Below are 54,452 nucleotides of genomic sequence, written 5' to 3' on the forward strand. Positions count from 1 at the left end.
TGAAGCCGGCCGTGCGCTGGATGCTCCGGGGAACGAACTCGGCGAGCGGGCCGCCGATAGTCACGGCGCTGATGTTGACGACGCCGGTGACAAACGACAGCACCGCCACCAGCACCGGCAACAGGATGGTTGCGCGTGCCCCGAGCCAGTCCCGCGGTCTGTCCATACCCATCCAGATTACAGCGGTCGGTGTAAATGTACTGTCCGCGGGCCGGAAGCGATTTACTACCGGCCACGCTGGATGTGGACATGGCATCGCTCCCGATTGAGGTGTTGATGGGCATCTATCTGGGGCTGTTGGTGGGAGTGATACCGGCGCTCGTGTCGTGGGCGCTGGGGTTCAGTTTCAAGTACTTTACCGGCATTACCGTGCCGGGGTTCGGTGTCGTCGTGCTGGCGATCGCACTCGCCGGCGTCAGCGGCGGGCTCATGGCGCTGGCCGATAAGTCGATCACGCAGGCCCCTAACGCCGAGCGAATCATTACTGCGATCATCCTCGTCGGGATGGTGTCGCTGTACGCTCACAGCAAGGGCGACAAGCTCGGGGCGGAGTTCCCGAAGCGCCTCTCGCTGAAGGGGTTGCGCGAGAAGAAACTCTCCGCGGACGTGGTCGAGTTCGTCGGCGGCCGCGGCGAGGTCCGCATCCGCGTTCTCGGCGACGTGGCCGACATGGAGGGGTATCCCCCGCTGTCGGAGCCGCTCCGGGCCGAAATCCGCACCGAGGAGTGGCGGTTCCCGGCCGACCTCCGCATCGGCGAGCTCGAACGCCGGATGGAGGAGCGGCTGAAATCGGAGTTCGACCTCGGCGACGCCGCCGTCTCGATCGACGAGCAGGGGCGAGCGACAGTCGTCGCCGCGCCCCCGTTTTCCGGCCTGTCGAAGCGCGTGGGCGACAACCGCCACGCCGTCTCGGTGGACGCCCTGTTACCGACCGGCCTGGCCCGCAACGACGAGGTGACGGTGCTGACCGAGGACGCACAGGTCCGGGGGACCGTCGTCAGCGCTCGGTCGACTCCGTCGGCCGACGAGACGGCCGCCGAGACGCCGACAGAACCGGACGTCGCCGACGCCGAGCCGTCCCCGGTTCCGGTCCAGGCACCGACGACCGATGGCGGCGAGGGACGGCTCACGGTCGCTGTGACCCGGACGGACGTGCAACCGCTGCTCCGGTCAGCCAAGCCAAAAGTCGTGGTCGAACCCCGCGGCACACACCGTGAGTACGAACTCGTCTCCCTGCTCCGGCGGGCCGGGAGCCGGTTCCGCCGGCTCACCGTCCGGGCCGACGGCCCGCTTGACGGGACGACGCTCAGGGACGCCCACGTCCGAGAGGCCCACGACGTTGCCATCGTCGCCATCCGGACGCCGGACGGCTGGCAGGTCGCACCGCGGGGCGGCGCGGCCGTCGGGGCCGGCGACGAACTGTACGCGATTGGCCGCCGCACCGACCTCGACGCCTTCGCGGAGGCGGTCGCATGACGCCGCTCGGACCGACACTGCTCACACAGGTCGGTGCGAACCTGCAGTTGGGGCCGCTGTCGCAGGCGCTGGTCGAGGGCGTGGTGTGGCTGCTCGCGATTGCGCTTCTCGCTGCGACGCCGGCGGGCGCTATCGCTGTCCTCTATCGCTGGTACGTCCGTGAGCGGATTCAGACCGGGCTGGCGCTCCTGTTCGGACTGACTGCGGTCGTCCTCGTCATCGGCGCGACGACCGCGCTCAGCGAGGTCATCCTCGGCGATGAGGACGTGCTGGCGGCCGGTGCGGTCCTGTTGAACCTCGCCGCGTTCCTCGCCGGCGGCGTCGGGGCCTACGGCGGACTGCGAATCGGGGACCGGCTGGGCGTCGATCTCTTCGCCGCGACCGGCGGCCGGAACATCGACGCCGACGTGAGCGAGATCGTCCAGACCGTCGGCCGGGTCACGTCCGTCCGCCTCCCCGAGGAGATCGACGACATCATCGGCTACGACCCGATGCCCGAGGAGACCAAAGAGACGCTCGCCGACCGGCGGTTCCTCTTCCCGCGCCGGCTGACGAAAGACGAACTCCGCGACCGGCTGGTCGCCCGGCTCAAGACCGACTACGGCGTCGGCCACGTGGACGTCGAACTGGCCGACGACGGCAGCGTCGACTACCTCGCGGTCGGCTCGCGGGCGGCCGGTATCGGCCCGACGCTGCCGCCCTCCACGAACGCCGTCGCCATCCGGGCCGACCCCGCCCACGCCGCCAGCGCCGGCGACCTCGTCCAGGTCTGGGAGCGAGCGCCGGCGAGACGCGTGCTCACCGGCGAACTCCGGGGCGTTGCCGACGACGTGGTAACGGTCGCCATTGACGCCTCCGATACGCCGAAACTCGACCCGCAGACGCAGTACAAGCTCGTCACGCTCCCGGTCCAGGACCGCTCGGACCGGGAGTTCGCCTCGCTGCTCCGGGCGGCCGACGAGACGATGGGCACGGCCACCGTCGAACCGGGGAGCCCGCTCGACGGCGCGCCGGTCGGCAGTCTGGCGGTCTCGGTGGTCGCGATCACCCGCGACGACAGAGCGCCGGAGACAATCCCGTCCCGAAGGCACGTGCTCGCGGCCGGCGACACTATCTACGCGATCGCCACGCCGGACGCGCTCCGGCGGATGGAGCAAGCGGCGGAGGGACCCGGTGAAGCGGCTACGACAGCGGCTCCGGCGGGCGAGTCCGAAGGCGACCCGAGCGAGGAAGATGATGCGGACGAAAAAAACGATGCAGACGCCGAAGACGCACCGTCCGGTGTGTCTGCTCCCGCTGCCGGAGACGAGCGGGACGGGACACGGGCGGAACCAGCGGTCGAGACGGCCGACGACACCGACGACGATGTCGACGCGGCCGAGACCGCTGCTGATGGCACGACCGACACCGTCGACGAACCGACTGACAGCGCCGCTGATGACGGGACAGCTGTCAGCGATGCCGACGACAGGCCGACCGTGCCCGGCGTATCACCGGACGACGACCCGCTGGAGGCACTTCGGAACGATGAGGTAGAGGACGCGGTCGACGACCTGACTGCGGACGACGACCTGACTGCGGACGACGACACCGTCGAGGTGTGGGACCCGGAGGAGCGAATCGACGAGGTGGACAGCGAGCCCGCTGCCGACGGAGTCGAAGACCGCGACTCGGCGGACTCCGAAGCGCCGGCAGCGGGCGAAGATGACACAGACGACGCGTCGACCGCCGGCGAGGACTCGGAGAGACCGGACCGAGACGGCGGGTAGCACCGTCGGCGGAACCACGCCGTCGCAGGCTCCCCTCGTCGGCTGTTGTAGCGGACCGGGCACACCGCGGTCCGGAACCCTCTTTTGCCGGACGCCCGGAGTAGGGACATGGAGTGGAAACTGTTCGCACACCTCCGGGACGCGGCCGACGGCCAGTCGGTCAGCGTCGATGTCGAGGGAGACGCCACGGTCGAGACGGCGCTCGATGCGCTGCTCGCGGCGCGACCGGCACTCGCCGAGGAGGTACTCGACGAGAACGGGGAGTTGGCCGACCACATCCGGCTCCTCGTCGACGGCGAAGACCCGTTCGCCGCCGGCGAGGGGCTGACGACGGCAGTCGACGAGGGGACGGAACTCGCGTTGTTCCCACCGGTCAGCGGCGGCTGACACGGGCTGTCGGACGAGTCAGTTTTCCAGCGGTCCCGCCAGGGTCACGTTCGAGATGACGATTCGGACGCCGTCCTGGTACTCGGTATCGAGTGTCACGCCCCAGCCGTGGGTCCGTGCGAGCATCCGCAGGTTCGGGAGCGTCATCCCGGCCGCGGCGCCCGGCATCGCGCCGCCGTACTCGAAGAAGGCCTCCGGCGCTGTCTCGCCCGCCGGGTCCCCGTCGTCGGTGATGACGATCTCGTCGGCCTCCCGCTCGACGGTGACCGTCGACGCGCCGTTGTGTGCCGCGAACCTGAACCCGCTCTCGAAGAGGTCCCGCAAGCGGGTCGGGTCGGCGATGACCCGCCCCTCCACGTCGGCCGCCATGGTGAGCCCGTCGGTGTCGGCACGGTCCCAGGCCCCTTCGACGGCCGTCCGGAGGTCGACGGCCATCGTCTCGTCGACTGTCTGCCCGTGTCGGGCCAGCGTCGCGAGTCCGTCGACGATCTCGGACATCCGGGCGGCCGTCTCGGACGTCGACTGGAGGGAGTCTTTGGCCAGGTCGACCTCGCCGCGGTCCAGGGCGTCACCGGCGACAGAGACGCGGCCGGTGATTATCTGGAGCGTGTTCAGAAGCTCGTGCCTGATTGCGGTGGCAAAGCCCTCCAGTTGCTCGTTCTGGCGGTCCAGTTCCCGGCGACGTCGCTCGCTCTCGGTGACATCGGTGAACACGAGCATCCGGCCGATGTCGACCTGTCCCAGCGAGAACGAGGTGTCGCTGATGAGATAGTACTCCGCCCCGCCGTTCCGGTTCCGTTCGAGGATCTGCTCGTCCGTTTCCAGTATCTCAGTCACTGCCGGCAGTACTGTATCGAGTGTCTCCCCTCGGCTGCCGTCGAGTGTCGGGAAGAGCCGCTGTGCCTTGCCGTTGGACTCCTTGATGTGGCCGTCGTCGTCGAGATACACCACGGCGTCGTCGACGCCGTCGGTCAGCTGCACGGCGAGAAACGCCTCGTCGAAGACGTAGAGGACCCCGACCGCAAACAGCGCGACGCCCAGCGGCTCGTGGTTGATGTCGAGCAGGACGTCACTGGCGTACCCGACGATATCGAGCACCGCCGGCAGCGCCGTGACGCCGACGAGGACGCCGAGTGGCCGGGTGTCGTAGTCGGCTTCCAGGAACAGCTCGAGCAGCATGAAGAAGCCGACGCTGACGAGCGCATAGGAGAGGCCCGTCACCACCCAGTGAAACACGCTGTGTGAGATTGCCAGGTGGGGGAACGGGTCGGTGACGAACTGCGTGGCGAAGTAGAGGCCGTGGAACGGATTGGTCAGTTTCACCCCGACGATACCCAGATAGAGGCCCACGGCAACTACGCGATACCGCCGGTCCCGGTGGAAGGACCGCCCCGTGTACGCCGAACAGAAGTACAGCCACGCGCCCACCGTGGCGAGGCCGACGACGAGGCTGCCGAGGTAGAACGCGTATCCCAGCGTCCCCAGCGTCAACAGGTAGCCCAGTTCCAGCGCCGCCCAGCCACCGCTACACAGGAGCAATCCGACCATCCCGCGGCGCGTATCGGCGTCCTCGATGCGGGTCGCCTTATAGAGCCCGACACCGCACCCGATTGCCGCGAGGGCATACACTGCGACGTACGCGAGGAATGCCGGTGAACTCCCGACCAGATTCATCTACAAGGGGTATGGCGGATATTTCAATGAGTGTTATGTCCGCGTTATCGCCTATGATAACGCTTCGAGGCCGTCGATCTCGAACACGAAGTCCGGGCACTCGTCGACGCTCCCGCCGGCGTACGCGGCCTGGGCCACGTGACGTGGCGTCTCCGGGATGAGGACCCGCGTCGCGGCAACGCCCAGGGTGGCTGCGTCGGCGGCTATCGCAGCGAACAACGCCCGTGCGGCGTCGACGTCGCTCCACACCCCGACCGCGTACTCCGCGAGCCGCTCGCCGTCGGCTTCGGTCGTCCGGACACGAGGGGCCATCCCCCGTGGGTCGTCGTCGCCGACGGTCAGGACCGCCTCGGCAGTCGCCAGGCTGTCGAGCGTCTCCCGCGTCAGCGTCGAGAGCGCCCAGCGCTCACCGCTGTCGAGCGCGAGGCCGGACAGCACGTCCCGACCGTCGCTTTCCCGCCAGTAGTCCCACGCGGCCCCGGGGTCGTTCCCGACGCTCATCTCGGGCGTCTCGCCCCGTGGCTCGGGGTATGCAAAGCGGAACGACGTGACCGGTTCGAAGCCGGCAGCCAGCGACTGTCCGAGCCCGGCCTCGTTCCAGGAAAACACCATGTTCCGGCCGACCTCCGCGCCGGCGTCGGCCGCCCATTCGACGAGGCGCTCGGTCAGCAGCGACCCGAACCCCTTCCCCCGGTAGGCCGGGTCGACGCGCATGCCCTGGAACCACGCCTCGGTCTCAGTGAGCATGACGGCCTGACAGAGGCCGACGGCCTGGCCGTCGACGTCGACGACGAGGGTCTTCCGGTCCGGGCCGTCGGCGTCGACCCAGTCGCGGAACACGTCCGGGATGTAGTCGGACATCGCTCTGTCGGGCCAGACGTCGCTTGTCAGTTCGACCACGTCGTCGTAGTCGTCGTGACGGGCCGTCCGAACAGTCGGCGACATGCGGAGAGACACTCCCGCGACGGTGAAAAAGGGTCGCGTCGGTGCCCCAGTCCGGACTCGCCTCCACTCGGGCTACTCTACCGGGCTCGGCGCTACAGCCACGGCGTCGAGCGCTGCTGAATCTCGCCGGCCAGGGGTTCCCCCATCGTGTCGGCCACGTCGTCGCTGTTTGCCAGGGCCCACATGAGTTTGACCTTCGCCGTCCCGGGGAGCATGTCCTCGCCCTCGATGACGCCGGCGTCGAGCAGGTCCCGGCCGGTGTCGTAGACACGGTCACAGACCCGCCCTTCGAGACACTGGCTGGTCATGACGACCGGGAGGTCCAGTTCCTCGATGCTCCCGATCCAGTCGGTGTTGACGTGGCCCAGCCCCGTTCCCTCGATGACGATGCCCGCGCTGTTCTCGGCGGCGGCCGCAAGCAGCGAGGGGTCCATCCCCGGCGAGAACTTGAGCAGTTCCACGTCCGTCTCGATATCGTCGTGCAGCGCCAGGTCGGCGCCGTCCCGTTCGGCGTACTCGCGGCGGAACGTGACCGTGCTCTCGCCGTCGATGTCGTAGTCGACCTCGCCGAGGGGCTTCGCGCCGACCGTCTCGAAGGCGTCCCGGCGCGAGGTATGGTTCTTCCGGACGCGAGTCCCGCGGTGGAGCGCACAGCGGTCGTCGGACTCGTCGGCGTGCATACAGACCAGCACCTCCGCGCAGTCGCTCGTGGCGGCCTCGACGGCAGAGACGGCGTTCATCACGTTGTCCGAGGACGGGCGGTCGGCCGACCGCTGGCTCCCCGTAAAGACGATGGGGACCGGGGTATCGAGCATGAACGACATCGCCGACGCGGAGTACTGCATCGTGTCGGTGCCGTGCATGACGACGATGCCGTCCGCGCCGGCCTCGATCTCCTCGTGGATTGCCTGTGCGAGGTCCTGCCAGACCGCCGGGGTCATGTTCTCAGAGAGGATGTTGGCGACGACGCGGCCGCGGTAGTTCGCCATCCCCGCCAGGTCCGGCACCGCTCGCAGGACGTCCTCGGCGTCGAACTGGGCCGTCACCGCGCCGGTGCGGTAGTCGACCGTCGAGGCGATGGTTCCGCCGGTGGAGATGAGCGAGACCGTCGGCAGGTCGTCGTCGAACTCGATTTCGGAGGTCCCCTGTTCGTCCTGTGCGCTCTCGACGTCGTACACGTCCGACTCCAGTACGTCGACGGACGCGTCCTCGCGGTCGATGCCGACGTTGTACCCGCCGTCGAGTTTGACGACGAGGTGGTCGGGCGTACTCGACGGGAGCAACACGCCCTCGTAGCTCTGGGCCGCGCGTTCGACGCGGACCCGGTCGCCTGCGTTCATGCGCGGCACTTTCCGCCGGTGGGACTTGAACCCACTCGTTTCGGCGAGCGCTCTCGGTCACGCGCCGAACCTGCCGACGGGCCGGGGCTGAGACGGACAGCGGTCCCGGTCGGAGAGTCACACGGTCGGTACCGCAGGTCCCGAACGCTACCAGACCACAGGATTATCTGACTCGACATTCTCCTAACAAGTATGGCAGACAACAAGAACGGCCGCGAAAATCAGGCCCAGAACGAGCAACGCCGCCAGCGCGAGCGCGCCATCGCGGAGGAGCTTGAGCGCGCGGACGAACCCGAGCCGCCCGTCGACCCAACGGCGCTCGCGTACTTCGAGACGGAAGTCGAATCGCTCGAATTTCCGGCGACGGCGGCTGACGTGGTCGCTGCGGTCGGCGACCACGAAATCGAGTCCACAGAGGGAACGTTCGCCGTTGCGGACCTCCTTCCGGCCGCGGACATCGAGTCCTTCGAATCGCCAGCCGAGGTCCGAACTCGAGTCCAGCAGCCGACGGTGGCCAGTGCGATGAAGCGCATCGTGGAGGCCGCTGACGAATACCAGAGCGCGTCCTTCGGCGCCTCACAGCGCGACGGCTACGAGCAGACCTTCCGGGAACTGAAAGCCATCGACGCGGACGACGAGGACGAGGGTATCCGGGTCATCGCCGACTGGATTATCGAGCGCATCCACGACAAAGAGAAGCTGCCGGGGTCCCGCGACGTCCGCCGACAGGCGGCGAAGTTCTGTCGGTCGAACGGCTACTCGGTCAGCAACGACGACTGGCTCGGTATCTGAGCCGCCCCATCCCCTCGACCACGACTGCTGGCAGACCCCACAAGGACCATACTGCTCGCGGTCCCAGACTCTGTATGGCTGAACGAACCGAGGAGCGGACCCGCGACGCGGACGCGTCGGGCAGTGACCTCGGCGTCGATGTCGGCGCGACAGAGTCGACAGACGGGGACGTTGCTGTCGGGAAATCGCGCACAGCGGAGGCCTCCACCACCGACGACGGCGGGAGCTACTTCTCACTGCGGGCGCTGCTGTTCGCCTTCGGCGCGGTCGGCGGCGGGATGGTGCTTGGCGGGCTGATACCACTGGTTCCCGCGACCGAACTTGTCGGCGTGTTGCTCGGCGGGTTCGTCTACGGACTGCTCGCCAGCGAGCGCCGCTATCTTGAAGTCGGTCTCGCCGGCGGCGTCAGCGGCGGGGTCGTAGCTGTGCTGTCGCTCCTCCCACAGCTCGCCGCGGGGTTGAACGGGCCACGGCTGTTCGCTATCGCCGGCGGTATCGGCCTCGTGCTCGCGCTCGTCGGGCACTACTTCGGCCGTGACCTGCGAAGCGGGCTGACGCGGGAGCTGTGACGCGACAGGGCCGGGTCGGCATCCAGCGGCAAGACCATCGCGACGTTGCCGGGAGAACCTCTCCCTCGTTGCCCGTGATACACCGGTTAGACGGTGAGCGTTTTCGTGCTGCTGGTCACGTTTCCGGCCGCATCGGTGACGGTGAGGGTCACGTTGTAGTCGCCCGAATCGCGCTTATCCGTGACCGACTCGGTCCCCGATGCACTGCTACCGCTCACGTCCCTCGCGGTCGAGAACGTCTCTGTTTCGTCGACGTCGTCGACGATGACCGTCACGGTATCGAGGTCGCCGTCGGCATCGCCCACTGACCAGTCGACGGTGATCTCGGCATGCGGGTTCTTCCGGTTCCCGTTAGACACGCTGAACGTCTCGATGCTCGGCGCGGAGTCGGTGGACTCGGTTTCGCTCACGGTCGTGGAGTCCGAGGCTGTCTGTCCGGCGCTATCGGTCACGACGAGGTCGACAGTGTAGCTGTGGCCAGCGGCGTCGTCGCCGGCGGCCACGAGACGGGTGGTGTCGGTCACAGTATCACCGCCGACAGAGACGCTCGCGGAGTCCTCGGAGCCGTCGGTGGTGTCGTCGGTCAGCGAGAGGTCCACGGTAGCGAGGTCGCCGTCGTCGTCGCTGACCTGCCAGTCGACGTCGAACTCGGCGGCGTCGGTGCTCGTCTCGACCTCTCCCGCGGACAGGCTATCCACTGTCGGCGCGCGCTCGGTGGTGACGGTGACGGTCGCGGTGGTCGTGTTGCCAGCCGAGTCCGTCGCGCTCGCTTCCAGCGAGTGGTCCCCGTCGGCGACGGCGGTGGTGTCCCAGGCGTCCTCGTAGTAGCCGGTGGTAGCGTTGTACGCTGCAGACCGCGACGACCCACCGTCGACGGTGTAGGTGACGTCTAACGCGTCCTCACCGTCCTCACTGTCCGACGCGTCGAGTTGGACAGTGACGGTGCCACTGACGGTTTCGCCGCTGCTCGGCGCGACCCACGACACGCTCGGCGCGGTGTCGGTCGAGCCGCCCACTGCCGCCTCGACGTCGAGCAGTCCGCTGCCCTGCTCGCTGCTCGACAGGCCGAGGTCTTCCGCTGTGTCCGTCAGTCGCTTGCGGGCGTCGGTGTGGCTGTCACCGTCTGCCATCAGTTGCCCGCTCGCACCGCTGACGTGCGGGCAGGCCATCGAGGTTCCCGAGAACGTCTCGTACCCGCCGCCGGGGTACGTAGAGACAATGTCCACGCCAGGCGCGGCGAGTTCGACGTCGCTCCCGTAGTTCGAGAAACTCGCAAGGGAGTCGGTCTCGTCGGTCGCGGTGACAGCCATCACCGTCGAGTAGGTGGCCGGGGCCGTCTCCTCGACGTCGTTTCCGTCGTTCCCCGCGGCCGCTACGAGAAGCACTCCCTTGTCGTAGGCGTACTGGCACGCGTCCTCTATCGTACTCGACTTCGGGCCGCCGAGACTCAGGCTGCCGACGTCATGTCTCTGGTCGGCGACCCATTCGAGACCGGCGGCGACATCGGAGTACGTGCCGCTCCCGTCCCCGTCGAGGACTTTGACTGCATGGAGTGTCGCCGACGTACTCACACCGACGACACCCTCGCTGTTGTCCACCGCGTCAGCGATTCCGGCGCAGTGTGTCCCGTGTCCGTTGTCGTCGTCCCAGGGCTCCGCGGCCGACCCGCTCGCCTCCGCGACCGCCTTGCCGGTCCCGAGGTTGTCCCGGAGGTCCGGGTGGTCGGAATCGATTCCGGTGTCGATTACCGCCACGTCAGCACCGCTTCCGGTTGCCCCGTCGGCGTGTGCCTTCTCCGCGTCGACCCGGTCGATGCCCCACGGCACCTCGGAGTCGTCAGAATCGATACTGATAGCTCGCATCTCGTCGTCGCGCTCGATGTATCGCACATTCGGGTTCCGTTCGAGGTTGTCGAGCGCCTCGTCGGCGAACCGACCGGCGACGGCCTGTCCGATATCGTCGAAATCCAGCACTCGATGGACCGAGTCGGCCTGCCGCCTTGCGGCGTCTGTCGCTGCCCGAGTCCGTGTTCCGACGATGTGACGGTCTGGTTGGCCGGCGCGTGCTCTGCCCGACCCGACGGTGAGCGTGCCGACCCCCGCCGCCCCGAGCCCGAACAGGAGAGTCCGTCTGTGCATCTCTCTATTTACCATACTATGTTCTCATACTTGAGAATCATAAGTGTACCACAAAACAACCTCTTTGTGTCATGTTTGCTCCCCGAATATATTCGACGCCACAGCGGACCGCACAGCGCAGTTTGGTATTCCTCCCCGAGATTCGTACCGAGTGCGGCTCTTGTCGGTCGCACCGGCGCGGTAGTGACCGCTCTCTCAGACGATCTCCCAGCCGTCGTCGGTCCGTTCGACCACGTCGTCGTCCGCCAGTCGGGTGAGTGCTTCCTCGACTATTTCCGGCGGGGCCTCGATCTCCCGGGCCAGCGCCGGGACGGTGTCGAACCCGTTCGCGAGTCCGCTGACCAGTTCTGCGTACAGTCGGCCGTCGCCGTTCTCGAAGCCGGAGTCGATGCGGTCCCGCACGTCGGTCATGCGGGCCTGGACCCATCGCTGGGCCAGCGATAGCTCGTTTTCCAGCTGCTGGAGATGCTCCAGTTCCCGCGCCAGGTCGTGAAAGTCACCGTCGGAGGCGGCGCCCACGTCGATCGAGAGATGGCGGCAGGACGGCATCTCGAACTCGGGATTTGCCGGATAGGCGCTCTTGGTGCCGAACTCGTAGGGGGAGACGCGGACCTCGAGGCGGAGATTACGGGCGATAGAGAAGTACTTCCGGCGCTGGTCGTCGGTCCGGGACTCGATGAGCCCGGCGTCTTCGAGCTTCTGGAGGTGGTCGATGACCGCTTTCGGACTGACGCCGATGTACTCGCTTATCTCCGTGACGTAGCAGGGTTTGTGTGCGAGTAGTTTGAGTATCCGCCGGCGGTTGGCGTTTCCAAGGAGATTGAGTAACTCGGCGGAGTCCATCGATACGTTGGTAGCGGGTCACGGTTCAAAAGGATGACTCTCGTCGGGCGGTTTGCTGTCTGGTCTTCCGGTCACGCTAGCAGGGAGGCCCACAGTGGGCTCTATGAGTCGCTGTTCCCGTTCCCCTGGCCGCTTCCGCCATCGCCGGGTTGTCCGCCGTCACTTCCCTGCCCGTCGTCATTTCCCTGGTTCTCTCCGTCGTTTCTAGCATCGCTGTCACCGTCTGAACCGTCGTCAGAATCAGTCGTGTCGGCCGCATCGTCGGCGTCGGAACTGTCATCTGAATCGGCACCATCTCTGGCGGTATCGCTGTCGTTCCCGTTCCCCTTGTCACCGGATTCAGTCCCGGACGCACCGCGGTCCCCGCTATCGTTGCCCTGTCCCGCACCCTGCTCACGTCCGTTTCCCTCGCCCCCGGCAGCGTCGTCGGATTCTTCGGTTCCGTTTTCGCTGTCGTCGGGCACATCACCAGGCGGCCCCTGCTCGCTTTCGTTTCCCTGTTGCCCGGGCCCATCATCCGGCGGCCCCTGCTCGCCCTCGTTTCCCTGTTGCCCGGACCCATCATCCGGCGGTCCCCGTTCACTTTCGTTTGCACCCTGCCCGGACGTACCGGCCGGTGGCTCTCGGTCGCTCTGATTGACTGCACCGTCGTCGGGCGGTCCCTGCTCACTTCGCTCGTTCCCGGCGTCGTCCGGTGGTCCCTGGCCCGGGGTAACTGGCGGTCCGGCGATGCCGCGGGCGGCCGACGCTGCCTGCTGGGCGGAGAGTTTGCTGGCGCTCTGTTTCAGCCGCTCCAGTGCGCTGTCGTTCACGCCTGCCTGTTCGGCGGCCGCGTCGGTGTCGTTAACCGCGGTCTGCAGGCCCGCAATCTCCGCAGTGAGCCGGCTCCGCTGGGCCACGTAGGCCTGCTCCGAGAGCGAGCCGTTCTCGTATCGCCGTTCGATGGTGGCGTTGCGCTCCTGCAGCCGTTCGAGACGCCGTTCGAGCGAGCCGGCCCGGTTCGTGACCAGCTCGGCTCGCTGGGTTCCGTTCGATCGGTCGTACGCCGACTGCCACATCCCGTTTTCGACGGTGTCGTTCGCGGCGGCAGAGTTCGACTGGAGAAAAGCCGTGAGCTGCGCCCCCATCCCACTAGCGGAGTCGTTCTGCGTGGCCACTGTCTCCGTCGCGGTCTCCTGTGCCGTCACGGCCGGGAGGCCGACAGCGACAGTCCCGACGATGACCAGCACCGTGAGGAGCGTGGCCTGGCGTGGACTCATTCGTACCATCACCTCTGCCCTCCCGCATGAAAAAGAAACGCCTTCGTTCGTGTCGTTCACAGTCGCCTGAAACAACTGCAGATAGTCCAAGAGCGTTTAAGCTGTTATCTGAGTAGTCTTTTCGGACGGGAGGAGCCGCCACGCAATCACTACCGATAGCACCGAGAGTGCGACAGTGGCAACAGGTAGCACGAGGCCCGGGTCGTACCGCAACGGCGGGTGATATCCGAAGCCGTAATCGAGCACGTCGTTGCCGAGTGCCAGCACCAGCGCGGTCACGAGCGCGCCCTTCGTCGTCCGGGCGTAGTGAGGGACTAACAGCCCCTCGGCGACGAAGCCGAGGTGGGTGACGATGATGCCGAAATACGCCCACGGGGCCGGGAAGTAGGCGTCGAAGCCGATGTTTAACGCCACGACGGTCCACAGCCCCATCTTGACCAGCCAGACCAGCGCAATCGTATGGAGGTACGCGAGCGGCACCGTCAGCGGGACCTCCTCGAGCGGCTTGCCGAGGAACGGCAGGAGGGTGGCCACCGACAGCGTCATCAGGAACAGTGCCGCCGGCGAGTCGGCGTACAGCGGCCAGAGAAACGTCGACACCTCGGGCATCGTCTCGACGTAGTACCGGATACCGACGAGCATCGCGACGGCGTTGACGACCAGCAACCACACGAGGCTCGGCGTCTGTTCCAGGTAGTACCGTGCGTACCGACGTGGCAACGGCCCCCGCTGCTCGCTCATGCGTCGACTCGGGGCCGCTCGCGGCATAGCCCTGTCGGACGGGAGCCGACACCCCGTCACCGACCCGCTGCATCCGCGCTGTTTGCACGACGGCAAAAGCGTGCCGGCGAACACTTATGTGTGTCAATGGCACACATTCGAACGCACCGATGTTCGAACAGTTTTCGCGAGGATACTACCTCGGCCGCCTCTACGTCGAACCGAGAGACGATACGGCGGCCGCGATGTGTCGCGAGCAGCACGAACGAGTGAACGAACAGTTGTACGCCTCCGGCGAGGGGGTAGAGCGCACAGACTATCCGCTCGTCATGAAACTCGGGTCCCAGCACTTCGCCGTCCACGGGGACGAGCAGGTCCCGGCGGACACACTCGTGGTTCCCGAAACGATGCTCGAGGAGGCCAACGTCCGGAACCCGCCCAGCCTCGAAGAAGTGTTCCTGGCGAAGGCGGACCACGCCGCGCAACTGCTCTCACTCTCTGAGGGGACGCCGACACTGCCCGATACAGCGGTCTGACGGCGTCGCATCGCCGCTCTGGTGAAGTCCACCGCTTCCACCGAGCGGGCAGGAGTGCATGGCATCTTCGAACCGGGTTATAAGCAGGTTATACGGTTAAGCTACAGACCAATGCGGACTGGGGGCTTCTATTGACCTGTATGTCACAGCGGAACCACGCCGACGATTGGGACAGAGCTACCGAATCCAAATTCTATCTCCCTGCCGGAACCACCCCGTCGTCCGAAAGCAGTTGGGTCGGACGTATCTGGGCCTCCCTGTTCAACCATCAGGTCTGAACCCGCGACATCGCTGCGCGGGAACGTGCCGAACCAGTGGGGTGATCTCCGAGTGACCCTCCCCGAGTGATTGGCGCAGATGGGACATGAAGAATCGGACAGCGTCCTCGCGTTCAGACACCACGACCAACCGACCCAGTTAAGCTACCGCACAGCCATCGTTACATCCCCGGTACCGAGAACCGTGATATAAATTACGACCGGGCGTCTCAAACAAACGCTTACTTGTCCGTCTTGGCACACTCAAACTACTACCCTACAGAACAATGAGCGATATCAAGGCCGTCGTCCGGGCCGAGCATCCCGACATAGTGCTCACAGAGACCGTTACCCACGACCGGAGTTCGAAGGTCAGGTCGGTGTCGGAGGCGGGAACAGACCCGACGTCGGGGAAGTTCTTCTATCACATCGAATCGTCCGACTTCCAGCAGTTCGAAGACGGATTACGGAACGACAGCACCGTCGGCGAATTCGAACGCGTCATCGACACCAGAGACAATGAGGCCATATACAGCTTCGAGTACACGGACGAAGCGAAGATTCTCTCGCCTGTAATCTCCTCCGCGAACGGCGTCATCCTCGACATGGAGAACGACGGCAGCGCCTGGATTCTAACAGTCTGGATGCCCGACCGGACGGACCTGGTTGACCTCTGGGACTATGCCCAGCAGCACGACATCGATATCGATTTGGTGCGCGTGAACGAATACGCCAGCTTAGGCAATACGGACGCCGGGTTGACCGACAGCCAGCGAGAGGCGCTCCTCGTCGCATTCGAAACAGGGTATTTCGAAGAACCACGGAACGCAACCCTCAGCGAGGTCGCCGCCGATCTGGACATCTCTCAACCTGCTGCCAGCGGTCTCCTCAGACGTGGCATCAAGCGGCTCATCATGTCGTCTCTGATGGATGACGGCGAGACGCCAGATTGACCGACGGCTCCTCGATGCAGCGGCGACGATGACAGCCTGAAGGCGCGACTCTATCGAGAGGTAGCAACGCGATGTGTTCGGTGGCATGTGGCGTCCTGCAGACTGATTACTGCATCTATCATCTGCCTGGAAATTAATCGGATAATTGACACCTAAAACAGGTATCGGACACTCGGATTCGGATGGGTCACCTCTCCAGGAACGGTCCACTCAACAGTCGAACCAGCGCCGCGAGGTCCTACGGGGCTCTGTGGGTCCGTGACAACGAGCGTCTCAGTGTTCTGTCGCTTCCCCCTGCGGTTGCTCACCGGACGCTCTCGGCAGGTGTGGTTGTCGATGTCTCGAGCGTCCAACCGAACAACTTCGCACAGAGGTATCCCAGCATGACCGCCACAAACAGGAGAAGTGGATAGATCGCGACCAGTTCCACCCACGTAATGTCGAGAGAGCGAATCAGAACGAAGCGTCCCGTTACGATTCCCATGGCTGCGGCGTACAAGAAGTACGACACTGACAGCGCGACACCGCTCGCGACAAAACTCCACGTGGACTTCTCGAACTCGCTCATCTCTGGCTCGAGGTCGGTGGCGTAGGTCACTGTTTTGACGGTAACGAATCCTGGCACCAGGCAGAGGATGGTGTAAATAGCGTTGACGGCGAGGTCTGGGAATGCCATAGTCTCAGGAGTTACCGGCTTTCTATCTCTGGTGACTGGGTGATTTCATTTGGACTCTCTTCGACACTCGAACGGGCTGTGGTGTCGTAACCGTACTCCACGCAGTACCATGTCTATTGTTACCAAATAACTTGATATTCGGTACGACATTGATTCCAACCCGTCCTGACCCGGTAGAGTGTGCCTCGTTTACCTTGCCGAGAGAAGGCCTCCGTTGAAACTCTCGATACGTGAGAACTCAGCAACCGTGCTGGATACAGCGCGCGTATCGGCCAGCGACCTCCCGGTGAGAACAAAATTGTGGATTGCTCTATACAGGGTATCACTGCGGATTGCAATCTGTGAACCCGTCTCGAGAACTGTGACCGTAAACAGTTGTTCAGTTAATCAAAAATCGGCTTTGCGTGAAATTGTTAGCATTTTATTATGTTCTCGACTGTATTCCTATGTGCCATGCCACTGTATATGGACGTCCACAGAGATGTCGATGCAACTGTCGAAGATGTTGTAGAGGCACACCAGAAAGACGTCGAAGCCCAAGAGAAACACGGTGTGAAATACCTGAACTACTGGGTCGACGAGGACGAAGGTGCCGTCTTCTGTCTGTTCGAAGGCCCAAGCAAAGAAGCGGGTGAGAAAGTTCACGAAGAAGCCCACGGACTCACTGCAGACGAGATATTTGAGGTTGAACAGGGCGAGGCGAACTGAAACCTGATAATAACAAGTAAAACGGGCGAGTCGCATCTGTAGTGGTCGGTTTCCCCACTGACGCTCGAACGCTGCTGGCCGATACGCACCCTTCATTCAGTAGAGAGCTCGTGTCACTATCACACTGTGATCACATCTACTATAATCAATAGGCAAGTCTACTGAGCAGTGGACTCATCCACCCTAACCTGAAATGAAGCAGCCGTTTTGAATGCCGACCTGGTGATTAACTCACGACACGGCCCGTCTATTCATCGGCAAATCTAACGCCAGTGATTTCGAACCGAGCCCCGCCGGTCTCACTATCGGTGACGCTGATTTTCCACCCTTGTCCAGCGATGTTTTCTTGCACGATATGGAGTCCAAGACCGGTTCCGTCGCTCGAATATTCTTTGTCGAACACTCGCTCACGTCTACTTTCAGGAATGCCCGGTCCACTATCGGCGACATAGAATCCATCGTCAAGTTCACCAACGGTTACAGTCACTCCATCTGGCCCGTATTTGACCGCATTAGCGAAGAGATTACTGAGTATTTGTTCCAGTCTGATTGGATCGGCAGTAACCGTCTGGTCAGTGTCAACGACGAGCGTCTCGGTGGCTGTGTCAACAGTCTGCCAGCATCGGGTGGCGATTTGTGCGAGGTTGATCTCGTCAACCTCACCAGCTCGGTCTCTGTCACGTGCTCTCGTTAGCAGGTCGTCCACTAGCGTGAGACCGCGTTCGACGGCATCGGCCGCAACATCGAGATGGCGGCTGTCACATTCCTCACCGGCAAGTTTCAGTCGACCTTGTGCGACTCCGAGCGGATTCTTGAGGTCGTGGCTCGCCTGACTGGCAAACTCTGCTAACTGCTCGTTCTGTCGTTCCAGCTGTTGTTCGTAGTGTCGCTGAGCAGTCGTATCCTGCAGGACTTTCGCAAACCCGGAGAGCTCCCCCGACGCGTCAAAGAGAGCAGTGAGTGTGAAATCCGCCCAGAACCGACTGCCATCTTTGTGGATACGCCACCCTCGACCTGTTACTGACCCCTGGGTTTCAGCGCGGTCGAGCAACCGCTGCGGAGTTCTATTTTCGACTGCTTCATCCGGAAAGAAGGTCTTGTAGTGCGTTCCCCTGATTTCGTCTCTGGAATAGCCCTTGATCTGTTCGGCTCCAGCATTCCACGTGCGGACATATCCCTCTGAATCCAGCCTGAAGATTGCGTAGCGCTCAATTTTGTCGACAAAACCAGAGGGCATAGCCCCGATTTCGAGAGGAGTATATAAATCGCTTTCTTCGACTCGATGAGTCCGGCGCGGTAGGTGAACACGTTTGTCAGCACCATCCTACTGAGTCATCCTCTGCATTCAGCACCCCGTTTCTATCACCTCCTGAGGATTTCGACAGGGCCAGACCCATCAGCCTTGGAACAGTCACTCCGGATATCGAGGAGCGGCTCGCCGTTGTCGCTCCCAGTTCCGCCTTCGGTCCGGGGAAGTCACTTTTAAGCCCGTCCCCGTCTGGCATCCAGTCGATGCTTGACCGGTTGCTGGGACGAGCGTCGCTGAAAGAGCGGGTGGCCGAACTCGAAGAGGAGAACCACCACCTCGAACGACAGCTCGACGCCGAAACGGAGCGCCGCGCCGACGCAGCGACCGAGCGCCAGCGGGCCGAGGCCGAGGTCAATCGGCTGGAGGACCGCGTGGCCGAACTGCAGGATCGCGTCGAGCGCCTCCAGAACGAGGAGGGCGAATCGACGTTCCGGGCCGAGGAGACGCTCAGCCGGGCGCGGCTGAGTGCGGTTCTCGACCGGCTGGAGTCCTTCGGGACGGAGCCGGAGGGCGTGTTCACCGCCTACGTCGAGGCCGAGCGCTCCCTGCCCGGCCCGGTCCGGGACGCCTTCGGCGACCGCGCGTCGCTGGTCGCCAGCGCCGCGCCGTGTCTCGCGGTCACCGACGATGCCGGCCTCCTGTCGGCGTGTCTGTCCGTCCCCGCGCCGCCGTCGCCGTTCACCGAGTGGGCCGACGCCGTTCGGCTGGAGCGGTCGTGGTTCGAGCCGACCGGCGAACACGTCGTCGCGCTGGTCCGCTCGGACCTGTTCGCTATGGGCGAATACGACGGCCGCGAGCGGACCGCGTTCCACGGGTTCGACTCGGAGCTGAAAAGCCAGCACTCGAAGGGCGGCTTCTCGCAGGGCCGGTTCGAGCGGCTCCGGGACCAGCAGATAGACTCACACCTCGACCGCTGTCGGGCCGCTATCGAGGAGGTCTCGCCCGACCGGCTGTACGTCGTCGGCGAGGGGTCGGTCATCCACGAGTTCGAGGACCTCGCGACGGCGACGAAGCCGGTCGACGCGACCGGGAAGCCTGGCGAGGCACTGGACGACGCCGTCCGGTCGCTGTGGACGGTCCGGTTGCGCGTGCCGTAGTTCGGGACCCGTTCGCCCCGACTCCGTCGGTGCCGGTTCCGTAGCTTTTTCGCGGGGCGGCGATTCTGTCCGGCTATGGCCGTAGCCATTCTGACACACGACGCCTTCCCCGACCGAGCCAAGACGGCCGTCGGGCTGTTGCGGTACGGTGACCGAGCGGTGCGAGCACTCGTCGACCGCGGACGGGCCGGACAGCGCGTCCACGACACGCTCCCGGACGTGCAGGACGCCCCGATCGTCGCGTCGATGGCCGACGTGCCCGACGTCGACGCGCTCGTCATCGGCATCTCGCCCATCGGCGGCGAGTTCGACGAGTCCTGGCGCGCCGACGTGCGAACGGCGCTCGAACGCGGCTGTGACGTGTACTCTGGACTCCACTACTTCCTGACCGACGACGAGGAGTTCGCCCGCCTCGCCGAGGAACACGACGCCGAGCTGCACGACCTCCGAAAACCGCCCGAAGACCTGACCGTGGCAGCGGGCACGGCCGGTGACGTCGACGCGACGGTCGTCACGACCGTCGGCACCGACTGCTCGACGGGGAAGATGACCGCGTCGTTCGAAATTCGCGACGCCGCGCGGGAGCGTGGCCTCGACGCCGCCGTTGTCCCGACCGGCCAGACCGGCATCGCCATCACCGGCCGGGGCATCGTCATCGACCGCGTCATCGCAGATTACGCCGCCGGCGCGGTGGAACGGCTGGTCGAAGAAGCGGGGGCGGCGGACCTCCTCGTCGTCGAGGGGCAGGGCGCACTGGCCCACCCGGCCTATTCGGGCGTGACGACGAGCATCCTCCACGGGTCGGCCCCCGACGCGCTCGTCATGTGCCACGAAGCCGGCCGTGAGGCGATTCACGGCTACGAGTCGTTCGACATTCCGCCGCTCCCCGAGTACGTCGACATCTACGAGCGCCTCGCCGCGCCCGTCTCGGACGCGTCAGTCGCCGCGGGGATGCTGAACACGCGCCATCTCGACGACGGCGCGGCCGCGGATGCCGTCGCGGGGTATAGGGAGACCCTCGACGCACCGGCGACCGACCCCGTCCGCCACGGCGTCCCCGACGAGGTACTGGACGCTATCGTATGAACTGGACCGTCGACCGCCACGACCTGCCGCTGTCGGACCCCTTCGGAATCTCTCGGGAGACCAGCGAGACCAGCGAGACCGTCGTGGTCGAACTCTCCCACGAAGGCACCACCGGAATCGGGGCCGTCACGCCGTCGGCGTACTACGGCGAGAGCGCTCAGTCGGTGGCCGAGACGCTCCCCTCGCTCTGTGAGGCCGTCGACCGCATCGGCGACCCACATGCTCAGCAGCGCATCGAGCGGGCACTCGGCGACCGCGCGCCGGACCAGCCCGCCGCCAGGATGGCCCTCTCCATCGCCGTCCACGACCTGGCCGCTCGGTGCCTGGCCCTGCCGCTGTACCGCCAGTGGGGGCTCGACCCCGACGCAGTCCCGCCGACCACGTACACGGTCGGCATCGACTCGCCCGAGCGGATGGCCGAGAAAGCCGGGAAGGCGACCGGCAACGGCTTCGCCCATCTGAAAGTCAAACTCGGGACCGACGACGACCGGGCGCGACTGGACGCGGTCCGGACGGCGGCCCCCGACGCGGAACTCCGGGTCGACGCCAACGCCGCCTGGACGGCCGCGGAGGCCATCGACAGGGCGGGCTGGCTCGCCGACGCCGGCGCGACGATGCTCGAACAGCCCGTCGAGGCCGACGACGTCGACGGCCTCCGCCGCGTGACTGACGCGACCGATATCCCGGTGGCTGCAGACGAGTCCTGTGTCACTGCGTCGGACGTGCCGCGAGTCGCCGACGCCTGCGACATCGTCAACGCCAAACTCGTCAAGTGCGGCGGGCTCAGGCCCGCGACGCGGCTGCTCAACACCGCCACGGCTCACGGCCTCGATACGATGCTCGGGTGCATGGTCGAGTCCAACGCCAGCATCGCCGCGGCGGTCCACCTCGCGCCGCTCGTCGACTACGTCGACCTCGACGGGGCGCTCCTGCTGGAGTCAGACCCCTACACCGGCGTCCCGCTCGACGCTGACGTGTTCGACCTGACCGGGGTGTCGGCCGGCACCGGCGCTCACCGGACGTGAGACGCGTAGCTGCGAGGGAGTGCCGATAAAACCCGGGTTCAGAGGGACCCGCTTACGCCGACTGGACGGCGTCCAGCAGTTCCTCGTAGTCCGGCTCGGTGGTCGGGTCGTCGGCGACCCAGCTGTAGGTGACCTCGCCGCCGTCGTCGACGACGAACACGGCGCGGTTCGCGACGCCGAGCAGCCCGAGGTCCTCGATGTCGATTTCGAGGCCGTAGCCCTGAATCGCCGACCGGCCCATGTCGCTGACCAGGTCGAACTCCAGGCCGTTTTCCTCACGGAAGGCGTTCAGCGAGAGCGCCGAGTCGGCGCTGACTCCGAGCACCGTCGCGCCGGCGTCCTGGAAGTCCCCGAGGTGCTCCTGCAGGGCCACCATCTCGCTGGAGCACGGCGCCGTGAACGCGCCCGGGAAGAAGGCGAGCACGACCGGTCCGTCCCCAAGGTGGTCGCTCAGTTCGAAGGCCTCTACCTCACCGTTCGCGATTGTCGCCGAGATGTCCGGCGCTGTGTCGCCTGTGGATACCATCACCCGACCCTAAAGGTGTCAAACGAATAAAACCCGCCCTCCGGCAGTGCAACCTGTGGCTCCGAAGCCGCTCCGCCGCGGGACAGGCCGCTTACAGCCACTCGTCGAAGGAGTGGTGCTCGCGGCTCGCCTCGATGTAGTCCCGCTGCATCGACTGGATCGCCGTCGAGAGGTCCTCACCGTCGTCGAGGGACTGCCGAACCCGGTCGACCTTCCAGTCGCTCGGGGTCGTCCCGGCGTCGTATCGGGCCTCGATCGGTCCGAGGTACTCGTCGATGCGGGCCTCCGGGACGTCCTGCTCGGCCAGTCCCAGGCGGGCGTACTGGAAAACCTCGTCGTATATTTCGTCGTGGTCGGCCGTCCGCTCGCCCTCGGCCGTCACCCAGGACAGGTCGGCGTCGATGCCGTCCTCTGCGGCGCTGTAGAAACTCTGCCTGGCCTCCTGCCAGGGCAGTTCCGCGGCAGGGTGGTCGGCCACGACCAGACCGCGGATGAGGCCGACCGTCAGCGCCTGCAGCCCGATCATGTCCTTGACGTGGGGCTGGGTCGGGAGCGGGCGGTACTCGATGCGCAGCGACCGCTCGGTGCTGGCTCCCTCGACCGCCGTCCCGCCGACGACACACCTGAGCCAGCGCCAGTAGGTCCCGCGCTTGTGGTCGAACTCCCAGAACTCGTCTTCGAACGCCGCCCGGTCGTCGTCGTGCAGGAACTCCCGGAGGAACGGCGCAAACAGGTCGTCGTCGACGACGCGGCCGACCACGTCCGTCGTGTCGTCGAGGTCCCGCGGGACCCGGACCTTCGGGTTCTCGCTGGTGTTGACCGACTGCTCGAAGGCCGCGATACGGAGTTCGTGGTGGGTGTTCGCACAGAGCCACTCGCCGTCGGTGTCGTCGTACATATCGGCGGGGAGGAACGGCGAGTTCACCGACAGCGCGAGCAGCGGCCCGAGCGTCCGTATCGCGGCGTTGTAGTACTCGGGGAACGCCCCGGCGTCGGGAATCTGGAGGTGTGGCTGGATCGACGTGGCCAGCGACTCGAACAGAATCGTCGGGAACGAGCCGCTGTATCCCGGCACGTCGAAGTCGATGCTGCCGTCGGCGTTGTCAAGCGCCTCGTTGTCAAGCGCCACGTATCTGGGCGCCTGCCGCATGTTGTCGGCCAGGACGACCCCGTCGCGGGTCTCGTGGGCCGAGAGGTACTGCTCGCTGCCCTCCTCTGGGGGGATGGTCCACATCGCGTCGAGGACGAGTTCGCAGTTGTGCTCGCTCGCCTGCTGGCGGGCCTGTTTCGTCTGCATCTCCACCGCCGTCGTCTGGACCTCCATCCCCGTCTCGTCGAAGCTGTTGGGCTCGGTGTTGACCTCGGCGTTGTGCAGGCCCAGTTCCTTGTTGGCCTCGCCCTCGAACACCACGTCAGGCAGGCGTGTCAGCCGCCCGCGCCAGTCCTCGGGGTCCATGTATGGCTCGTCGTCCGTCCCGTCCGCGACCGACGACTCGACGGCCGGCTCGGGCTCGTCCTCGGGCGTCTCCGGTTCGTCGTCGGCCAGCGGACTGTCCGGGTCGATGTCGAGCGACGGCCCCTCGCCGGGACCGAAAGCGTCGCCGGCATCTTCGATAGCTTCGTCGGTGTCCCGGTCCGGTGACTCACCCTCGGTGGGTTCCAGCGACCCGTCCGACTCCAGCGACCCCCCGGCGTCCGGGTCGAGCGAGGCGCCGCTGCCGCCGTCCTGCTCCGCCGGCGCGTCCAGCGAGCCGCTCCAGGCGGCCGCTCCCGACCCGCTCAGGTCGTCGTCGAGGTCTTCCTCGGAGACTGCCTCGCTGTCTTCCCCCTCGTCTGGTTCGGGCGGGTCCGGCTCCGCGTTGATGGCGTACAGTTCGATCTCCAGGCCGACGGAGAACGCTTCGTTGTCGAACTCCCCGGCCTCGATGGCTCTCCGGAGTTGCATCGCCTGTTCGTCGACCCGCTCGGTGAACTCCGCGGCAGTCTCGTCAGCGAGCGACCGGGTCACCAGGTCGACGATTTCGTCCATGCTCGGTACTGTGTGGGTTCTTCCACTATAAGTGACCCGTCGTTCGTCCACGGCGTTACTCGAACAGGTCCTCGTGGCGGGCCGCGAGGTTGGCGTAATCGCCGGAGCTGAACGCCTCGAACACCTCGCTGGGGTCGATGGTCGTCTCGGACAGCGGCGTCACCATTGCTGGGCTCCCGCGGACGAAAGACTCCGCGGGCACCTCATAGCCCGGTGGGACGACCGTCCCCATCGCGACAATCGACCCCTCACCGATGGTGGCGTCGCTGACCGTCGAGTTGAAGCCCACGAGCGCCCCGTCGTTGACCGCTGCGTCGTTGAGGACGGCCCCGTGGCCGACCATCACCTTTTCGCCGACGGTCGAGGCGTGGACTATGGCCCCGTCACCGATGGCCGATTCGCGACCCACCTCGACTGGCGACACGTCGCCGCGCAACACGACGCCGGGCCAGACGTTCGCGTTCGGGCCGACAGTGACGTCCCCGACCAGCGTCGCCTCGCGACTGACGTGAGCGTATCCGTGGATGTCCGGTGTGGCACCTTCGAACGCGTACTCTCGGCTGTCCATACTGGCCATGTAGTGTCGGCGGGTCGAAAAGATACCGGTCAGAACGGGGTGCTACTGGGGGTGTGCCCCGCTGTCGTGCCTGCCTTCCCCGGGCACGACCCTCACCGCTGGCACTACTCGATGTGGACTATGAGGACGGGAACGGGCGCGCTCTGGACGACGCGCTCGGTGACGCTCCCGAGGTTGGCGACCCGGTCCCGCCCGGTTCGGCCGTGGGTCCCCATCACGATGAGGTCGATGTCCTCCTGTTCGGCGTAGTCGGTGATCGTCTTGTGGGGAATCCCCTCTTCCATGGTCGTGACGACCTCGACCCCGGACTCCTCGCCGCCGACGGCGATGTCGTCGAGCGCGACCTCGCCCTCTTCCTCCAGCGACTGTCGCACTTCGTCCTGGTTGGACTTGTCGGCCGCGAGGTAGAGCCGCCTGTCCACGACGTACAGGCCGTGGAGCGTCGCGTCGTTGTCGCGCGCAATCGAGGTCGCATGTGCGAGCGTCTCCGTCGTTCCCGAACTGCCGTCCGTGGCTACGAGCACCGAATCGTACATGTGCGGCTTCCCATGCGAACTGTGCCCACATAGTACTCCCTATCACATTGAGACAGCCTGTGGCTGTCCAACCGACGACGAAACCGTTCGATTCGGCATCCGTTGTTCAGCGTATCCTCGCTCTGCCCATTACTTGTCAACGGGAATGCTTTTCCCCGTCGCTATCCATTGATTCCCATACGATGCAGGGGAGCACGCAGCCAGACGACACACGGGCAGAACTGTACGTTCGTTCACTCCTGCCCGACGGGCACACGCAGCAACAGGCTGCGGTAATCGATCGGCTTCAGGGGCTGTCGGATGCCGACACGCTGTCAGATATCTCCGTTCGGGTTATTGGTCGACAGATTCCGTCCACGCCGGCGGAGGCGCGGACCGAACTGGGGCTGTTCGCCCTCAACCGGGTCAGCGTCTTTCAGGAATGGGCGAAACGCAACAACTGTTCACTCGAACCCGCATTCGAGGTCCGGTCGGTGGACTCGGAAATCTCGGGGGAGCAGTACCGGGCGCTCGTGTTTCCGGTCCAGCTCCTGGCGGAGTACGAGGGGTCGGACCTCAGGTGCGTGACGCCGCACACGACCGACGGGGAGACGGTCACTGTCATGGACCGGCTCGCCATGCTCGAAGGGGCGGAGGAATCGACGTTCACACCGCTGGAACGGGCGAGCGCGGCACGGCCGCCGACACAGCCTGACCCGCCGGCCGTCGACGCCATCGACGAGGACTCGGACCCGCTGTTGCCAGAGTAACGCCAGCGTCGCCCGCGTCTCAATACACTTATCCCCGGCCGCCGTCGTATCCTCGGATATGAGTACGGTCACGGTCACGCTGCCCGACGGGACCCCACTAGAGGTCGAGCGCGGCAGCACGGTCGAGGATGTCGCCTACGAAATCGGGCCAGGGCTGGGTGACGACACGGTCGCCGGCGTCGTCGACGGCGAACTTGTCGACAAGCACGCGCCGCTGACGGCCGACGTCGAGCTCGAAATCGTCACCGAGAGCAGTGACGAGTACCTCGACGTGCTGCGTCACTCCGCCGCTCACGTCTTCGCGCAGGCCCTGCAGCGGCTCTACCCCGACGCGAAGCTCACAATCGGGCCGTGGACCGACAACGGGTTCTACTACGACGTCACCGGCGTCGACCTGGACGAGGACGACCTCGAAGCCATCGAGGCCGAGGCCGAGGACATCATCGACGAGGACTACGACATCGAACGCGAACTCGTCGACCGCGAGGCGGCCTTCGAGCGCTACGAGGACAACCCGTTCAAACAGGACATCCTCGAAACCGAGGCCGCGGACGACGAGGAGGTCTCCTTCTACACCCAGGGCGAGTTCGAGGACCTCTGTCAGGGCCCCCACGTCGAATCGACCGGCGAGATCGGCGGCTTCGCCCTGCTCGAAATCTCGGCGGCGTTCTGGCGTGGCGAGGAGGACAACGAGACGCTGACCCGCGTCTACGGGACCGCCTTCCCCACGCAGGACGCCCTCGACGAGTTCCTCGAACAGCGCCGCAAGGCCGAGGAGCGCGACCACCGCAAGATCGGTCAGGAGATGGACCTGTTCTCCATCGACGAGACGACGGGGCCGGGCCTGCCGCTGTATGAACCCAACGGCAAGAAGATCCTCAACGAGCTCTCGGACTACGTCGCCGGCCTCAACCGCGACGCCGGCTACGACGAGGTCGAGACGCCCCACGTCTTCCGCACCGAACTGTGGAAGAAGTCGGGCCACTACGAGAACTACGTCGACGACATGTTCCTGCTGGACGTCAACGACGAGGAGTACGGCCTGAAGCCGATGAACTGCCCGGGCCACGCGACCATCTTCGAGCAGAACTCCTGGAGCTACCGGGACCTGCCGGTGCGGTACTTCGAGGACGGGAAGGTGTACCGGAAAGAGCAGCGCGGCGAGCTCTCCGGACTTTCCCGGACCTGGGCCTTTACCATCGACGACGGCCACCTGTTCGTCCGCCCGGACCAGATCGAGGAGGAGGTGCTGGCGACGGTCGACATCATCCTCGATACGCTCGATACGTTCAAACTCGACTACACCGTCCAGTTCGCCACCCGGCCCGAGAAGTCCGTCGGCGGCGACGAGATCTGGGAGAAAGCCGAGTCCCAGCTGGAAGCCGTCCTCGACGAGCAGGACATCGACTACGTCGTCGAGGAGGGCGACGGGGCCTTCTATGGCCCGAAGATCGACTTCGCCTTCGAGGACGCACTGGGCCGGCACTGGGACGGCCCGACGGTCCAGCTGGATTTCAACATGCCCGAGCGTTTCGACCTGACCTACACGGGCGAGGACAACGAGGAGCACCGCCCGGTGATGATCCACCGCGCGCTGTATGGCTCCTACGAGCGCTTTTTCATGGTGCTGACCGAGCACTACAACGGGAAGTTCCCGCCGTGGCTCGCCCCCGAGCAGATCCGGCTGCTGCCGGTCAGCGACGACAACATCGGCTACTGCGAGGAGATCCGGGAGGCGCTCGGCGACTTCCGGGTCACCATCGAGGACCGCTCCTGGACCGTCGGCAAGAAGATCCAGCAGGCCCACGACGACCGCGTGCCGTACATGTGTGTCATCGGCGACAACGAGGAGGAGGCTGGCACCATCTCGGTCCGGGACCGCAAGGAACGCGAGGAGAAAGACATCGACATCGCCGAGTTCCGTGACCACCTCGAAACGGAGGTCGAGCAACAGCGGACCGCCGTGACGTTCCTCGCCGGGCGGTAGTCACTGGCGGCCCGACTGGTCGACTGCTTCTCGACGTCGGTACACCGACGCCCCGGCGAGTGCCGGGCGCGCGCTTTTATGTCCGGCGGGCGAGCAGACCTGTATGACCGCCGACAGCGGGGAGTCGAGCGACACCATGCGGGAGCGCGCCGCCGGTGACACGCGACTCCTCTGGCTCCTCCTCGATGCGGACCGCTGGCTCGTCACCGCCCTCCTCTCGGCTGTCCTGTTCTGTGGCATTCTCGCGGTCGGGCTCTTTCACCCCACGCCGGCTCTGACGCTGCTGACCCGCGGCGACCCGGTCGAAACGCTGTTCCAGGCGCTGATTACGGGGACCATAACCGCCGTGACGCTGGTCCTGACACTGAGTCAGCTCGTCCTGTCACAGGAACTCGGTGCGGCCGGCGACCAGCGCGAGCGGATGGACGGGTCGATGCAGTTCCGCGCCGACGTGGCCGACGCCGTCGACACGCCGGTCAGTCCGGCAGAGCCCTCGGCGTTCCTCCGGTCGCTGGTCCGCGGGACGGCCGAACGGGCCGAGAACATCCAGGACGCCGTCGACGCGACCACGCTCGATGATGACCTGGCGGCGTTGCTCTCGAACTATCTTGAGGACGTACGGAGCAACGCCGACGGGGTCACCGACCAGCTCGAAGGCGGGACCTTCGGGGAGTTCGACGTCGTCAAGGCCGCACTGAACTACAACTACTCCTGGAAGCTGTATGCCGGTCGGCGTATCCGCGAATCCTACGCCGAGGACCTCACCGACGAGATCGACGACTCGCTCGCGGAACTCGTCGAGACGCTCGAACTGTTCGGCCCGGCCCGGGAACACTTCAAGACGCTGTACTTCCAGTGGGAGCTGTCGAACCTCTCCCGGACGCTGCTGTACGTCGCAATTCCGGCGCTTACCGTCGCAGTCACCTCGTTGCTGTTCCTCGATGCGCAGGACCTCGTCGGCGTCACTGCCGGCGTGCCCGACGTGCTGTGGCTGCTTGCGGTGACGACGACAGCATCGATACTCCCGTTTACTGTCCTGCTGTCGTACATCCTCCGTATCGTCACGATAACGAAGCGAACGCTCGCTATCGGCCCCTTCATCCTCCGCGAGACTGACCGGACCGTCGACGTCAACTGGGAGTGATGCCGCCCGACATCACCACGGTATAAGTACCGGTCCGGACTCGCTAGTACTATGCAGATTGGCTCGCGCCGGTGTATCCTCAACCCCGTCAGCGGCGACGGCGAACACGCGGACTACGTGCCGCGGCTGATGGAAGCCCGCGGGTTCGAGGTGTACAAAACGGCGGCCGCGGGCGACGCGGTCGAGTTCGGCCGCGAAGCGGGCCGGGCCGAGGCGTCGGAGGTCGCCGTCTGTGGCGGCGACGGGACGGTGAACGAGGTCGTCCGCGGGCTCGACGATGCCGGCCACCTGGACTCGGTGACACTGAGTGTCGTTCCGGCCGGGACGGCGAACCTCCTTGCGGGGAACATCGGGGTCAGGGACATCGAACACGGCGTCGAGGTCGCCGATACGGGCGAGACCCGGACCGTCGACGTGGGCGTCGCCGACGACGAGCCGTTCCTCGTCTCCTGTATCGCCGGACTCCCGGCTGACGCCAGCGTCTCGACCCCGGGCGACCTCAAAGAGCGGTTCGGCACGCTGGCGTTCCTTCTCACCGGGGCACAGGAGGCGCTCCGCTTCGAGGGGCTCGACATCACCATCTCGGTTGTCGGCGAGGACGGGCCGTTCACCTGGTCCGGCGAGGCCACGTGCCTGCTTGTGGGCAACGCCCGCAAGTTCGTCGCCGAAGGCGGGCAAGCAAACATGGAAGACGGCCTGCTCGACGTGGCTATCGTCGAACAGATGCCCACGGGGAACCTCGTCGCGGAGGCCATCGGTCACCGCCTGCTGGCGCTCGATACCGACGGCGTGACCCACGTCCGGGCGGACGAGATTACTGTCGACGGCCACGACGAAGCGCTCACGTTCAGCCGGGACGGCGAACTCAGCACGCACGAGACGCTGTCGCTATCGGTGCGTGAAACCGTACTGACCCTCCGGGTCGGTCCGGACTACGACCCGGACCCGGACTAGCCGTCCGCTGTCTCTCGCTCCGGCGAAAAAATTCGGGGACCAGCCGACTGTCTACTTGTCGTCCTCTTTCAGTTCGTCCAGCTCCGACTCGACCTCGCTCTCGGAGACGTCGACCTGTGTGCTCTCGTCGGCGAGTTCCTGTTCCAGTTCGGCCTCGGAGACGTCGGCGTCGGCCGACCCGCTGTCGCCGTCCTCGGCTTTCCCCATCTCGGCTTTCAGCGTGTCGAGTTCGGCGTCGACCGACCCTTTCTGCTGGACCTCTTCGAGTTCGCGCTCCAGCGTGCTCTTATCTGAGAGCTGGTCTTCGAGCACCCCGTCCTCGCGGAGTTCGTCCATCGCCTGCGAGCGGGCCTCCATGTCCTCGGTGCGCTCCTCCGCACGCTCGATGGCCTGGCTGATGTCCTGCATCTCGTCGCCCGCGCCGGTCATCGCCTCGTTGACGCGCGCCGAGGCCTTCGCGGCCTCGTGGCGGGCCTTCATCGTCTCCTTCTTTGTGCGGAACTGCTCGATCTGCTTCTGGAGCTCGTCTTTCTGCTCGACCAGCCGGTCCTGCTGGCCCTGGAGGTCCTGAATCTGGCCCTCCAGCTCCTCTATCTGGCTCATCTTCTGTTTTTTCTTCTCTAAGGCCTGGCGGGCGAGGTCCTCGCGGTCCTGCTCGACGGCCTGACGGGCCTGTTCGTTGTGCTTCTCGACGTTCTCCTCGAGGCGGCGCTTCTGTATCTCCAGTCGCTTCTTCTGGGTCGTCAGGTCCGCGATGCCCTGCTTGACGTCCTGCAGTTCGTCACGGAGCTGCTCGTAGCTGTAGTCGAGGGTCTCTGTCGGGTCCTCCGCTCGGTTCAGGACGGCGTTGAGCTTCGAGCGGATGACGTACGACGCACGCGAGAGGATTCCCATACATGCGCATTGGTCCCTCCAACCTTAAATTTCTTACAGCAGTGCGGTGAGTGAACACGCATGGGCGACACCGTCGGGATGCCAGGTGGCCGGCGTGTCACCGCGTCGCTCGACCGGCCGGCGTCGGACACCATCGTCGTCGCGTGCCCGCCACATCCCCAGTACGGCGGCACCCGGTCCGACAGCCGCCTGAAGGCGGTCAGCGACGCACTTGCCCCCGATATCGGCTGTCTACGCTTCGACTACGGCCCGTGGGACGAGGGCCGCGGCGAGCGGGCCGACGCCGAGAACGCCCTGGCGTGGGCGAGCGAGCGCGCCGACGCCGTCGGCCTGTTTGGCTACAGCTTCGGCGCGGCCGTGGCGCTGTGTGCGGCCGCCGACCGCGACGCTGTGACCGAGCCGGCGGTCCTGTCAGTGCTTGCACCGCCGGCCCGACTGACCGAGCACCTCGACGCCGTCGCTGCACTCGGCGCCGTCGACTGCCCGGTGCAGGTCGTGGTCGGCGAGCGTGACGACACCGTCGACTGGGAGCCGGTCGCCGACCGCGCCGCCGACCTGGGACACGCGGTCGAGCGACTGCCGGCCGACCACCACTTCGTCGGGCAGGCCGACCGTGTCGGTGAGACTGTCGGTCCGTTTCTCCGGGACCATCTGTAACTGGCGGCCGTTCCGAGGGGCGATACCCACGGCTGCCGGGCGGTATCGAAAGACGGAGGCGCTATCAGCCCCAATCTCGGGGCATGAACCGTCCGCTCGCGTTCGCCGTCGTCTCGTTTGTCGCCACGCTGGTGGCACTCCTGGTCCTGATGCAGACTGCGCTGGTCGCGGGCGGGCCGTCGCGGGCGCTCGTTCTCGCCTCGGTGGGAGGTATCGGGACGTACGTCGCCATCAGGTCGGGCGTACTCAGGTCCTGACGGCCGGTCCAAGGTACATTTATACTATATACTGATAAATAATGAACTATGTCGACACATACCTGGAAATCGGTGTCTCACTCGACGCGACACGGCGCGGTATCGCTTCTGGGTGGGTTCGTCGCCGGGTACGTGCTGTTCATCGCCATCGGGTCCAGCCCAAGTGACGCGCTGTTCTCGGCCCTTTCTCTCGCCGCTCTCGTGGCTGCGTGGCGCGTCCTCATCCAGCCGTCACTGTAGCCGCGTTGACACTGCGACGGGGTGGCGAACAGTGCGCGCTCCGAAACCGTTTAGCCTACGCGGGGTTCACCGTCGGTATGCCGACCGAACCCGAGACGGACTACGACCCCGAGCTGGGTCGGAAGTTCATCTTCGTCACCGGTGGTGTGATGTCTGGCCTGGGGAAGGGCATCACTGCCGCCAGCACAGGCAGATTACTCAAAAACGCCGGGTTCGACGTTACAGCGGTCAAGATAGACCCGTATCTGAACGTCGACGCAGGCACGATGAACCCCTTCCAGCACGGCGAGGTGTACGTGCTCAAGGACGGCGGTGAGGTCGACCTCGACCTGGGGAACTACGAGCGGTTCCTCGACATCGACATGACCTTCGACCACAACGTCACCACGGGAAAGACCTACCAGCACGTCATCGAGAAGGAGCGCGCCGGCGACTACCTCGGTCGCACGGTCCAGATTATCCCGCACATCACCGACGACATCAAGCGGCGCATCCGCGAGGCCGCCGAGGGCAACGACGTCTGTATCATCGAGGTCGGCGGCACCGTCGGCGACATCGAGGGGATGCCCTATCTCGAAGCTCTGCGCCAGTTCGCCCACGAGGAGGACGAGGACGATATTCTGTTCACCCACGTCACGCTCGTCCCCTACTCGAAAAACGGCGAGCAAAAGACCAAGCCGACCCAACACTCCGTGAAGGAACTGCGCTCTATCGGGCTCCAGCCCGACATTCTCGTCGGCCGCTGTTCCGACAAGCTCGACATCGACACGAAAGAGAAGATCGCGCTGTTCTGTGACGTGCCGACGGAAGCCGTCTTCTCGAACCCGGACGTCGACGACATCTACCACGTCCCGCTGATGGTCGAGGAGGAAGGCCTCGACGAGTACGTGATGGAGGAACTCGACATCGCCTCGGAGGCCCTGCCCGAGGACGAGCGGGAGAACCGCTGGCGCGACCTCGTCACCCAGAACACCGAGGGCGAGGTCGAGGTGGCCCTCGTCGGCAAGTACGACCTCGAGGACGCCTACATGTCCGTCCACGAGGCGCTGAAACACGCCGGGCTGGAGAAGAACGTCGACGTGAACGTCCGGTGGGTCAACTCCGAGAAGATGGGCGACCACCACGCCGACCGCATGCGCGAGGCCGACGCCATCGTCGTGCCGGGCGGCTTCGGTGCCCGGGGCACGGAGGGCAAGATCGACGCCATCCGGTACGCCCGCGAGAACGACGTCCCGTTCCTCGGGCTGTGTCTCGGCTTCCAGATGGCCGTCGTCGAGTACGCCCGCAACGTGCTGGACCTCGACGACGCCCACTCCGCCGAACTCGACGAGGACACCCCGTACCCCGTCATCGACATCCTCCCCGAACAGTACGAGATAGAGGACATGGGCGGGACGATGCGACTCGGGGCCCACGAGACCGAAATCGACCCGAGCACGCTCGCCGCGACGCTGTACGGCGGCGACTCCTGTACCGAACGGCACCGCCACCGCTACGAGGTCAACCCCGAGTACATCGACGACCTCGAAGCCGCCGGGCTGAAGTTCTCCGGCCGCGCCGGGAACCGTATGGAGATACTCGAACTCGCGCCCGAGGACCACCCCTACTTCATCGGGACGCAGTTCCATCCGGAGTTCCGCTCCCGACCGACCCGCGCCAGCCCGCCCTTCGTCGGCCTGCTCGAAGCCGTGCTCGGCGACGACCCACATACCGTGGCGACCGAGGAGGTGAGCCACTGATGGTGGACGTCGACGAGTTCATCGCCGACGCGAAAGCCGAGATCGCAGACGAGATCGGCGAGAAGAACGCCGTCATCGCACTGTCGGGCGGCGTCGACTCCTCGACGGCCGCCGCCCTGGCCTACGAGGCCATCGGCGACCAGCTCACCCCCGTCTACGTCGACACCGGGTTGATGCGGAAAGGCGAGACCGACCAGATACGGGAGACGTTCAGCTACATGGACTCGCTGCGTATCGTCGACGCACAGGACCGGTTCCTCGACGCGCTCGGCGACGAGACCGACCCCGAGGAGAAGCGCCACATCATCGGCGAGCAGTTCATCCGGGAGTTCGAGACGGTCGCCAGGGACGTCGACGCCGACTACCTCGTCCAGGGGACTATCTACCCCGACCGCATCGAGAGCGAGGGGACCATCAAGTCCCACCACAACGTCGGCGGCCTCCCCGAGGTAGTGGACTTCGAGGGCATCGTCGAGCCGATGCGGGACCTCTACAAGGACGAGGTCCGCGAGGTGGCCCGCGCGCTCGACCTCGAAGAGATAATCTCCGAGCGGATGCCGTTCCCCGGCCCTGGCCTCGCCGTCCGTATCATCGGCGCGGTCACCGAGGAGAAACTGGAGGTCGCTCGTGAGGCCAACCACGTCGTCGAGGAGGAACTGGAGGAGTACGAGCCGTGGCAGGCCCTGGCCGCCGTCATCGGCAAGGCCACCGGCGTCAAGGGCGACAACCGCGTCCACGGCTGGGTCGTCGCCGTCCGCTCCGTCGAGAGCCGTGACGGGATGACCGCCCGCGCACAGGAACTCGACTGGGACACGCTCCAGCGCATCCAGTCGCGCATCACCGGGGCCCACGAGAACGTCGCCCGCGTCGTCTACGACGTGACCCACAAACCGCCGGCGACTATCGAGTACGAATGAACGTGGTTCTCGTCGGCACGGACCCGAACGGATTCACGGACGCGCTAGAGGCCGAGGGCCACACGGTCACAGTCGCCGACATCGGTAACCGACCTGGGCTGGAAGAAGCCGGCATCCACGAGGCCGAGGTGTACCTGCTGACCGAGATGTCCCAGGCGACCTCTATCGCCGTCGCGAAGGACCTCAACCCCGAACTGCGGGTCGTCGTCTACGCGGAGGGGTCGCTGCCGGACTTCGCGAGCCGGCAGGCCGACCTCGTCGTCGATCCGGACCTGCTTGACCCCGATGCGGTCGCCGAGGAACTGTAGGCTCCCACCTTCTCAGGTTTTTCCTCACAGCGTCGCCGCAAGCCGGTCCAGCCGCTTCGTGCCGTTTTTCTGAAACGGGACTCCGTGGCCCGGGACCGCGATGTCGAAGCCCGGTGCGCGCTCGGCGAAGTCACTGATGCTCCGGGCGACAGCGTCGGTATCGTAGCTCAGTAGCCACGGCGAAGGCTCGAAGCGGCCGCCCGCCTCCCGGACGAGGTCGCCCAGCAGTCCCAGCGACAGCGCTTCGCTGACGTAGCAGACGTGACCCGGCGTGTGGCCGGGGGTGTGATAGGCGGTGAAACTGCCGACGGTGTCGCCGTCGGCCAGGGGGACGACGTCGTTGTCCGGCGGGTCCAGAAAGGACGAGAGGAGCCGCTGGAACGCGCCCTTGTGATTTCCCAGCGGCGGCGCCCGCTCGCCGGTGACCAGCGGCGCGTCCCGCTCGCCGACGTAGACGGTCACGTCGACGCCGTCGAAGGCCGGCAGTCCGCCGACGTGGTCGAAATCGAAGTGCGTCAGCAGGATCCGGTCCAGGTCCCGGAGTTCGTAGCCGGCGTCGCGTAGGCCGGCGACGAGTGTGTTCCCGTGCCAGGGCAGCCCCGCGTCCACGAGCGTGAGCGCTCCGTCGTCGTCGACGAGCGTCGCGTTGACGCCCCGGAGGTCGTACCACCAGATATCGTCAGTGAGCGCCGTTACCATAGCCCGGGGTAGGAGCGGCGATTTCTAAACCCTTGGTCACCGCTCCACTTCGGCGAGCCGGCTCCGGTTTCAGTCGAGTGCGACCGGCGCCGCCTGTCGCACGTCGTCCTGGAGGCGGTCGGCGTGTTCTAGCCGGATTTCCCGGGCCGCGCGAGCCGTGACCGGCTCCGGCCTGTCGAAGGTCGGTGCGACCGGCTCGTACGCGTCCACGTCGAACCCCATCCTATCGAGATACGACTGAACACTGTCAGCGGTGACCCCGTCCCGGATGGCGTCGTTCGCGTACTCGAGTACGGCGTCGAACTCGGGGAGCACGATCTCGTCGTCGGTGACGCGACCCGTCTCCCCCTCGATACGCACCTCGGTTTCCCTGAGGTGGTCCATGAGAGACGCCACGGCGTCGGCGAGTCGCAGGACCTGGCTCGGGAGCGCGGCGTCCGGCGACCGCCACTCGACGGTGCCGAACTCGGCCCGGAGCTGGACCGGCGTCCAGACGGCGCTCTCGGGCTCGAAGTTCGCCGCGACGGTTCGGCGGTCGATACCGGCGTCGATAGCCGCGGTCACGAACTCGTCGTAGCGCCGTTCGAGCCGGCGGTCCCATTCGTCGGTGTCTCCGAGATACGACCACAGCCAGCCCTGATGTGGCACCGAGTTGTACGCCATCCAGCGGTACAGCTTCGAGCGCGCGCCGTCGACCAGCCGCCGGCCACGGAAGTACGGCGAGGACGAGACGAGCGCCAGCGCGGGGTCGATAGCGATGAGCGCGTTCAACTGGTCTATCGCCCGCCCCGGCTGCTGTTCGACGTGGATGTGCGTGCCGGCGCAGTGGCGCACGTACTCGAAGTCGTCGCCGACGACGCGGTTCTGAATCCGGGTCCTGTCGCACGGAATCTCCGGTATCTCCTCGGCGTTGACCGGGGTCGAAAGCGGCACGAGGCGTTTCCCGAGGTCGTCGCCCCGTCGCAACACGGCCTCGAGCCGTTCGAGGAGTTCCTCGCGCAGTGCTGTCGCTGTCTCACACGGCGTCGTCTTGACCTCCAGCAGTGGCTCGACGAACTCCCGCTCCGCTCCCGGGGTTGCGTCGACGAGCGCGCCCGGTTCGACCAGCCGGCCCGCGTCGTCGATGACCCAGTACTCCACTTCGATGCTCCGCCGTATCGGTTCGGATTCGTGTACTGACACAGTGGCCTCGCTGTGGATGCGGCGGTGTGTTCCCGTACTGGACTCTAGTGGTAACACACCACACATAACCGTTGACCAGACGGCTTATGATAGTTGTGCGTTCCGTAATATTTGCTGCAATCGAGACAACGTACATGGCAGTTATGGTGCAGAAATGAACGAAAGTAGTAGAAATATCCGTGATTATTTAGACAAACATACAGGAACACGGGTCGGGGGAAACGGCAGTGACCCCGTTCAGAACGGCAGCTGCGAGCGGACGAACTGCACGCCGGTCTTGACCTTCGACGGGTCCCGGATCCGCTCCATCTCCGCGTCGGTGAGTTCGAAATCGAAGACGGCGAGGTTCGCTTCGAGGTGCTCGCGGCTGGACGCCTTCGGAATCGCGGCCACGCCGTCCTGCTGGACCAGCCACCGGAGCGCGACCTGTGCCGGCGATTTCCCGTAGTGGTTACCGACCTGAACGAGCGCGGGGTCGTCGAGGACGCCGCCGCGGGCCAGCGGGCTGTAGGCGGTCAGGAGCACGTCGTGGATACGGCAGTAATCCAGCAGTTTGCGCTGGTCCCAGTAGGGGTGGTACTGCACCTGGTCGGTGAGGATAGGTGCCGCGGAGATGTCCCGCGCCCTGTCAAGCAGCGACGGCGAGAAGTTGCTGACGCCGATGTGGCGGACCAGGCCCTCCTCGACGAGGTCGTTCATCGCCCCGAGCGTCTCCGACAGCGACGCCACCCACGGGGTGTTGGGCCAGTGGATGAGCAGCAGATCCAGGTAGTCCGTTCCCAGTCTGTTCAGGCTCTCCCGCGTCGACCGCCGGACGCTCCGCTCGTCGCGGTTGGATCCGTCGAGCTTCGTCGTCAGAAACACGTCCTCGCGGTCGACGGCGGCGGCCTCCATCCCCAGGCCCACCTGCCGCTCGTTGCCGTAGGCCTGTGCGGTGTCGATGTGGCGGTAGCCCATCTCCAGGGCCCCCTCGACGGTCTCGGTACAAGACGGGCCGGTGAGCTGCCACGTTCCGAGGCCGATTGCGGGGACCGACGTTCCCTGGACCTGAATTTCATCCATGGTGGACGTAGTGGTCCCGCCGGTGAAAAGCCAGTGGCTACGACGTCCCGCCGCCTCGAACCGGACAGCGCTACCGCGTCGTCGTCACTGTTCGAGGATGGTCCCGCCCGAGCCGACCGCGATGTCGGTGCCGCCGCGGAGGACGGATTTCAGGTTCTCGCCGGCGGGGGTCTCCTCCTGGGTCCAGTCGCCACCGTCGAGGGCGTACACCTTGCCGCCGCCACCGACGGTGTAGCCGGCACTGTCGTCGTCGGTGACCTCGATGTCGCGCAGGCCGGCGTCGCCCGTGTCGGTCGGCGTCCACTCGGAGCCGTTCCAGTGGAACACCATGCCGCCACCGCCGGAGACCCACACGTCGTCCGGGCCGTCGGAGTCGACGCCGTAGAAGTTGACGTTCGCGTCAGCGAGGCCGACCTTGTTCCATGTCGAGCCGTCGTCGGTGGCGAAGACACTCTTGTTCCCGTCGACGATGTGGCCCGAGCGGACGCCGTGGAAGTCGACAGCGTTGATGGCCGACCCCGAGCCGGGCGTGGTGTAGTCCCACGTCCCGCTCGCGCCGTTCTCGAAGCTGTAGTACATCTTCCCGGAGTCGCCGGCGACGTAGACGTTCGCCTCGCCGGCGGTGCCGGTCACGGACACGTCGTTGAAGTTGTTGGTGACGTCCATCGGGGCGCTGCGGTCGGTGAGCACGCCCGACTCCACGTCGTATTCGCCGATAGCACCGGACGAGCCGACGAACCACAGGGCCTTGCCGTCGTCGGTCACGTCGGCGCCGTAGAGGCTGTTGCCGTTGCCGGTCGGGCCGCCGCCGATGACCTTCCGCCAGCCCTTGCTTGTCCGCTCGAGGACGATGCCGCCACCCGCGACCGCGTACGCACCGGTGGCCGTGTACTCGACGTCGTGGAGGGTGTTCCCGGTCGGGGACTCGACGGACTCCCAGGGACCGGCCGCCGCAACCGTACCGGAGACGGCCGCACCGCCCAGCGCAGTCGCAACTGTCGCGCCGATACCCGTGAGCACGCCGCGTCGCGTCGCGTTGCGATCGGACATGACACCCGAGTCTGTGGGCTGTCCCCACTTCAATGGGTGACGCAGTTAACGACCTTTCACGGCGGTTTAAACGTTTAGACGGTGGATATCCGGGAGAACAGCCCGCTGGAGTCGAAAAAATCGGCGACCCGGCCCAGACCGGCAAACATCAGATTAAGCCGGCTAAACGGACACAAGACTGATACCGACCCGACTCAGGACAGTTCAGCGACGAGAGACGGGGCTTCCGCCGCGATGATCTCGTCGATGGCGAGACGGGCCGCCGAAGGGTCCGCGGGCAGGCAGAACACCGGCGTCCGCTCGGCGATTCCGGCCGTGGCACGGACGGCGATGACACCGGTCCCCAGTTGTTCGAAGAGGAGGCTCCGGTACACCTCCTCGAACCCCGGCAGGGCCTTCTCGAAGAGGGGGTGGACCGCTTCGAGGGTGTGCTCCGACTGGGCGACACTGAGGCCGCCCGCGGTGACGACCACCTCCACGTCGTCGCGCCCGACCAGCCTGTCGACGGTCCCCTGGATGCCGTCGTAGTCCCCCCGCAGACGTTCGCGGGCCGTGACCGTCTGGCCGGTCGCTTCGAGCGCCGCCTCTACCGCCTCGCCCGTCGGGTCGCCCTCCTCTGTTGCCGTCCCGATCGTGACGACGGCGACGGTCACCCGCCGGTTGCGGGACGCCTCGGCCGAGGTGGCGGTCTGTGCTGGCGGCTCGTCCGCTGCCGGCGGTGTCCCGTCCCCTGGCGTGTCCGCCGGGCGACCGGCCGACTGCGTCTCGGGGCGGGGGTCCTCGTCGTCTCCCTGTGTCGGCCGCTCTGTGTCCTGTGTTTCGACTGCTGACCGGCTGTCCGTGCTTCGGTCCGCCGCTTCGTCGATTCTCGCCGTCACAGAGGTCTCGCTTTCGGCCGCCGACGCTACGGACCCGTCGCTGGCTCCCGCAGTGTCGTCCGCCGCGGTCGTCGCGTCGCTGTCGTCGTCACTCGCGGCCATCTCGTCGTCGCTCGCCTCAGCGTCCGCCGTCTCGTTCGGTTCGGCAGTGGTGGCCTCGGCGTCAGTGTCGGCCGCCGCGGATTCCCCGTCGTCCCCCGTCTCACCCTCCTCCGTCTCGCCCTCGTCCGTCTCGTCGTCTTCCCCGTCAGTCGGACCCCGGCGCGTATCACGGGACTGGAAATCCACCATACGCCCACATCGGTCGCGGTGGATAAATACCCTGACGACCGCTCCCGGGGCCACGGTGCACGGAGTCTCCGGAGAGGGCGGGAGTGAAATACGCTCTCAGACCGCAGTATGTACGACCGGAACCACCACGTCGCCTGCCATGCGCGTGCCTCCGGGGGCTGTACGAAGGCCCGTCAGTCGCGGCGGGTCAGCGGGACTACACGCTTCCCGCAGCGGGCATCGGACGAGCCTGGGTGACATCTCGAACCGGGCCGCCCCAGGCCTGTCGCAGTAGCGGGACCGTTAGCGTTTTGCGCGCGCTTGCCTGACTCCGAGACATGCAGCCACGCTGTTCTGTCGGCATTACCGGGGGCGGTCCCATCGTGACACACCGGTCGAGCGGACGCGACGGGGTGTGTGCCGATGGCTGACGACGAGTCCGGCTACGTCCACCGTCCCGACACACAGTCCGCAGACGCCCCCGTCGCGGACAGTGACGCGGGCACGGAATCCGACGACGGTCCCGAGTTCGGGACGAGCGGCTGGATTCTCGTCGGGATGATCGGCGTGGCGTTCCTGCTCGTCCCCGGCGCAATCTTGCTCTTGCCGGCCGCCCAGGGCGTCATCAGTAGCTTCGGGCTCACGCTCCGGGACGCCTATCTCACGCTCCCGCTCGTTCCGGCGTTCGCGCTCGGTGCCCTCGCCGTGTGGTCCGCGATTCGCTCGCGGTCGGAGTGACCGAGAATAGTTATATCTGGAACCCAATTGGTACGCTACTGAATGGTCCTGTCGCCGCTTGCTGTCGTCTTACTGTCAGGCGTTGTCGGGATGGGCGTCGCCTTTCTGGTGTGGCTCCACCGGGACCGGCCGGGCGCAGGACCGCTGGCGGTGTTCGTCGTTGCGGCGAGTCTCTGGGCCGTCACGTATGGCATCCAGCTCGCAGTGCCGGGACTGTCCACTATGGAGCGACTCCTCCAGTTCCAGGTGACGCTCTCGGTTATCATCCCCGTCGCGTGGCTCGTGACCGTCATCGAGTACACGGGGCATCCACGCTGGCTCACCCGGCGCCGGACAGCGCTGTTGCTCGTCGAACCGGCGGTGTTTGTCACGCTCGTGTGGTCGAACCGTGCCCACGGACTCATCTGGTCCGGGAGTAGCACGCGGCACGTCTCGGCGTCGTCGGTGACGCTCGTGCCGACGTATGAACTCGTGTACTGGGGCCACCTTTCCTACATACTGCTGTTGATTCTGGCCGGCGGCGTCCTCCTGTTGCGGATGCTGTTCCGGTCGAACCAGGTGTTCCGGGGGCAGGGGCTCGCACTGCTGTTCGCCATCGCCGTCCCGACGGTCGTCCAGACGCTGTTCGTGCTGGGCGTGATTCCGACCGCCTTCGACCCGACGAGCCTCGGGTACGTCGCGTCGGGGGTCGTCCTCTCGGTCGCCATCCTCCGCGGGCAGTTGCTCGACGTGGCACCGGTGACCCGAGAACTGGGTCGGGAGGCCATCTTCACCGAGCTGGACGACAAGGTCATCATCATCGACGACGAGCGCCGCATCGTCGACGTCAACGAGGCCGCCGCGGCGCTGTTCGACGGTGACGAGGACGCGTTGCTGGGCCGGTCACTGCCCCAGGCGCTGCCGGCACTCGCCGAGACGGTTCCCGGCCCCGGCGAGCGAACCCAGACCGAGACGGCACTCGAACACGACGGCGGCGTCCGGTACTACGACGTGCGCGTGATACCGCTGTACCGCGCGTACGGCGTCGTCTCAGGCCACCTCATCAGCCTCCGGGACGTCACGGACCGCCGACAGCGCGAGCAGCGACTGGACGTGCTCAACCGCCTGCTCCGTCACGACATCAGAAACGAGATGAACGTCGTCAAGGGGAACGCGGACCTGCTCCGGGACACGGCCGATGCCGACGAACGCGAGCGGCTCGGCCGTATCATCAGCACGGTCGACGACATCGTCGACCGGAGCAACAAGATCGGACGGGTCACAGAGGCCTTAGAGACCGAACAGCACAGGCCGACACCGCTTCACGAACTGCTTGAATCGGTCGTCCGCGATGCCCGGGAGCGCAACCCCGACGCGGCGATTACGCTCACCTGCGAGCCGGCAATCTGGATACAGGGCGGCCCGTCGGTCCGCATCGCGCTCGCGGAACTGGTCGAGAACGCGGTCGAGCATCGGCCGACCGCCGGTGACCCTGTCGAGGTCGAGGTCACTGCGACACGGACCGACGAAACGCCGGGCGTCCGCGTGGCCGTTCACGACAACGGCCCCGGTATCGCCGACCACGAACGCGAGGTCATCCGCTCGGGAACCGAAACCCCGCTCAAACACGGCTCCGGCGTCGGCCTCTGGCTCGTCAACTGGATCGTCCGGAACCTCGGCGGCCGGATGTCGTTTCCCGACCCGGACAGGCCGGGAACGACCGTGGAGCTGCAACTGCCGGCGGCCGACCCCACCCACGTCGGGGACGAGCCAGCGGCGGCCCGCAACGACAATGCCGATTGAACGCGGCCGCTACCACCCGATTTCGGCCTTGTCGCGCCAGAACCGCCCGCTCGGCCCATCGGGCCGGAAGCGAGCGAGCCATATCGGGGTCTCGGCCCCTTTCTCGGGCGTCCGCGGGGCGCTCCCGTCGGTCATGTCCGTCTGGACGTAGCCGGGACAGGCCGAGTTGGCGACGAGGCCCTCGGCCGCGTACTCGCCGTCGAGGTACCTCGTCAGCCCGTTGACGCCTGTCTTCGAGATGCGGTAGGCCGGCGTCCCGCCCGACTGGCGCTCGGTGATCGCTCCCAGTCCCGAGGACATGGTGACGACGCGGCCGCCCCCATCGCCCAGCAACAGCGGGAGGGCGTACTTCGTCATGAGGACCGCCCCCCGGAGGTTCGTGTCGAGTGTGTGGTCGATAACGTCGGTCGGCATCTCGTCGAGCGGCTCCCGCGAGTCCATCACGCCGGCGTTGTTGACCAGCACGTCGAGCCGCCCCTGCTCGCGCTCGATGCGGTCGACCGCGGCGACCATCTCCGCGTCGTCGGTCACGTCGAGTTCGACTGCATGACGGTCTGTGGCGTCGATGTCGTCGGTATCGCGAGCGCCGGCGTACACCGTCGCGTCGAGGTCGACCAGCCCGTCGGCGATTGCCTTCCCGATGCCGCGCGTGGCTCCGGTGACGAGCACGACCTGTCCGTCGAGAGAGTCGTACAGTGGGACGTCCATACGCGGGGTTAGGCGGCGGGGCCGAAAAGAAGGGGGGTCGGGGTGTCGGTACTGCGGTGCCTGAAACCCACGCTGACAGCCGCCGACGTTACCGCTCCTCGTCCCGGCGCATCGCGATCTCGAACCAGGGACAGAGGCGGAGCTGGCGGTAGTACTCGGGGTGTTCGCGCAGTCGCTCGTAGGGGACCCACATGAGGCCGTCGACCTCCTCGGGGTTGGGTTCCAGCGAAGTGTCGTGGAGTGTGGCCTGCAGGACCGCACACACTTCCCACTCGAGGCCGGCGTTCTCGTAGTAGCGCTTGTACTCGAACCGGTCGGTCACGCGGAGGTTCCGGTACTGCGAGGGGTCGACGCCCAGTTCCTCTTCGAGTCGCTCCTCGGTGGCTTCGACCTGTGTCTGGCCCTGGACGGGGTGAGAGGCGACGGTGCCGTCCCAGTGTGTATCCCAGAGGCGTTTGTTCGATGCGCGCTGTGCGAGCAGGATTCGGCCGTTCTCGTCGAACAGCAAGGCGGTGAACGCGCGGTGGCGGACTCCCTCGCCGGTGTGGGCGTCGAGCCGATTGACCAGGCCCTCCTCGTTGTCGTCGGCATCCACCCTGATGACCTCCTGTCTGGCGTTCTCGTGCGTCTCGTCGACCGCGTCGGAACTCATATGTCGTACGTCTCACAGAGGCGCGTATTACGCGCTTCGACTTCCCGTCACCGCGCGGGGTGGTCCGAAACGAACTGCTTGAGGATCTGCTCCTCTGCGCGGTGGAGGGTTTCACTGCAGGTCGATTTCGCGATACCGACGCGGTCCGCCAGTTCCGTGAGCGAGCACTCCCGCGGCGTGTCGTAGTAGCCCGCGTCGATAGCTTCTTCGACCAGTTCGAACTGGCTCTCGGTCAGTACCTGCTCGGTTTCGAGGTGTTGCCGGACGCGGTCGACGCTGAAGGAGATGCCGAACTCCTCCAGTTGCTCGCCGAGCTCGGAGAGTCGCTCCTGTGGCGCTGATATCTCCCAGACCGCCTCGCCGCCGGATAGCGTGAACGGCATCTCGAGCGGGACGCCCGAGCCCTGGACCGGAAAGAGCAGGAGCGGCATCGACGTCTCGAACTGGACCAGCGCGCGGTCGTCGCGGTGGGAAAGTATCTCCAGCGTGGTGACCGACTCCCGGGTCTCGATGTCACGGAGCACCGCCGGGAGGTGCTCCGACGTGACCTCCGCAAGCCCGACGCCGGAGTCCTCGCCGGGCAGTGCAGACAGGATGCGAAACGTCGCGTCGTCGTACGTCCGCGAAACGTCGCCGATCCAGATCTCCTCCGGAATCGTGAGCGTGAGTTCAGCGTGTGGCATTGGTGTATCCGAATATATTCGCCCGACCCCCGCGACCATATTCCCGAACATGTTCGGCTACAAGGGCTGGAACAAAGAAGCTTGGGGAGTAGTGACACACGCTGTCACCGCGAGACGGGTTCGTGCAAAACCAGATAGCCGAACATCTCCGGGTATGGCGAACGCTTATTCCGCCGGCCACGCGCCGTCCGATATGGAGCGCGTTTCACTGACCCGGACGGTCCCGGCTGACCCGGAGACAGTCCGGGCCCTGATAACGGACGTGGCGCCGTTCATGCGTGCGGCGGGATTCGACGAGGTGACGGTCGAGGGGAACGACCTCGGCATCACGAACCGCGTCGGACTGTTCGAGATCGAACTCGACCTCGAAATCGTCGAGACCGACGCAGTGCTGCGATACGAGCAGCGCCAGGGCATCTTCGAGTCGATGATGACGGAATACTCCGTCGAGGCCGTCGACGGCGGGACCGACGTGACAGCGACGACGGAGTACAGCGCACTCGACCTCCCTGTCCTCGGCGAGATGCTCGATTCGACCGTCATCTCGCGACAGCGAACCAAGGAACTGAACAACCAGTTCGACTGGCTCGTCGACCAGGTGACCTAGCGCTGCGTGTGACGAGGCTCGAACGGCCAGTTCTCCCCTGTCGAGTTATGTATGGCACGAACATGTTCGGGAGAGAACCGAGGGACACGCGCGACGAACCGGCATACATGAGCCAGTCCCACGAGGACCTGCCGCCGGTAACGACCGAGGTTCACGACAACTCCTGGTCGGCGAACCTGGAGACGCCCGCCCACGCAGCGGACCCCGACGCGGTCGTCGAACAGGCCATCGACGCCGTCGAGATGACGACAGTGGGGAACCACGTCAATCTGGTGAGCCACGCCGACCACGGCCACCCCGAGACGTACCTGTTCGACGCGCTGGCGGACGCCTTCGGCGAGACGATCTCGACGGAGTACGTCCAGCAGTGTGGCTGTGGGGGCCACGTCACCCGCGTCCACCGGGAGGCATAGATGCGCGGGGAACTCGACCTCGACCGGCAGCCGCTGGTGCTGATCTGGGAGGTGACCCAGGCCTGCGAACTGGCGTGCAAACACTGCCGGGCCGACGCCCAGCCCCGCCGTCATCCCAACGAACTCTCGACAGCGGCGGGGAAGGCGCTGCTGGACCAGGCCCGCGAGTTCGGCGACGGCCAGCTGGTCGTCCTCTCGGGCGGGGACCCGCTCGCCCGCGAGGACCTCCCCGAACTCATCGACTACGGGACCGGGCAGGGCCTCCGGATGACGCTGACGCCCAGCGGGACGAACTCGCTCACGCGGGACCGGCTGGCCGAACTCGACGACGCCGGACTCCGCCGACTGGCGCTCTCCGTCGACGGCGGCGACAGCGACGCCCACGACAGCTTCCGGGGTGAGTCCGGGAGCTTCGAGGCGACGATGCGGGCGGCGAAGGCGGCCCGTGACCTCGATATCCCGCTGCAGATCAACACCACCGTCTGCGCGGAGACGGTCGAGCAACTGCCGGCGATACGGGACCTCGTCGCGGACCTCGATGCGGTGCTGTGGTCGGTGTTCTTCCTCGTCCCGGTCGGCCGCGGGCGGGTACTGACGCCGATCACCCCCGAGCGAGCCGAGCGCGTGCTGGAGTGGCTCCACGAGGTCAGCGACGAGGCGTCGTTCGGTCTCAAGACGACCGAGGCGCCCCACTACCGCCGTGTCGCGATACAGAGCCAGCAGGACGGTGCCGGCGGGCTCAAACGCCGAACCGGTATCCGTGCCGGCAAGGGGTTCGCCTTCGTGAGCCACACCGGCGAGGTGTACCCCTCCGGATTCCTGCCGAAGTCGGCGGGCAGCGTTCGGGAGGAGAGCGTCGTGGACATCTACCGGGAGTCGTCGCTGTTCCAGCGACTCAGGGACGACGACGCGCTGACGGGCAAATGCGGGGCCTGCCGATACCGAACGGTCTGCGGTGGCAGTCGGTCGCGGGCGTACGCGACGACGGGGGACCCGCTGGCGGCGGACCCCCTCTGTGACTACCAGCCTGACGGGTTCGAAGGGTCCGTTCCCGACCAGCACCCGGCAGATTGAGGGCGTTTTTCACTCCGTGGGAACGCCCCTCACCCGTTTTGTAAGGTGGTGTCAGAGTATCTCGTATGAGCGACTCCGGCATCAGAGTTGAGCTGTCGGTCGACACCCCCGGGGCCTGTCCGGCGGCGAGCGTCTCGGACGAGGCGGGCGCGGCTGTGACCGACATCGCCCGAAGCAGCCCTGATTCGGACGGCCAGGTCATCGAAGAGTTCACCGCAACGGGCACCGACGAGGACGCAATCGAGGCGCGGGGCGATATGGACAAAGTGTTCGCCACTGGCAACGGAGGCCGGTATCAGTTCACGCGGTCGCGGACCGACTGCGTCTGTGAGACCGTCGAGACGTTCAACTGCCCGGTCGCGGACATGCGTGCCGAGGGCGGGCAGCTCCACCTGACGTTTCACGCCCCCGACGTCGACCGGGTGCGGGCCATCGTGACGCGCCTGAAGGAACTGTACGACGGCGTCTCGCTCCGGTCGATGCGGCGCAACGGCGACGTCGACCCGGTGGACTCGATACTGGTCGACCGGAGTAAACTCACCGACCGGCAACAGGAAGTGCTCGAAACGGCCGTCGAAATGGGGTATTTCAAGTACCCGAAAGGGGCCAATGCCGGCGACGTGGCGGCGGCGCTGGACATCTCCGTCTCGACGTTCGCGGAACACCTCGCCGCCGCACAGACGAAGCTGCTCGAAAGCATCGTCGCGGAGTAGGCCCGCGACCTACTGATTCCACCGGCGGGCAAACGCCGCTACCAGGACATACGTATAGAGGAGCGCACCGAGAACGCCAGCCGCCGTGCCGACAGATAGTACCCAGCCGAACTGTCCGACCAGGCCGACTATCTGGCTGCCGAGTCCGCCGCCGAGTAGTCCAATCGAGAGTAGCGCCGCCCGGTCATCCCCAGCGGGCCAGACGCCGACCGCCGGCGGGTAGAACTGGAACGCCGCACCGACAACGGTGAGCCCGAGAAAGCCCGCCAGCATCGCCCGATAGTGTGCGCTGACCAGCGCCGGACTCCGCCCGGTAACGGCGATGGCCAGTCCGAGCCCGATGCCGACGATACCAGCGACGACTGCCAAAAGCACCGCGTAGAAGCCGACTCGCCGGCGTTCCGAACGCAAAAACAAACACAGGTACGACAGCGCAAAGCCCACGACCGCGATCGCTTCGACGACGCCGCCGACGAGGAGGAGTCCGCGGTCGAACAGCCCGAAGCCCAGCAGCGCGGGACCGACAGCGCCGGTGGCGACGACGACCGTGACGACCGGTCGCGGCGCTTCAGCGACCAGGAACCGGGGGAACAGCCTGAAGCCGACGCCGAAGACGAACAAGGCGGCCGTCCCCGCGGCGAGCAGGTGCGACAGCTGCTGGGGGCGAACCGACACGATACCGACGGTCGTGGCGAGCGCGCCGCCTGCGGCGAGTGCGAGGTACCCGAGCGCGATCGGGACCGCGACGTTGGCGGTTCGGTCGACCGGCGCCCTGTGTGCGTTCGCGCCCCCGGTTCCCGTCGCCGCACCGGTGACGTTGCCGCGAATCGTCCACCCCAGCGTGCCGAGAAACACCCCGACGCCACCGGCCCAGAGCGTGGTTCCGACGGGCCGGAGCCACGGCGGACCGAGCGGTGCGAGCGCCAGCGCCGCCGTCCCAGCGGCGGACAGCGGGAACTGCACGGCCGGCCCCGGCTTCCACGCGAGGGTCCGCTCGAAGTACGACGGCACGAGCGCGTAGGCCTTCCCGAACAGGACGTGCAGGACGAACCCGTAGAGGCCGAGCGTGACGACGACGCGGCGGGGGGCGGCGACCGCCAGTGCGACGTGGAAGGCGACGAAAAACAGCGCGCTAGCGGTGACGAACCACCGCGAGGCACGCTCGGGCCGCATCTCACTCCGGCCGGATTGTGACGTGCCATTCCTCGTCGGCCACCTGGTCCGCGTCGTACTCGTACCCGTTTTCGGTGAGGACGCCGTACAGCGGCACCGGTTCGAAGCTGTTTACCAGCCGTAGCGCCTCGCTCTCGCCGATATCGTCCAGGGCGTCCATGATGTGCCCGAACGGTTCGCCGTCGACGTCTCGGACGTCGAGTTCTTGGATACTGTCTTGCTGATCCGTGCGCATACGTCCGATGACGGCCCCCGCCAGTCAGGCGCTTGTCCCGAACGTGTTCGTCTGACAGCGCGGCTCAGTCCGGACCGACCCCAAACCACGCCGCCACTGCCATCCGCGGGTCACCGGAGCGTCGTATAGCTCAATCCGGCAATGGCGACGAACTGCAGCGAGCGCAGGACCAGCACGGCCTGCTGGACGTGCGGGTCACCGGCGTAGAAGCTCTGCATCGTGAAAAAGAAGTAGACGGCGATGGCGTTCTCGGCGAGCATCGCGACGGCGAAGGCGATGAGCCCGGCGACCAGGCCCGTTCGGAACGTCGCGTAGTTGCGGACCCAGACCCCAAGCAGCGGGAGCAGCAACAGGACGTTGAGTCCGCCGAGGACGGCCGCAGCGGTGATGAGCGGTCCCATCGCCATCAGCGCCGCCCCTCCCGACGGTCGGTCCCAGCCCGGGTGCTGATTGCCCCCGTCATTCGTCCATCTTCTCCACTATCTCCTCGAAGGTGTCGCGGTAGCTGTCGAACCGGTCGGTCAGGAAGTACAGTTTGGCGTACTCCTCGTCGCCGGACTCGACCACGTCGTGGTCCTCTAGCTGTTCCATGTGATGTCTGATGGTCTTGTAGCCCACGTCGAGTTCGTCGGCGAGTTCGTTGGCGTTCATCGGTCGGTCCGAGAGAGCGTCGATGATACGCGCCCGGTTGGCGCCGCCGCGCGTCGCCGTTAGCAGATACCAGAGCGCTTTCTCCATCCCACTGTCCTCCCGGGAACTGCGTCTGCCCGCCGTATAATGCTGTCTCTCCCCGTCGAACAGTGTACTGGACTCGGGTGCATGTGCCACGATGGGATATCGGAGTCCAGACGGCCTGCGGATAAAGCGTTTCTTCGCACTCCCTTCCGAGTCTGTTCCAATTTCGGGACGACTGTCCGTCCCCCTGCGAGCGCTCAGCGGACCGCCGCCGTCGCGTCGGCCATGATGTCGATGGCCTCGGAAAGCGTCTCCATGTCCGTCGCGTAGGAGATACGGGCATAGCCCGCGCCGTGTTCGCCGAAGGCGTCGCCGGGCACGACCACGACGCCACGGTCGATGACTTCGTCCACCCAGCCGTCGGGGACCTTCGGCATCGCGTAGAACGCGCCCTTGGGCGTCGGGCAGTCAAGCCCCATCTCCTCGAGTCCGTCGAGCAGCACGTCTCGACGCTCCTGGAAGGCCTCGCGCATCTCCGACACCTGGTCCTGTGGGCCGGAAAGCGCCGCCTCGGCTGCGTACTGGGCCGGCGCGGACGCACAGGCCTGGGCGTACTGGTGGACCCGCAGCATCCGCTCGATGCGGTCGGTCGCCCCGGTGACCCAGCCCAGGCGCCAGCCGGTCATCGAGTACGCCTTCGAGCAGGCGTTGACGACGACGACGTTGCCCGTGTCGCTGAACTCCGCCGGCGAGCGGTGAACGCCCTCGAACACCTGGTGTTCGTACACCTCGTCGGAGATGCACAGCACGTCGTGTTCGTCGGCGATGCGGGCGAACGCCCGCATGTCCTCGGGGGACTGGACCGCACCTGTGGGGTTCGCGGGCGAGTTCACGACGAAGGCCGCCGTGTCGTCGGTGATGGCCTCCTCGACCGTCTCGGGGGCCATCGTGAGGTCCTCACGCAGCGGGACCGGCCGCGGCGTCCCGCCGGCGAGGTGGGTCAGCGCGTCGTAGGAGACGAACCCCGGGTCCGGGAAGACGACCTCCTGGCCCTCGTCGACGTGGGCCTCCAGCGCGATGTGCAGCGCTTCGCTCCCGCCCGACGTGGCGATGATGTCACCGGGGTCGACGTCGAGGTCATTGTCCCGCTCGTGCTTGTCGGCGATGGCCTCCCGGAGTTCCTCGGTCCCCTTGTTCGACGTGTAGGCGTCGACCTTTCCGGCCTGAATCGCATCGATAGCCGCCTGGCGGGCGTGGGCCGGCGTCGGGAAGTCCGGCTGGCCCAGTCCGAGGTTGATGGCGTCCTCGCCCGCGGCCTCGAACACTTCGCGGATGCCCGAAATCGATACCTGCTCTACCCGTCGGGAGAACCCAGTCATACTCTCTCTGGAGGGGGCCGGCCCGATAATTCTTCCCGATTCCGCGAGCCGCGGTCGCCGCTGGCGAAGGTTGCCGTTATCCACCGGCCGACCACCCGGGAATTTGCCACAGATTTGGTAGTGTTTCGACCGACAGTTGGAAATATTGATATGTTGCTCTGCTACGACTTTCCGGCGTCCCACCCGGGACAGAGACGACATGTCTTCCGACGAATCCACAGACGCCGACGCCCGCTGGAGTCGCCGAGGGTTCCTGACCGCGGGGACCGCGGTCGGTCTCGGTGCCATCGGCATCGGCGCGACGGCGGCACAGAACGACGCACAGTCCACGAGCAGGTCCTTCACGGTCCGCATCGAGAACGTCTCCGACGGGTCGACGCTCGACACCACGGACGGGACGAAACCGATTCCGCTTTCGCCCGGCGCGTACGCGGTCCACACGCGCGACGAACCGATGTTCTCCTCGGGGCACCCCGAGCGCGACAACGGCCTCGAAGAGATCGCCGAGGACGGGATGCCCGGCCGCCTCGCGGAGTCGCTGCAGGCCCGCGACACCGTCCTCGAAAGCGGTGCGTTCACGACGCCGGTCGGTGCCGACGGCCCTGCGCCCATCGGTCCCGGCGACGCCTACGAGTTCACTGTCGCGGCCGAGAGCGGCCGCCCGACGCAGTACCTCTCGCTGGTGACGATGTTCATCCAGTCCAACGACCTGTTCTACTCGCTCGGCGGTGCCTCCGGGATGGCGCTGTTCACCGGCGACGGGAACGCGCCGGTGGCCGGCGACGTGACCGACCGGGTCGGTCTCTGGGACGCCGGCACCGAGGTCAACGAGGAGCCCGGGGTCGGGGGCGACCAGGCACCGCGCCAGCGCGGCGCGAACGTCGGCCTCGTCGAGCGCGGCACCGTCGCGCCCATCGCTGACGTCAACGGCTACGACTACCCCGCGACCGAGGACGTCGTCAGAGTACGGGTCACACCGAACGGGAGCGAGTGAACACGGGTCGAGAGCGACCGCAACCGGGGACTCGCGGCCCGCCAGTGTCCCCGCTGGCGCATTTTATCGAACGACAGGCATCGCTATCGGACCACGGACATCGCAATCGCGCCGCCGCCACCGACGCTCATCGCCACCACGCCGCGGTGATGGTCCGCCCGCTCCATCGCGTACAGCAGCGTCGTCGTGAGGATACCGCCGCTGGCCCCGATAGGGTGGCCGAGCGCGACTGCCCCGCCCAGCGGGTTGTGCTTCTCGGCGGGGATGTCGAGTTCGTCGGCGACGTACACCATCTGCGCGGCGAAGGCCTCGTTGAGTTCGAAGTGGTCCACGTCGGCGACGGCGAGGTCGTTTCGCGCAAGCAGTTTCGAAACGACGTCGCGGACAGCGATGGCGAACTCCGCCGGGTCGCGGTAGGAGACGGCGTAGTCCTCGACGTGGGCCATCGGGCCCAGGCCCTCGCTGTCGACCGTCTCGGCGTCGGCGAGCACCACCGCCCCCGCGCCGTCCGAGAGCTTCGAGGCGTTGCCGGCCGTGATAGTGCCGCCGTCCGCGAAGGCCGGCGGGAGCGTCGCCAGTTGCTCCAAGGTCGTGTCCGGGCGCGGCCCCTCGTCCTCGGTCACGAGCCCGTCGGCCGTCTCCACGGGGACGAGTTCATCGGTGAACGTCCCGGACTGGATGGCCTCGCCGGCCCGGTGGTTGCTCCGGCGAGCGTACTCGTCCTGGGCCTCGCGGCCGATGTCGTTCTCGGCGGCAATCTCCTCCGTCAGTGTGCCCATGTGGGCGTCGTACTGTTTGTCCCACAGCGAGTCCCAGATCATCGCGTCGACGAGTTCGCTGTTGCCGTGCCGGCGGCCGCCGCGCATGTCCGGGACGAGATACGGCGCGTTCGACATCGACTCCATGCCGCCGGCGAGACACAGCGACGCCCGCCCGGCCTCGATGCGGTCGGCGGCGGTCGTAATCGCCCGCAGTCCCGACCCCGAAGCCTCGTTCAGCGTCGTCGCGGCGACGTCGTCCGGCAGCGGCGACTCGACGACGACCTGTCTGGCCGGGACCTGGCCGACGCCCGCCTGCACCGCGTTTCCGAGCCCGACCCAGTCGACGCTGTCCTCGTCGACGCTGGTCCGGTCGAGCAGTCCCTCGACGGCCGCCACGCCCAGTTCGACGGCGCTTCGCCCCGAGAGCCCTCCGAGCAGTTCGCCGTGTGCGGTGCGTGCGCCGTCGACCAGAACCACATCGGTCATACGGACTACATGAACCTGGGCCTACAATACTGTTCGCCCGACGACGGACGAGTGCTAGTCGTCTGTGGCGGCCCGCAGTTCCTCGATGGCCGTCTCCAGTCGCCGGAGGGTCGCGTCAGCGTCGGTGTACCCCTGCTCGTACTCGCCGTAGGCGTCGTCGGCTTCGCTCAGAAACGCTTCGACGGCGTCGTGAACGTCGTGGTCGCTCATGGCTGTACCGACGGCAGCGGCCCGGAAAAGTCCCGCCACTCGCGGTCACTGCGTCACGTCGTAGTCGACGCTCGCGTCCCGGAGCGCGTCGGTCACGCGTCCGACGGTGTCCTGTGTCGCGACGACGACGGCGTCAAGTCCGCGGGACGCGGCGGCGGCGGCCACCTCGCCCGCCGCGAAGTGCGTCGTCGGTTCGACGTCGGCGTCCCGGAGAGCGACGACGGCCTCGACGCCCGCGGCGGTGACGATGGGGACGTCAGCACAGGCCGCGGCGATGTCGTCGATGCTCTCGACCGGCCCCGACCGGACCGGCGGGACCTGTATCACGCTGACGTGGCCGGGGTCGAGGTCGATGACGCCCTCGAAGCCGGTGACGCCGACGACCTCGCCCGCCGCGGCGCTCGTCGTTGTAACACCTGTCGCATCGCCGCCGCCGGGGTTCGCGTGCAACAGGCCGTCCGACAGCGAGAGCGTCACCGTCTCGCCCTCCGCTACGTCCGCCGTGGCGATGGCGGCGTCCTCCTGGACGCTGCCGAGCACGTCGTCGGTGACGTGGTCGACGAACCGGCGGACGTCGCTGGCGGACTGGAACACCCAGTCGACGCCCTCCTTGGTGACCCGATAGCGCGACCGGCCTTCCTTCTCGACGAGCCCGTCGTCGACGAGTTCGCGGATGTACTCGCTTACGGCCTGGCTCGTCACGCCGACGGCGTCGGCGATTTCGCCCTGACTCACTGCGGGCTGGCGCTCGGCGATTTCTACGAGGACCCGAAACCGCGTCGCGGCCCGCTTGTTCTCCAGGACGTCGACCATACAGGAGTCACGGGATTCGCAGGTAAAAATACCACCGACACCGTCAGGCCTGGATATTCGGCCCTGGCCCGGGTACTGTTGGGTCGAGTCCGCGTGACCGACAATATAAGCGTCACCAGCGCCGACCCCACGGCGATGACAG

At 66.2% G+C, this 54,452-nt stretch carries 60 protein-coding genes (2 of these 60 only partly in view); 29 read left to right on the top strand and 31 right to left on the bottom strand.

Translation table 11 applies throughout. The features are described from left to right. Positions 1 to 166, bottom strand: the start of a protein-coding gene (locus KZ498_RS06190; RefSeq protein ID WP_312617707.1) for an NAD-binding protein. 1,004 nt of this gene lie to the left of the window's left edge; 166 of the gene's 1,170 nt are visible here — the first part of the coding sequence; the start codon lies at positions 164 to 166; its stop codon lies beyond the left edge, outside the window. 29 nt (positions 167 to 195) lie between these two features. Between KZ498_RS06190 and KZ498_RS06195 the strand changes: the two genes are divergently transcribed. The 3 genes from KZ498_RS06195 to KZ498_RS06205 all read left to right on the top strand — a co-directional run bounded on the left by KZ498_RS06195 (position 196) and on the right by KZ498_RS06205 (position 3,632). Then, positions 196 to 1,476, top strand: coding sequence for a TrkA C-terminal domain-containing protein (locus KZ498_RS06195; protein ID WP_312617708.1), 1,281 nt, complete (start codon positions 196 to 198; stop codon positions 1,474 to 1,476). Beyond that, on the top strand, positions 1,473 to 3,245 hold the full coding sequence (locus KZ498_RS06200; protein ID WP_312617709.1) for a TrkA C-terminal domain-containing protein: 1,773 nt from the start codon (positions 1,473 to 1,475) through the stop codon (positions 3,243 to 3,245). Before KZ498_RS06195 ends, KZ498_RS06200 begins: the two co-directional genes overlap by 4 nt. A 108-nt stretch (positions 3,246 to 3,353) precedes the next feature. After that, the gene (locus KZ498_RS06205; RefSeq protein ID WP_312617710.1) at positions 3,354 to 3,632 is read left to right on the top strand and encodes a ubiquitin-like small modifier protein 1; all 279 of its coding nucleotides are present in this window, start codon (positions 3,354 to 3,356) and stop codon (positions 3,630 to 3,632) included. 18 nt (positions 3,633 to 3,650) lie between these two features. Here KZ498_RS06205 and KZ498_RS06210 read toward each other — a convergent pair whose 3' ends face one another. The 3 genes from KZ498_RS06210 to gatD all read right to left on the bottom strand — a co-directional run bounded on the left by KZ498_RS06210 (position 3,651) and on the right by gatD (position 7,591). Beyond that, a complete protein-coding gene (locus tag KZ498_RS06210; protein WP_312617711.1) occupies positions 3,651 to 5,306 on the bottom strand; it encodes a histidine kinase N-terminal 7TM domain-containing protein in 1,656 nt (551 codons plus the stop codon). Positions 5,307 to 5,357: 51 nt separating this feature from the next. Next, positions 5,358 to 6,251, bottom strand: a complete 894-nt coding sequence (locus KZ498_RS06215; RefSeq protein ID WP_312617712.1) for a GNAT family N-acetyltransferase — start codon at positions 6,249 to 6,251, stop codon at positions 5,358 to 5,360. A gap of 92 nt (positions 6,252 to 6,343) precedes the next feature. After that, positions 6,344 to 7,591, bottom strand: a complete 1,248-nt coding sequence (gene gatD / locus KZ498_RS06220; protein WP_312617713.1) for a Glu-tRNA(Gln) amidotransferase subunit GatD — start codon at positions 7,589 to 7,591, stop codon at positions 6,344 to 6,346. A gap of 192 nt (positions 7,592 to 7,783) precedes the next feature. On the opposite strand from gatD, the gene KZ498_RS06225 reads away from it, so the two are divergent. Further along, entirely contained in the window at positions 7,784 to 8,383 is a 600-nt protein-coding gene (locus KZ498_RS06225; protein WP_312617715.1) for a hypothetical protein, read from the top strand. A gap of 74 nt (positions 8,384 to 8,457) precedes the next feature. Then, entirely contained in the window at positions 8,458 to 8,952 is a 495-nt protein-coding gene (locus KZ498_RS06230; protein WP_312617716.1) for a hypothetical protein, read from the top strand. An 86-nt stretch (positions 8,953 to 9,038) separates the two neighbouring features. On the opposite strand, the gene KZ498_RS06235 is transcribed toward KZ498_RS06230, so the two are convergent. The 4 genes from KZ498_RS06235 to KZ498_RS06250 form a co-directional block, all read right to left on the bottom strand. Further along, positions 9,039 to 11,105 carry a S8 family serine peptidase gene (locus KZ498_RS06235; RefSeq protein ID WP_312617717.1) on the bottom strand — a complete coding sequence of 689 codons (2,067 nt, stop codon included), beginning with the start codon at positions 11,103 to 11,105 and terminating at the stop codon, positions 9,039 to 9,041. 180 nt (positions 11,106 to 11,285) lie between these two features. Next, positions 11,286 to 11,933: a metalloregulator ArsR/SmtB family transcription factor gene (locus KZ498_RS06240; RefSeq protein ID WP_312617718.1), complete on the bottom strand. Its 648-nt coding sequence runs from the start codon at positions 11,931 to 11,933 to the stop codon at positions 11,286 to 11,288. A gap of 101 nt (positions 11,934 to 12,034) precedes the next feature. Beyond that, positions 12,035 to 13,192, bottom strand: a complete 1,158-nt coding sequence (locus KZ498_RS06245) for a hypothetical protein (RefSeq protein ID WP_312618506.1) — start codon at positions 13,190 to 13,192, stop codon at positions 12,035 to 12,037. Positions 13,193 to 13,288: 96 nt separating this feature from the next. Further along, entirely contained in the window at positions 13,289 to 13,933 is a 645-nt protein-coding gene (locus KZ498_RS06250) for a DUF1405 domain-containing protein (RefSeq protein WP_312617720.1), read from the bottom strand. 149 nt (positions 13,934 to 14,082) lie between these two features. Here KZ498_RS06250 and KZ498_RS06255 point away from each other — a divergent pair, with 149 nt between their 5' ends. Next, positions 14,083 to 14,448, top strand: coding sequence for a DUF5802 family protein (locus KZ498_RS06255; RefSeq protein ID WP_312617722.1), 366 nt, complete (start codon positions 14,083 to 14,085; stop codon positions 14,446 to 14,448). A 544-nt stretch (positions 14,449 to 14,992) separates the two neighbouring features. Then, positions 14,993 to 15,658, top strand: coding sequence for a helix-turn-helix domain-containing protein (locus tag KZ498_RS06260; RefSeq protein WP_312617724.1), 666 nt, complete (start codon positions 14,993 to 14,995; stop codon positions 15,656 to 15,658). 304 nt (positions 15,659 to 15,962) lie between these two features. Here KZ498_RS06260 and KZ498_RS06265 read toward each other — a convergent pair whose 3' ends face one another. Beyond that, a complete protein-coding gene (locus KZ498_RS06265; RefSeq protein WP_312617726.1) occupies positions 15,963 to 16,334 on the bottom strand; it encodes a hypothetical protein in 372 nt (123 codons plus the stop codon). Positions 16,335 to 16,787: 453 nt separating this feature from the next. Here KZ498_RS06265 and KZ498_RS06270 point away from each other — a divergent pair, with 453 nt between their 5' ends. Continuing rightward, positions 16,788 to 17,042 (top strand): DUF4242 domain-containing protein, encoded by a 255-nt coding sequence (locus KZ498_RS06270; protein ID WP_312617727.1) that lies wholly within the window; start codon positions 16,788 to 16,790, stop codon positions 17,040 to 17,042. Between the two features lie 247 nt (positions 17,043 to 17,289). Here KZ498_RS06270 and KZ498_RS06275 read toward each other — a convergent pair whose 3' ends face one another. Continuing rightward, the gene (locus tag KZ498_RS06275) at positions 17,290 to 18,279 is read right to left on the bottom strand and encodes a PAS domain-containing sensor histidine kinase (RefSeq protein ID WP_312617728.1); all 990 of its coding nucleotides are present in this window, start codon (positions 18,277 to 18,279) and stop codon (positions 17,290 to 17,292) included. A gap of 275 nt (positions 18,280 to 18,554) precedes the next feature. On the opposite strand from KZ498_RS06275, the gene KZ498_RS06280 reads away from it, so the two are divergent. The 3 genes from KZ498_RS06280 to KZ498_RS06290 all read left to right on the top strand — a co-directional run bounded on the left by KZ498_RS06280 (position 18,555) and on the right by KZ498_RS06290 (position 21,559). Beyond that, complete coding sequence (locus tag KZ498_RS06280) at positions 18,555 to 19,448, top strand: Vms1/Ankzf1 family peptidyl-tRNA hydrolase (protein ID WP_312617729.1); 894 nt, start codon at positions 18,555 to 18,557, stop codon at positions 19,446 to 19,448. Positions 19,449 to 19,523: 75 nt separating this feature from the next. Further along, on the top strand, positions 19,524 to 20,534 hold the full coding sequence (locus KZ498_RS06285; protein ID WP_312617731.1) for a DUF1611 domain-containing protein: 1,011 nt from the start codon (positions 19,524 to 19,526) through the stop codon (positions 20,532 to 20,534). Continuing rightward, the gene (locus KZ498_RS06290) at positions 20,531 to 21,559 is read left to right on the top strand and encodes a dipeptide epimerase (protein ID WP_312617732.1); all 1,029 of its coding nucleotides are present in this window, start codon (positions 20,531 to 20,533) and stop codon (positions 21,557 to 21,559) included. Before KZ498_RS06285 ends, KZ498_RS06290 begins: the two co-directional genes overlap by 4 nt. 52 nt (positions 21,560 to 21,611) lie before the next feature. Here KZ498_RS06290 and KZ498_RS06295 read toward each other — a convergent pair whose 3' ends face one another. The 4 genes from KZ498_RS06295 to KZ498_RS06310 all read right to left on the bottom strand — a co-directional run bounded on the left by KZ498_RS06295 (position 21,612) and on the right by KZ498_RS06310 (position 25,227). After that, positions 21,612 to 22,085, bottom strand: a complete 474-nt coding sequence (locus KZ498_RS06295) for a redoxin domain-containing protein (RefSeq protein WP_312617733.1) — start codon at positions 22,083 to 22,085, stop codon at positions 21,612 to 21,614. 91 nt (positions 22,086 to 22,176) lie between these two features. After that, positions 22,177 to 24,114, bottom strand: coding sequence for a hypothetical protein (locus KZ498_RS06300; RefSeq protein WP_312617735.1), 1,938 nt, complete (start codon positions 24,112 to 24,114; stop codon positions 22,177 to 22,179). 55 nt (positions 24,115 to 24,169) lie between these two features. Further along, positions 24,170 to 24,682, bottom strand: coding sequence for a gamma carbonic anhydrase family protein (locus tag KZ498_RS06305; RefSeq protein WP_312617737.1), 513 nt, complete (start codon positions 24,680 to 24,682; stop codon positions 24,170 to 24,172). Between the two features lie 113 nt (positions 24,683 to 24,795). After that, a complete protein-coding gene (locus tag KZ498_RS06310) occupies positions 24,796 to 25,227 on the bottom strand; it encodes a universal stress protein (RefSeq protein WP_312617738.1) in 432 nt (143 codons plus the stop codon). A 182-nt stretch (positions 25,228 to 25,409) separates the two neighbouring features. Here KZ498_RS06310 and KZ498_RS06315 point away from each other — a divergent pair, with 182 nt between their 5' ends. The 4 genes from KZ498_RS06315 to KZ498_RS06330 all read left to right on the top strand — a co-directional run bounded on the left by KZ498_RS06315 (position 25,410) and on the right by KZ498_RS06330 (position 30,061). Further along, a complete protein-coding gene (locus tag KZ498_RS06315; RefSeq protein WP_312617739.1) occupies positions 25,410 to 25,976 on the top strand; it encodes an HTH domain-containing protein in 567 nt (188 codons plus the stop codon). Positions 25,977 to 26,034: 58 nt separating this feature from the next. Beyond that, entirely contained in the window at positions 26,035 to 27,963 is a 1,929-nt protein-coding gene (gene thrS / locus KZ498_RS06320; RefSeq protein ID WP_312617741.1) for a threonine--tRNA ligase, read from the top strand. A gap of 103 nt (positions 27,964 to 28,066) precedes the next feature. Continuing rightward, positions 28,067 to 29,107, top strand: a complete 1,041-nt coding sequence (locus KZ498_RS06325) for a hypothetical protein (protein WP_312617743.1) — start codon at positions 28,067 to 28,069, stop codon at positions 29,105 to 29,107. Between the two features lie 51 nt (positions 29,108 to 29,158). Then, positions 29,159 to 30,061 (top strand): diacylglycerol kinase family protein, encoded by a 903-nt coding sequence (locus KZ498_RS06330; protein ID WP_312617744.1) that lies wholly within the window; start codon positions 29,159 to 29,161, stop codon positions 30,059 to 30,061. Between the two features lie 51 nt (positions 30,062 to 30,112). On the opposite strand, the gene KZ498_RS06335 is transcribed toward KZ498_RS06330, so the two are convergent. Then, entirely contained in the window at positions 30,113 to 30,955 is an 843-nt protein-coding gene (locus tag KZ498_RS06335) for a PspA/IM30 family protein (protein WP_312617745.1), read from the bottom strand. Between the two features lie 60 nt (positions 30,956 to 31,015). Between KZ498_RS06335 and KZ498_RS06340 the strand changes: the two genes are divergently transcribed. From KZ498_RS06340 to KZ498_RS06365, 6 genes are all read left to right on the top strand, one after another. After that, complete coding sequence (locus KZ498_RS06340) at positions 31,016 to 31,612, top strand: alpha/beta hydrolase (protein ID WP_312617747.1); 597 nt, start codon at positions 31,016 to 31,018, stop codon at positions 31,610 to 31,612. A gap of 83 nt (positions 31,613 to 31,695) precedes the next feature. Beyond that, positions 31,696 to 31,869, top strand: a complete 174-nt coding sequence (locus KZ498_RS06345) for a hypothetical protein (protein ID WP_312617748.1) — start codon at positions 31,696 to 31,698, stop codon at positions 31,867 to 31,869. A 48-nt stretch (positions 31,870 to 31,917) separates the two neighbouring features. Then, positions 31,918 to 32,109, top strand: coding sequence for a hypothetical protein (locus KZ498_RS06350; RefSeq protein WP_312617750.1), 192 nt, complete (start codon positions 31,918 to 31,920; stop codon positions 32,107 to 32,109). A gap of 77 nt (positions 32,110 to 32,186) precedes the next feature. Further along, positions 32,187 to 33,848, top strand: a complete 1,662-nt coding sequence (locus KZ498_RS06355) for a CTP synthase (protein WP_312617751.1) — start codon at positions 32,187 to 32,189, stop codon at positions 33,846 to 33,848. Beyond that, a complete protein-coding gene (gene guaA, locus KZ498_RS06360) occupies positions 33,848 to 34,765 on the top strand; it encodes a glutamine-hydrolyzing GMP synthase (protein ID WP_312617752.1) in 918 nt (305 codons plus the stop codon). Before KZ498_RS06355 ends, guaA begins: the two co-directional genes overlap by 1 nt. Then, positions 34,762 to 35,073, top strand: a complete 312-nt coding sequence (locus KZ498_RS06365; RefSeq protein WP_312617754.1) for an NAD-binding protein — start codon at positions 34,762 to 34,764, stop codon at positions 35,071 to 35,073. Before guaA ends, KZ498_RS06365 begins: the two co-directional genes overlap by 4 nt. 24 nt (positions 35,074 to 35,097) lie before the next feature. On the opposite strand, the gene KZ498_RS06370 is transcribed toward KZ498_RS06365, so the two are convergent. The 5 genes from KZ498_RS06370 to KZ498_RS06390 form a co-directional block, all read right to left on the bottom strand. Then, a complete protein-coding gene (locus KZ498_RS06370) occupies positions 35,098 to 35,772 on the bottom strand; it encodes an MBL fold metallo-hydrolase (protein WP_312617756.1) in 675 nt (224 codons plus the stop codon). 69 nt (positions 35,773 to 35,841) lie between these two features. After that, positions 35,842 to 36,912 (bottom strand): glutamate-cysteine ligase family protein, encoded by a 1,071-nt coding sequence (locus tag KZ498_RS06375; RefSeq protein WP_396276113.1) that lies wholly within the window; start codon positions 36,910 to 36,912, stop codon positions 35,842 to 35,844. A 279-nt stretch (positions 36,913 to 37,191) separates the two neighbouring features. Next, on the bottom strand, positions 37,192 to 38,016 hold the full coding sequence (locus KZ498_RS06380) for an aldo/keto reductase (protein ID WP_312617760.1): 825 nt from the start codon (positions 38,014 to 38,016) through the stop codon (positions 37,192 to 37,194). A gap of 84 nt (positions 38,017 to 38,100) precedes the next feature. After that, positions 38,101 to 39,066 carry a hypothetical protein gene (locus KZ498_RS06385; protein WP_312617762.1) on the bottom strand — a complete coding sequence of 322 codons (966 nt, stop codon included), beginning with the start codon at positions 39,064 to 39,066 and terminating at the stop codon, positions 38,101 to 38,103. A gap of 194 nt (positions 39,067 to 39,260) precedes the next feature. Then, positions 39,261 to 40,235, bottom strand: a complete 975-nt coding sequence (locus KZ498_RS06390; protein WP_312617764.1) for a MogA/MoaB family molybdenum cofactor biosynthesis protein — start codon at positions 40,233 to 40,235, stop codon at positions 39,261 to 39,263. A gap of 402 nt (positions 40,236 to 40,637) precedes the next feature. Between KZ498_RS06390 and KZ498_RS06395 the strand changes: the two genes are divergently transcribed. Both KZ498_RS06395 and KZ498_RS06400 read left to right on the top strand, forming a co-directional pair. Then, entirely contained in the window at positions 40,638 to 40,952 is a 315-nt protein-coding gene (locus KZ498_RS06395) for a hypothetical protein (protein WP_312617766.1), read from the top strand. A gap of 42 nt (positions 40,953 to 40,994) precedes the next feature. Next, the gene (locus tag KZ498_RS06400) at positions 40,995 to 42,734 is read left to right on the top strand and encodes a histidine kinase N-terminal 7TM domain-containing protein (RefSeq protein ID WP_312617768.1); all 1,740 of its coding nucleotides are present in this window, start codon (positions 40,995 to 40,997) and stop codon (positions 42,732 to 42,734) included. Positions 42,735 to 42,743: 9 nt separating this feature from the next. Here KZ498_RS06400 and KZ498_RS06405 read toward each other — a convergent pair whose 3' ends face one another. The 3 genes from KZ498_RS06405 to KZ498_RS06415 form a co-directional block, all read right to left on the bottom strand. Further along, positions 42,744 to 43,442: an SDR family NAD(P)-dependent oxidoreductase gene (locus KZ498_RS06405; protein ID WP_312617770.1), complete on the bottom strand. Its 699-nt coding sequence runs from the start codon at positions 43,440 to 43,442 to the stop codon at positions 42,744 to 42,746. Between the two features lie 88 nt (positions 43,443 to 43,530). Beyond that, positions 43,531 to 44,094: an NUDIX domain-containing protein gene (locus KZ498_RS06410; RefSeq protein ID WP_312617772.1), complete on the bottom strand. Its 564-nt coding sequence runs from the start codon at positions 44,092 to 44,094 to the stop codon at positions 43,531 to 43,533. A 47-nt stretch (positions 44,095 to 44,141) separates the two neighbouring features. Continuing rightward, entirely contained in the window at positions 44,142 to 44,777 is a 636-nt protein-coding gene (locus KZ498_RS06415; protein ID WP_312617773.1) for a helix-turn-helix domain-containing protein, read from the bottom strand. A gap of 193 nt (positions 44,778 to 44,970) precedes the next feature. Between KZ498_RS06415 and KZ498_RS06420 the strand changes: the two genes are divergently transcribed. The 4 genes from KZ498_RS06420 (at position 44,971) to KZ498_RS06435 (ending at position 47,584) form a co-directional block, all read left to right on the top strand. Further along, positions 44,971 to 45,384 carry an SRPBCC family protein gene (locus tag KZ498_RS06420; RefSeq protein WP_312617775.1) on the top strand — a complete coding sequence of 138 codons (414 nt, stop codon included), beginning with the start codon at positions 44,971 to 44,973 and terminating at the stop codon, positions 45,382 to 45,384. 107 nt (positions 45,385 to 45,491) lie between these two features. Continuing rightward, positions 45,492 to 45,797 carry a CGCGG family rSAM-modified RiPP protein gene (locus KZ498_RS06425; RefSeq protein ID WP_312618507.1) on the top strand — a complete coding sequence of 102 codons (306 nt, stop codon included), beginning with the start codon at positions 45,492 to 45,494 and terminating at the stop codon, positions 45,795 to 45,797. Further along, positions 45,798 to 46,871: a radical SAM/SPASM domain-containing protein gene (locus KZ498_RS06430; protein ID WP_312617776.1), complete on the top strand. Its 1,074-nt coding sequence runs from the start codon at positions 45,798 to 45,800 to the stop codon at positions 46,869 to 46,871. 65 nt (positions 46,872 to 46,936) lie between these two features. Then, positions 46,937 to 47,584, top strand: coding sequence for a helix-turn-helix domain-containing protein (locus tag KZ498_RS06435; protein WP_312617777.1), 648 nt, complete (start codon positions 46,937 to 46,939; stop codon positions 47,582 to 47,584). 9 nt (positions 47,585 to 47,593) lie between these two features. Here KZ498_RS06435 and KZ498_RS06440 read toward each other — a convergent pair whose 3' ends face one another. From KZ498_RS06440 to KZ498_RS06460, 5 genes are all read right to left on the bottom strand, one after another. Next, a complete protein-coding gene (locus KZ498_RS06440) occupies positions 47,594 to 48,757 on the bottom strand; it encodes a hypothetical protein (protein WP_312617779.1) in 1,164 nt (387 codons plus the stop codon). 1 nt (position 48,758) lies between these two features. Continuing rightward, complete coding sequence (locus KZ498_RS06445; RefSeq protein ID WP_312617780.1) at positions 48,759 to 48,992, bottom strand: DUF2249 domain-containing protein; 234 nt, start codon at positions 48,990 to 48,992, stop codon at positions 48,759 to 48,761. A gap of 110 nt (positions 48,993 to 49,102) precedes the next feature. Further along, on the bottom strand, positions 49,103 to 49,399 hold the full coding sequence (locus KZ498_RS06450) for a hypothetical protein (RefSeq protein WP_312617781.1): 297 nt from the start codon (positions 49,397 to 49,399) through the stop codon (positions 49,103 to 49,105). Between the two features lie 52 nt (positions 49,400 to 49,451). Continuing rightward, positions 49,452 to 49,730, bottom strand: coding sequence for a winged helix-turn-helix domain-containing protein (locus KZ498_RS06455; RefSeq protein WP_312617782.1), 279 nt, complete (start codon positions 49,728 to 49,730; stop codon positions 49,452 to 49,454). A 194-nt stretch (positions 49,731 to 49,924) separates the two neighbouring features. Then, complete coding sequence (locus tag KZ498_RS06460; RefSeq protein ID WP_312617784.1) at positions 49,925 to 51,046, bottom strand: pyridoxal phosphate-dependent aminotransferase; 1,122 nt, start codon at positions 51,044 to 51,046, stop codon at positions 49,925 to 49,927. Positions 51,047 to 51,245: 199 nt separating this feature from the next. On the opposite strand from KZ498_RS06460, the gene KZ498_RS06465 reads away from it, so the two are divergent. Then, complete coding sequence (locus tag KZ498_RS06465; RefSeq protein ID WP_312617786.1) at positions 51,246 to 52,040, top strand: spondin domain-containing protein; 795 nt, start codon at positions 51,246 to 51,248, stop codon at positions 52,038 to 52,040. 83 nt (positions 52,041 to 52,123) lie between these two features. Here the strand turns inward: KZ498_RS06465 and KZ498_RS06470 are convergent, their stop codons facing one another. Genes KZ498_RS06470 through KZ498_RS06480 form a run of 3 tightly spaced genes read right to left on the bottom strand, consistent with a single transcriptional unit; the run spans position 52,124 to position 54,310 of the window. After that, positions 52,124 to 53,287 (bottom strand): thiolase family protein, encoded by a 1,164-nt coding sequence (locus tag KZ498_RS06470; protein WP_312617788.1) that lies wholly within the window; start codon positions 53,285 to 53,287, stop codon positions 52,124 to 52,126. Positions 53,288 to 53,341: 54 nt separating this feature from the next. After that, the gene (locus KZ498_RS06475; protein ID WP_312617790.1) at positions 53,342 to 53,497 is read right to left on the bottom strand and encodes a hypothetical protein; all 156 of its coding nucleotides are present in this window, start codon (positions 53,495 to 53,497) and stop codon (positions 53,342 to 53,344) included. Between the two features lie 45 nt (positions 53,498 to 53,542). Beyond that, a complete protein-coding gene (locus tag KZ498_RS06480; RefSeq protein WP_312617792.1) occupies positions 53,543 to 54,310 on the bottom strand; it encodes a MarR family transcriptional regulator in 768 nt (255 codons plus the stop codon). A gap of 135 nt (positions 54,311 to 54,445) precedes the next feature. Here KZ498_RS06480 and KZ498_RS06485 point away from each other — a divergent pair, with 135 nt between their 5' ends. Beyond that, a protein-coding gene (locus tag KZ498_RS06485) for a metallophosphoesterase (RefSeq protein WP_312618508.1) crosses the window boundary here: on the top strand, positions 54,446 to 54,452 show its 5' end (the start). Its footprint extends 674 nt past the window's final position; only the first 7 of its 681 coding nucleotides appear in the window; its start codon is at positions 54,446 to 54,448; its stop codon lies off the right edge, out of view.

This window comes from Haloarcula sp. 1CSR25-25 (genome assembly GCF_032027985.1).
GTDB lineage: Archaea > Halobacteriota > Halobacteria > Halobacteriales > Haloarculaceae > Haloarcula.

Coding starts and splice junctions, on each gene's coding strand:
- KZ498_RS06255 (WP_312617722.1), top strand. CDS start 14,083: ATGTTCGAACAGTTTTCGCGAGGATACTACCTCGGCCGCCTCTACGTC.
- KZ498_RS06310 (WP_312617738.1), bottom strand. CDS start 25,227: ATGTACGATTCGGTGCTCGTAGCCACGGACGGCAGTTCGGGAACGACG.
- KZ498_RS06365 (WP_312617754.1), top strand. CDS start 34,762: ATGAACGTGGTTCTCGTCGGCACGGACCCGAACGGATTCACGGACGCG.
- KZ498_RS06340 (WP_312617747.1), top strand. CDS start 31,016: ATGGGCGACACCGTCGGGATGCCAGGTGGCCGGCGTGTCACCGCGTCG.
- KZ498_RS06330 (WP_312617744.1), top strand. CDS start 29,159: ATGCAGATTGGCTCGCGCCGGTGTATCCTCAACCCCGTCAGCGGCGAC.
- KZ498_RS06270 (WP_312617727.1), top strand. CDS start 16,788: ATGCCACTGTATATGGACGTCCACAGAGATGTCGATGCAACTGTCGAA.
- KZ498_RS06445 (WP_312617780.1), bottom strand. CDS start 48,992: ATGCGCACGGATCAGCAAGACAGTATCCAAGAACTCGACGTCCGAGAC.
- KZ498_RS06430 (WP_312617776.1), top strand. CDS start 45,798: ATGCGCGGGGAACTCGACCTCGACCGGCAGCCGCTGGTGCTGATCTGG.
- KZ498_RS06275 (WP_312617728.1), bottom strand. CDS start 18,279: ATGCCCTCTGGTTTTGTCGACAAAATTGAGCGCTACGCAATCTTCAGG.
- KZ498_RS06370 (WP_312617756.1), bottom strand. CDS start 35,772: ATGGTAACGGCGCTCACTGACGATATCTGGTGGTACGACCTCCGGGGC.
- KZ498_RS06345 (WP_312617748.1), top strand. CDS start 31,696: ATGAACCGTCCGCTCGCGTTCGCCGTCGTCTCGTTTGTCGCCACGCTG.
- KZ498_RS06470 (WP_312617788.1), bottom strand. CDS start 53,287: ATGACCGATGTGGTTCTGGTCGACGGCGCACGCACCGCACACGGCGAA.
- KZ498_RS06480 (WP_312617792.1), bottom strand. CDS start 54,310: ATGGTCGACGTCCTGGAGAACAAGCGGGCCGCGACGCGGTTTCGGGTC.
- KZ498_RS06300 (WP_312617735.1), bottom strand. CDS start 24,114: ATGGACGAAATCGTCGACCTGGTGACCCGGTCGCTCGCTGACGAGACT.
- gatD (WP_312617713.1), bottom strand. CDS start 7,591: ATGAACGCAGGCGACCGGGTCCGCGTCGAACGCGCGGCCCAGAGCTAC.
- KZ498_RS06250 (WP_312617720.1), bottom strand. CDS start 13,933: ATGAGCGAGCAGCGGGGGCCGTTGCCACGTCGGTACGCACGGTACTAC.
- KZ498_RS06465 (WP_312617786.1), top strand. CDS start 51,246: ATGTCTTCCGACGAATCCACAGACGCCGACGCCCGCTGGAGTCGCCGA.
- KZ498_RS06290 (WP_312617732.1), top strand. CDS start 20,531: ATGAACTGGACCGTCGACCGCCACGACCTGCCGCTGTCGGACCCCTTC.
- KZ498_RS06335 (WP_312617745.1), bottom strand. CDS start 30,955: ATGGGAATCCTCTCGCGTGCGTCGTACGTCATCCGCTCGAAGCTCAAC.
- KZ498_RS06295 (WP_312617733.1), bottom strand. CDS start 22,085: ATGGTATCCACAGGCGACACAGCGCCGGACATCTCGGCGACAATCGCG.
- KZ498_RS06285 (WP_312617731.1), top strand. CDS start 19,524: ATGGCCGTAGCCATTCTGACACACGACGCCTTCCCCGACCGAGCCAAG.
- KZ498_RS06325 (WP_312617743.1), top strand. CDS start 28,067: ATGACCGCCGACAGCGGGGAGTCGAGCGACACCATGCGGGAGCGCGCC.
- KZ498_RS06405 (WP_312617770.1), bottom strand. CDS start 43,442: ATGGACGTCCCACTGTACGACTCTCTCGACGGACAGGTCGTGCTCGTC.
- KZ498_RS06225 (WP_312617715.1), top strand. CDS start 7,784: ATGGCAGACAACAAGAACGGCCGCGAAAATCAGGCCCAGAACGAGCAA.
- KZ498_RS06235 (WP_312617717.1), bottom strand. CDS start 11,105: ATGGTAAATAGAGAGATGCACAGACGGACTCTCCTGTTCGGGCTCGGG.
- KZ498_RS06435 (WP_312617777.1), top strand. CDS start 46,937: ATGAGCGACTCCGGCATCAGAGTTGAGCTGTCGGTCGACACCCCCGGG.
- KZ498_RS06425 (WP_312618507.1), top strand. CDS start 45,492: ATGAGCCAGTCCCACGAGGACCTGCCGCCGGTAACGACCGAGGTTCAC.
- KZ498_RS06215 (WP_312617712.1), bottom strand. CDS start 6,251: ATGTCGCCGACTGTTCGGACGGCCCGTCACGACGACTACGACGACGTG.
- KZ498_RS06355 (WP_312617751.1), top strand. CDS start 32,187: ATGCCGACCGAACCCGAGACGGACTACGACCCCGAGCTGGGTCGGAAG.
- KZ498_RS06245 (WP_312618506.1), bottom strand. CDS start 13,192: ATGAGTCCACGCCAGGCCACGCTCCTCACGGTGCTGGTCATCGTCGGG.
- KZ498_RS06450 (WP_312617781.1), bottom strand. CDS start 49,399: ATGGCGATGGGACCGCTCATCACCGCTGCGGCCGTCCTCGGCGGACTC.
- KZ498_RS06200 (WP_312617709.1), top strand. CDS start 1,473: ATGACGCCGCTCGGACCGACACTGCTCACACAGGTCGGTGCGAACCTG.
- KZ498_RS06385 (WP_312617762.1), bottom strand. CDS start 39,066: ATGTCCGATCGCAACGCGACGCGACGCGGCGTGCTCACGGGTATCGGC.
- KZ498_RS06280 (WP_312617729.1), top strand. CDS start 18,555: ATGCTTGACCGGTTGCTGGGACGAGCGTCGCTGAAAGAGCGGGTGGCC.
- KZ498_RS06475 (WP_312617790.1), bottom strand. CDS start 53,497: ATGAGCGACCACGACGTTCACGACGCCGTCGAAGCGTTTCTGAGCGAA.
- KZ498_RS06440 (WP_312617779.1), bottom strand. CDS start 48,757: ATGCGGCCCGAGCGTGCCTCGCGGTGGTTCGTCACCGCTAGCGCGCTG.
- KZ498_RS06195 (WP_312617708.1), top strand. CDS start 196: ATGTACTGTCCGCGGGCCGGAAGCGATTTACTACCGGCCACGCTGGAT.
- thrS (WP_312617741.1), top strand. CDS start 26,035: ATGAGTACGGTCACGGTCACGCTGCCCGACGGGACCCCACTAGAGGTC.
- KZ498_RS06410 (WP_312617772.1), bottom strand. CDS start 44,094: ATGAGTTCCGACGCGGTCGACGAGACGCACGAGAACGCCAGACAGGAG.
- KZ498_RS06455 (WP_312617782.1), bottom strand. CDS start 49,730: ATGGAGAAAGCGCTCTGGTATCTGCTAACGGCGACGCGCGGCGGCGCC.
- KZ498_RS06315 (WP_312617739.1), top strand. CDS start 25,410: ATGCAGGGGAGCACGCAGCCAGACGACACACGGGCAGAACTGTACGTT.
- KZ498_RS06415 (WP_312617773.1), bottom strand. CDS start 44,777: ATGCCACACGCTGAACTCACGCTCACGATTCCGGAGGAGATCTGGATC.
- KZ498_RS06395 (WP_312617766.1), top strand. CDS start 40,638: ATGGCTGACGACGAGTCCGGCTACGTCCACCGTCCCGACACACAGTCC.
- KZ498_RS06240 (WP_312617718.1), bottom strand. CDS start 11,933: ATGGACTCCGCCGAGTTACTCAATCTCCTTGGAAACGCCAACCGCCGG.
- KZ498_RS06230 (WP_312617716.1), top strand. CDS start 8,458: ATGGCTGAACGAACCGAGGAGCGGACCCGCGACGCGGACGCGTCGGGC.
- KZ498_RS06390 (WP_312617764.1), bottom strand. CDS start 40,235: ATGGTGGATTTCCAGTCCCGTGATACGCGCCGGGGTCCGACTGACGGG.
- KZ498_RS06305 (WP_312617737.1), bottom strand. CDS start 24,682: ATGGACAGCCGAGAGTACGCGTTCGAAGGTGCCACACCGGACATCCAC.
- KZ498_RS06265 (WP_312617726.1), bottom strand. CDS start 16,334: ATGGCATTCCCAGACCTCGCCGTCAACGCTATTTACACCATCCTCTGC.
- KZ498_RS06210 (WP_312617711.1), bottom strand. CDS start 5,306: ATGAATCTGGTCGGGAGTTCACCGGCATTCCTCGCGTACGTCGCAGTG.
- KZ498_RS06380 (WP_312617760.1), bottom strand. CDS start 38,016: ATGGATGAAATTCAGGTCCAGGGAACGTCGGTCCCCGCAATCGGCCTC.
- KZ498_RS06400 (WP_312617768.1), top strand. CDS start 40,995: ATGGTCCTGTCGCCGCTTGCTGTCGTCTTACTGTCAGGCGTTGTCGGG.
- KZ498_RS06260 (WP_312617724.1), top strand. CDS start 14,993: ATGAGCGATATCAAGGCCGTCGTCCGGGCCGAGCATCCCGACATAGTG.
- KZ498_RS06420 (WP_312617775.1), top strand. CDS start 44,971: ATGGAGCGCGTTTCACTGACCCGGACGGTCCCGGCTGACCCGGAGACA.
- KZ498_RS06350 (WP_312617750.1), top strand. CDS start 31,918: ATGTCGACACATACCTGGAAATCGGTGTCTCACTCGACGCGACACGGC.
- guaA (WP_312617752.1), top strand. CDS start 33,848: ATGGTGGACGTCGACGAGTTCATCGCCGACGCGAAAGCCGAGATCGCA.
- KZ498_RS06460 (WP_312617784.1), bottom strand. CDS start 51,046: ATGACTGGGTTCTCCCGACGGGTAGAGCAGGTATCGATTTCGGGCATC.
- KZ498_RS06205 (WP_312617710.1), top strand. CDS start 3,354: ATGGAGTGGAAACTGTTCGCACACCTCCGGGACGCGGCCGACGGCCAG.